This is a genomic window from Sphaerochaeta sp. UBA5849 (assembly GCA_002432715.1).
In the GTDB taxonomy this organism is placed as follows: domain Bacteria; phylum Spirochaetota; class Spirochaetia; order Sphaerochaetales; family Sphaerochaetaceae; genus Sphaerochaeta.
Genome location: DJGJ01000035.1, coordinates 57,672 through 110,666, shown reverse-complemented (window position 1 = coordinate 110,666; position 52,995 = coordinate 57,672). Strand labels below are relative to the sequence as shown.

General features: G+C 51.7%; 49 protein-coding genes, 1 tRNA gene, 1 pseudogene and 1 riboswitch (1 of these 52 cut by a window edge). Of the genes and pseudogenes, 20 read left to right on the top strand and 31 right to left on the bottom strand.

What is annotated here, in order from left to right; translation table 11 throughout:
• The 3 genes and pseudogenes from B3K89_RS06000 to rbr all read left to right on the top strand — a co-directional run.
• The coding region (locus B3K89_RS06000) for a hypothetical protein (RefSeq protein WP_293894548.1) at positions 1-272 on the top strand (272 nt) is incomplete at its 5' end.
• A 136-nt stretch (positions 273-408) separates the two neighbouring features.
• Positions 409-813 (top strand): Fur family transcriptional regulator, encoded by a 405-nt coding sequence (locus tag B3K89_RS05995; RefSeq protein WP_293894545.1) that lies wholly within the window; start codon positions 409-411, stop codon positions 811-813.
• A gap of 11 nt (positions 814-824) precedes the next feature.
• A pseudogene (rbr, locus tag B3K89_RS05990) lies at positions 825-1,349 on the top strand (rubrerythrin); the annotation flags it as partial.
• A gap of 57 nt (positions 1,350-1,406) precedes the next feature.
• Here the strand turns inward: rbr and B3K89_RS05985 are convergent.
• The 3 genes from B3K89_RS05985 to B3K89_RS05975 all read right to left on the bottom strand — a co-directional run bounded on the left by B3K89_RS05985 (position 1,407) and on the right by B3K89_RS05975 (position 4,951).
• Positions 1,407-2,633, bottom strand: coding sequence for an amidohydrolase family protein (locus tag B3K89_RS05985; protein WP_293894539.1), 1,227 nt, complete (start codon positions 2,631-2,633; stop codon positions 1,407-1,409).
• 24 nt (positions 2,634-2,657) lie between these two features.
• Entirely contained in the window at positions 2,658-4,346 is a 1,689-nt protein-coding gene (locus B3K89_RS05980) for a glutamine--tRNA ligase/YqeY domain fusion protein (protein WP_293894537.1), read from the bottom strand.
• 86 nt (positions 4,347-4,432) lie between these two features.
• Positions 4,433-4,951, bottom strand: coding sequence for a hypothetical protein (locus tag B3K89_RS05975; RefSeq protein ID WP_293894534.1), 519 nt, complete (start codon positions 4,949-4,951; stop codon positions 4,433-4,435).
• 77 nt (positions 4,952-5,028) lie between these two features.
• Between B3K89_RS05975 and B3K89_RS05970 the strand changes: the two genes are divergently transcribed.
• Genes B3K89_RS05970 through uvrB form a run of 4 tightly spaced genes read left to right on the top strand, consistent with a single transcriptional unit; the run spans position 5,029 to position 10,217 of the window.
• Positions 5,029-5,835, top strand: a complete 807-nt coding sequence (locus B3K89_RS05970) for a phosphohydrolase (RefSeq protein ID WP_293894531.1) — start codon at positions 5,029-5,031, stop codon at positions 5,833-5,835.
• Positions 5,836-5,846: 11 nt separating this feature from the next.
• Positions 5,847-6,818 carry a carbohydrate kinase family protein gene (locus tag B3K89_RS05965; protein ID WP_293894528.1) on the top strand — a complete coding sequence of 324 codons (972 nt, stop codon included), beginning with the start codon at positions 5,847-5,849 and terminating at the stop codon, positions 6,816-6,818.
• Positions 6,819-6,853: 35 nt separating this feature from the next.
• Entirely contained in the window at positions 6,854-8,146 is a 1,293-nt protein-coding gene (locus B3K89_RS05960) for a S1C family serine protease (protein WP_293894525.1), read from the top strand.
• A 1-nt stretch (position 8,147) separates the two neighbouring features.
• The gene (uvrB, locus tag B3K89_RS05955; RefSeq protein WP_293894522.1) at positions 8,148-10,217 is read left to right on the top strand and encodes an excinuclease ABC subunit UvrB; all 2,070 of its coding nucleotides are present in this window, start codon (positions 8,148-8,150) and stop codon (positions 10,215-10,217) included.
• Here uvrB and B3K89_RS05950 read toward each other — a convergent pair.
• The 6 genes from B3K89_RS05950 to B3K89_RS05925 form a co-directional block, all read right to left on the bottom strand.
• Entirely contained in the window at positions 10,202-11,125 is a 924-nt protein-coding gene (locus B3K89_RS05950; RefSeq protein WP_293894519.1) for a caspase family protein, read from the bottom strand. The two genes, uvrB and B3K89_RS05950, sit on opposite strands and share 16 nt — an antisense overlap.
• A 32-nt stretch (positions 11,126-11,157) precedes the next feature.
• A complete protein-coding gene (locus B3K89_RS05945; protein ID WP_345907179.1) occupies positions 11,158-12,027 on the bottom strand; it encodes a caspase family protein in 870 nt (289 codons plus the stop codon).
• 98 nt (positions 12,028-12,125) lie between these two features.
• Positions 12,126-12,689 (bottom strand): hypothetical protein, encoded by a 564-nt coding sequence (locus B3K89_RS05940; RefSeq protein ID WP_293894513.1) that lies wholly within the window; start codon positions 12,687-12,689, stop codon positions 12,126-12,128.
• A 31-nt stretch (positions 12,690-12,720) separates the two neighbouring features.
• Positions 12,721-13,806 carry an ABC transporter ATP-binding protein gene (locus tag B3K89_RS05935; RefSeq protein ID WP_293894510.1) on the bottom strand — a complete coding sequence of 362 codons (1,086 nt, stop codon included), beginning with the start codon at positions 13,804-13,806 and terminating at the stop codon, positions 12,721-12,723.
• Entirely contained in the window at positions 13,796-15,487 is a 1,692-nt protein-coding gene (locus tag B3K89_RS05930; protein ID WP_293894507.1) for an ABC transporter permease, read from the bottom strand. Before B3K89_RS05930 ends, B3K89_RS05935 begins: the two co-directional genes overlap by 11 nt.
• Positions 15,484-16,509, bottom strand: a complete 1,026-nt coding sequence (locus B3K89_RS05925) for a thiamine ABC transporter substrate-binding protein (RefSeq protein WP_293894504.1) — start codon at positions 16,507-16,509, stop codon at positions 15,484-15,486. Before B3K89_RS05925 ends, B3K89_RS05930 begins: the two co-directional genes overlap by 4 nt.
• A gap of 43 nt (positions 16,510-16,552) precedes the next feature.
• Positions 16,553-16,642: riboswitch (TPP riboswitch) on the bottom strand.
• A gap of 75 nt (positions 16,643-16,717) precedes the next feature.
• On the opposite strand from B3K89_RS05925, the gene B3K89_RS05920 reads away from it, so the two are divergent.
• Genes B3K89_RS05920 through B3K89_RS05910 form a run of 3 tightly spaced genes read left to right on the top strand, consistent with a single transcriptional unit; the run spans position 16,718 to position 19,038 of the window.
• Positions 16,718-18,205 (top strand): NAD(P)H-hydrate epimerase, encoded by a 1,488-nt coding sequence (locus B3K89_RS05920; protein ID WP_293894501.1) that lies wholly within the window; start codon positions 16,718-16,720, stop codon positions 18,203-18,205.
• A complete protein-coding gene (locus tag B3K89_RS05915; protein WP_293894498.1) occupies positions 18,202-18,624 on the top strand; it encodes a hypothetical protein in 423 nt (140 codons plus the stop codon). Before B3K89_RS05920 ends, B3K89_RS05915 begins: the two co-directional genes overlap by 4 nt.
• Before the next feature lie 9 nt (positions 18,625-18,633).
• On the top strand, positions 18,634-19,038 hold the full coding sequence (locus tag B3K89_RS05910; RefSeq protein WP_293894495.1) for a (deoxy)nucleoside triphosphate pyrophosphohydrolase: 405 nt from the start codon (positions 18,634-18,636) through the stop codon (positions 19,036-19,038).
• Between the two features lie 22 nt (positions 19,039-19,060).
• Here B3K89_RS05910 and B3K89_RS05905 read toward each other — a convergent pair whose 3' ends face one another.
• Positions 19,061-20,095, bottom strand: coding sequence for a LacI family DNA-binding transcriptional regulator (locus tag B3K89_RS05905; RefSeq protein ID WP_293894492.1), 1,035 nt, complete (start codon positions 20,093-20,095; stop codon positions 19,061-19,063).
• A 236-nt stretch (positions 20,096-20,331) separates the two neighbouring features.
• On the opposite strand from B3K89_RS05905, the gene araA reads away from it, so the two are divergent.
• Complete coding sequence (araA, locus tag B3K89_RS05900) at positions 20,332-21,816, top strand: L-arabinose isomerase (RefSeq protein ID WP_293894489.1); 1,485 nt, start codon at positions 20,332-20,334, stop codon at positions 21,814-21,816.
• 63 nt (positions 21,817-21,879) lie between these two features.
• On the opposite strand, the gene B3K89_RS05895 is transcribed toward araA, so the two are convergent.
• The 12 genes from B3K89_RS05895 to B3K89_RS05840 all read right to left on the bottom strand — a co-directional run bounded on the left by B3K89_RS05895 (position 21,880) and on the right by B3K89_RS05840 (position 32,835).
• A complete protein-coding gene (locus B3K89_RS05895; protein WP_293894486.1) occupies positions 21,880-23,481 on the bottom strand; it encodes a xylulokinase in 1,602 nt (533 codons plus the stop codon).
• Between the two features lie 108 nt (positions 23,482-23,589).
• Positions 23,590-24,885, bottom strand: a complete 1,296-nt coding sequence (locus B3K89_RS05890) for a glucose-1-phosphate adenylyltransferase (protein ID WP_293894483.1) — start codon at positions 24,883-24,885, stop codon at positions 23,590-23,592.
• Between the two features lie 2 nt (positions 24,886-24,887).
• The gene (locus tag B3K89_RS05885; RefSeq protein ID WP_345907178.1) at positions 24,888-26,342 is read right to left on the bottom strand and encodes a glycogen/starch synthase; all 1,455 of its coding nucleotides are present in this window, start codon (positions 26,340-26,342) and stop codon (positions 24,888-24,890) included.
• Between the two features lie 72 nt (positions 26,343-26,414).
• Complete coding sequence (gene trxB, locus B3K89_RS05880; RefSeq protein ID WP_293894477.1) at positions 26,415-27,353, bottom strand: thioredoxin-disulfide reductase; 939 nt, start codon at positions 27,351-27,353, stop codon at positions 26,415-26,417.
• The gene (gene tsaB, locus B3K89_RS05875; protein WP_293894474.1) at positions 27,346-28,047 is read right to left on the bottom strand and encodes a tRNA (adenosine(37)-N6)-threonylcarbamoyltransferase complex dimerization subunit type 1 TsaB; all 702 of its coding nucleotides are present in this window, start codon (positions 28,045-28,047) and stop codon (positions 27,346-27,348) included. The genes trxB and tsaB overlap by 8 nt, the downstream gene beginning before the upstream one ends.
• Positions 28,044-28,463: a tRNA (adenosine(37)-N6)-threonylcarbamoyltransferase complex ATPase subunit type 1 TsaE gene (gene tsaE, locus B3K89_RS05870; RefSeq protein WP_345907177.1), complete on the bottom strand. Its 420-nt coding sequence runs from the start codon at positions 28,461-28,463 to the stop codon at positions 28,044-28,046. Before tsaE ends, tsaB begins: the two co-directional genes overlap by 4 nt.
• The gene (locus tag B3K89_RS05865; protein WP_293894468.1) at positions 28,463-29,719 is read right to left on the bottom strand and encodes a tetratricopeptide repeat protein; all 1,257 of its coding nucleotides are present in this window, start codon (positions 29,717-29,719) and stop codon (positions 28,463-28,465) included. Before B3K89_RS05865 ends, tsaE begins: the two co-directional genes overlap by 1 nt.
• 348 nt (positions 29,720-30,067) lie before the next feature.
• Positions 30,068-30,424 (bottom strand): hypothetical protein, encoded by a 357-nt coding sequence (locus tag B3K89_RS05860; protein WP_293894465.1) that lies wholly within the window; start codon positions 30,422-30,424, stop codon positions 30,068-30,070.
• A gap of 37 nt (positions 30,425-30,461) precedes the next feature.
• Positions 30,462-30,821, bottom strand: a complete 360-nt coding sequence (rplT, locus tag B3K89_RS05855) for a 50S ribosomal protein L20 (RefSeq protein WP_293894462.1) — start codon at positions 30,819-30,821, stop codon at positions 30,462-30,464.
• Positions 30,822-30,833: 12 nt separating this feature from the next.
• Positions 30,834-31,031 (bottom strand): 50S ribosomal protein L35, encoded by a 198-nt coding sequence (gene rpmI / locus B3K89_RS05850; protein ID WP_287993969.1) that lies wholly within the window; start codon positions 31,029-31,031, stop codon positions 30,834-30,836.
• 84 nt (positions 31,032-31,115) lie between these two features.
• The gene (infC, locus tag B3K89_RS05845) at positions 31,116-31,667 is read right to left on the bottom strand and encodes a translation initiation factor IF-3 (RefSeq protein WP_293894456.1); all 552 of its coding nucleotides are present in this window, start codon (positions 31,665-31,667) and stop codon (positions 31,116-31,118) included.
• A gap of 175 nt (positions 31,668-31,842) precedes the next feature.
• A complete protein-coding gene (locus tag B3K89_RS05840; RefSeq protein WP_293894453.1) occupies positions 31,843-32,835 on the bottom strand; it encodes a class II fructose-bisphosphate aldolase in 993 nt (330 codons plus the stop codon).
• Positions 32,836-32,957: 122 nt separating this feature from the next.
• On the opposite strand from B3K89_RS05840, the gene B3K89_RS05835 reads away from it, so the two are divergent.
• Positions 32,958-33,761: a hypothetical protein gene (locus tag B3K89_RS05835; RefSeq protein ID WP_293894450.1), complete on the top strand. Its 804-nt coding sequence runs from the start codon at positions 32,958-32,960 to the stop codon at positions 33,759-33,761.
• On the opposite strand, the gene B3K89_RS05830 is transcribed toward B3K89_RS05835, so the two are convergent.
• Positions 33,727-34,506, bottom strand: coding sequence for a TatD family hydrolase (locus tag B3K89_RS05830; RefSeq protein ID WP_293894447.1), 780 nt, complete (start codon positions 34,504-34,506; stop codon positions 33,727-33,729). The genes B3K89_RS05835 and B3K89_RS05830 overlap by 35 nt on opposite strands.
• A gap of 104 nt (positions 34,507-34,610) precedes the next feature.
• Between B3K89_RS05830 and B3K89_RS05825 the strand changes: the two genes are divergently transcribed.
• Positions 34,611-35,105: a flavodoxin family protein gene (locus tag B3K89_RS05825; RefSeq protein WP_293894444.1), complete on the top strand. Its 495-nt coding sequence runs from the start codon at positions 34,611-34,613 to the stop codon at positions 35,103-35,105.
• 14 nt (positions 35,106-35,119) lie between these two features.
• Positions 35,120-36,940: an FAD-dependent oxidoreductase gene (locus tag B3K89_RS05820; protein WP_293894441.1), complete on the top strand. Its 1,821-nt coding sequence runs from the start codon at positions 35,120-35,122 to the stop codon at positions 36,938-36,940.
• On the opposite strand, the gene B3K89_RS05815 is transcribed toward B3K89_RS05820, so the two are convergent.
• The 4 genes from B3K89_RS05815 to B3K89_RS05800 all read right to left on the bottom strand — a co-directional run bounded on the left by B3K89_RS05815 (position 36,934) and on the right by B3K89_RS05800 (position 41,910).
• Positions 36,934-37,728, bottom strand: coding sequence for a hypothetical protein (locus B3K89_RS05815; protein ID WP_345907176.1), 795 nt, complete (start codon positions 37,726-37,728; stop codon positions 36,934-36,936). The genes B3K89_RS05820 and B3K89_RS05815 overlap by 7 nt on opposite strands.
• 77 nt (positions 37,729-37,805) lie before the next feature.
• A complete protein-coding gene (locus B3K89_RS05810; RefSeq protein ID WP_293894438.1) occupies positions 37,806-38,849 on the bottom strand; it encodes an acyltransferase domain-containing protein in 1,044 nt (347 codons plus the stop codon).
• Positions 38,850-38,956: 107 nt separating this feature from the next.
• Complete coding sequence (locus B3K89_RS05805; protein WP_293894435.1) at positions 38,957-39,940, bottom strand: TAXI family TRAP transporter solute-binding subunit; 984 nt, start codon at positions 39,938-39,940, stop codon at positions 38,957-38,959.
• Complete coding sequence (locus B3K89_RS05800) at positions 39,937-41,910, bottom strand: TRAP transporter permease (protein WP_293894432.1); 1,974 nt, start codon at positions 41,908-41,910, stop codon at positions 39,937-39,939. Before B3K89_RS05800 ends, B3K89_RS05805 begins: the two co-directional genes overlap by 4 nt.
• Positions 41,911-41,991: 81 nt before the next feature.
• Here B3K89_RS05800 and B3K89_RS05795 point away from each other — a divergent pair, with 81 nt between their 5' ends.
• The 3 genes from B3K89_RS05795 (at position 41,992) to B3K89_RS05785 (ending at position 43,848) form a co-directional block, all read left to right on the top strand.
• Complete coding sequence (locus B3K89_RS05795) at positions 41,992-42,333, top strand: hypothetical protein (protein WP_345907175.1); 342 nt, start codon at positions 41,992-41,994, stop codon at positions 42,331-42,333.
• Positions 42,334-42,457: 124 nt separating this feature from the next.
• The gene (locus tag B3K89_RS05790; protein ID WP_293891009.1) at positions 42,458-42,898 is read left to right on the top strand and encodes a nuclear transport factor 2 family protein; all 441 of its coding nucleotides are present in this window, start codon (positions 42,458-42,460) and stop codon (positions 42,896-42,898) included.
• Between the two features lie 8 nt (positions 42,899-42,906).
• A complete protein-coding gene (locus tag B3K89_RS05785; protein ID WP_293891006.1) occupies positions 42,907-43,848 on the top strand; it encodes an SDR family NAD(P)-dependent oxidoreductase in 942 nt (313 codons plus the stop codon).
• Between the two features lie 83 nt (positions 43,849-43,931).
• Here B3K89_RS05785 and B3K89_RS05780 read toward each other — a convergent pair.
• The 4 genes from B3K89_RS05780 to B3K89_RS05765 form a co-directional block, all read right to left on the bottom strand.
• Positions 43,932-44,015 (bottom strand) — tRNA-Leu (locus tag B3K89_RS05780).
• A gap of 6 nt (positions 44,016-44,021) precedes the next feature.
• The gene (locus B3K89_RS05775) at positions 44,022-44,492 is read right to left on the bottom strand and encodes a hypothetical protein (RefSeq protein ID WP_293891003.1); all 471 of its coding nucleotides are present in this window, start codon (positions 44,490-44,492) and stop codon (positions 44,022-44,024) included.
• Between the two features lie 95 nt (positions 44,493-44,587).
• Complete coding sequence (locus B3K89_RS05770; protein WP_293891000.1) at positions 44,588-45,811, bottom strand: threonine synthase; 1,224 nt, start codon at positions 45,809-45,811, stop codon at positions 44,588-44,590.
• A gap of 60 nt (positions 45,812-45,871) precedes the next feature.
• Positions 45,872-47,341: a pyridoxal-phosphate dependent enzyme gene (locus B3K89_RS05765; protein WP_293890996.1), complete on the bottom strand. Its 1,470-nt coding sequence runs from the start codon at positions 47,339-47,341 to the stop codon at positions 45,872-45,874.
• A 377-nt stretch (positions 47,342-47,718) separates the two neighbouring features.
• Between B3K89_RS05765 and ygfK the strand changes: the two genes are divergently transcribed.
• The 3 genes in view from ygfK to B3K89_RS05750 are tightly spaced (at most 47 nt apart) and all read left to right on the top strand, a layout consistent with a single transcriptional unit that may run on beyond the window.
• A complete protein-coding gene (gene ygfK / locus B3K89_RS05760; RefSeq protein WP_293910191.1) occupies positions 47,719-50,940 on the top strand; it encodes a putative selenate reductase subunit YgfK in 3,222 nt (1,073 codons plus the stop codon).
• Positions 50,941-50,951: 11 nt separating this feature from the next.
• A complete protein-coding gene (ssnA, locus tag B3K89_RS05755; protein ID WP_293890990.1) occupies positions 50,952-52,274 on the top strand; it encodes a putative aminohydrolase SsnA in 1,323 nt (440 codons plus the stop codon).
• Between the two features lie 47 nt (positions 52,275-52,321).
• A protein-coding gene (locus tag B3K89_RS05750) for a YgeY family selenium metabolism-linked hydrolase (protein WP_293890986.1) crosses the window boundary here: on the top strand, positions 52,322-52,995 show its 5' portion. 544 nt of this gene lie beyond the right edge of the window; only the first 674 of its 1,218 coding nucleotides appear in the window; it begins with the start codon at positions 52,322-52,324; its stop codon lies off the right edge, out of view.

Below are 52,995 nucleotides of genomic sequence, written 5' to 3'. Positions count from 1 at the left end.
ATCGAAGACCTTCATCCGATCGTCCCTCGTATGGGGAGAGAAGACCCTTCGGAGACAGAAGCGAGCGCCCCCCGGTGCGCAGGGGTGAAGACCGACCTGCAATCTCATCCCCACGTGATGAGGCTGGATCGGAAGGCAGGGTGAAGCGTGAACGCAAATCTTCCCCCAAGCCTTACGGTTTTGACAAATTCCGTGAGACCAGAACCAGGGGAGAGAACGAGAACGACTCCTTCTTCTGGCTTGATGATGAAGGAAAAAACAAGGATAAATAATGCTATCCTGTTCTGCGAAACCCCAGGATTCCCTGGGGTTTCCTCGTGGATGTCCGGTTTTACCAGTATCTTGTTGACACTGTGCTAGGCCTGGACTATTATAACTATTGAGATTCGATATCATTTAGGAAATTCAATGAAAGAGAAGCGGCAGACAATACAGAAAGGATTGGTTTGGGAAGCTGTCACCACTGCTACAAACCATCCGAATGCTGAACAAATTTACGAGAACATTGTGCTGAAGCATCCTTCCATCAGTCGGGCAACGGTGTACCGAAATTTAAACATGCTCGTGGATGAGGGAATGGTGAAGCGTATTCGCGTGCTTGGCGGCCCTGATCATTTCGACCGTACCCTGGGTAATCATTACCATATCCAATGCACGAGTTGCAAACAGGTGAGCGACATCGAAGTGTTCGGTGATATCGATTTTAGTACCAAGAATGTGGAAACTTTCGGATACGTCCTCGAATCGTACGAAATAGTGTTCAACGGGATTTGTCCCGATTGCCAAAAAAAGCATGCTGCCCAAAGGCAGTGAAGGAGTAAGGTATGGAATTGAAAGGATCTAAGACCGAAGCCAATTTGAACGCCGCATTTGCAGGGGAGTCCATGGCTCGTAACAAGTACACGTATTATGCCTCCCAGGCCAAGAAAGAAGGCTATGTACAGATTGCCAATCTGTTTGAGGAAACTGCTTTCAACGAGAAAGAACACGCCAAGATTTGGTTCAAGCTTCTACAGGAAGGCGGGGAGATCCATGATACCGCCACCAACCTCAAGGATGCTGCCGCCGGCGAGCATTACGAGTGGACCGAGATGTATATTGGTTTCGCCAAAGAAGCCCGTGAGGAAGGTTTCAACAAGATTGCCACCCTCTTTGAAATGGTTGCTGCCATTGAGAAGCACCATGAGCAGCGCTATCTTGACCTTTTGAAGAATGTTGAAGGTGGCTTGGTATTCAGCAGAGAGGGCGACCAGATTTGGAAGTGCTCCAACTGCGGGCATATCGTTATCGGCAAGAAGGCTCCAGGCATGTGCCCTGTATGTGCCCATCCCCAGGCATATTTCGAGATTGTTGCNNTACTAAGCGTATTTGGTGTACAGCGACAGAGGCAGGCTCAAGGCCTGCCTTTATTCTTGCCCGATATGCATGAAACGAAGCGGATTGACCGATACCATTGCATGAACTTCGTCATCGGAAAGCGGGGATTGCTCGAACATCCGATAATAGGAAGTATAGCTTTCAACCTTCATCAGGTTGACTGAGAAATCAGTCCCGAACAGCGAACGACTCAGGATGACCCGTCGCTTCTCTTCCTCCAAGGAATTAAGATAATTGACCAATTGTAGATAGAAGTCCGGATTGGCCCCGCTGAAGGATATATCGGCATAGATGTTGGGATAGAGCTGCATCAACTCGGTGATCTCGTAGAACCAAGTGGAGTCGGGAACTTTGCTGGTCAGGCTGGAGATGACTGTGATGGGATTCTTCTGCAATGGCGTATATTGCCAGCCATAATGTGCAAAGTCGATACGAAGCAGCGGAAAGCGTGCGAGTACCGGTTTGTAGGCTGAAGGGGCTGTGTACTTCCATGCCTCCTTGGCCGGGATTCCACGAAAACCCTGGTCGTCGCAGTGCGTCATGATGGGGATGTTGTTCTGGCTGCAAAACTCATAGATGTAGAGGACCTTTTGGCGCTCGATCTCATCGGAAGGCCATGGGTCGTATCCAAGCGGCGGATAGAACTTGATGCCGTAAAACTGCTTGTTCCCGGTTGCGATATAGGTGGACAAAAGCTCCTTGATGAAATCCAGGGAGTGGACGGGTGGATTGATTCCCAAAAATGGAAAGAACTCGAACAGTCCATCGGGCCGCTGGCTGTGGTAATAGGAAAATCCCTCAAGCGAATCTTTCACGTAATCGAGGATTTTCTGTTCACTGGGAGTGGGGTAGTACAGAGTTTCCTTGCGTACCAGGATGCTGGAAAAATCCATAAGCAAGGGACACATCGCCATTTTGTCGTAGGTACGTCCCCGCATATGCATTTTCCCTTCCCTGATATACGGAAGTTCAGGCCTGGGAGCTCCTTCCTCATGGGAGGTGAACACCCCGCGTAGGTCATCTTCCATCATCACCAATGTCTGCCCGATGGACTGTTCGAAGGTGGTCAACGTATTGGTCAGTCGGTTGAGGAGCACCGGACCTTTTCGGTTCTTGGCCGTGAGGATGTAGCCGGGGGAAAGTGCTCCGCTGGTGATGAGTTCGGGAATACCCGTATCCAGCGAAGCGAGGAAACTGATGAGGTTAGGATGGGAAATATGCATCACATGGAAGTGCTGGTCAAAGAAGTAATCCATAATTCTCTCTCTGCAGTACGTGTCTTACACACCCATTTTCTGTTTGAGCTTCGCCCAGGAATCCTTCAGGGTCACGGTCCGATTGAAGACCAAACCTTCGCTGCGGTTGTCTTTGCAGAAGTATCCGTTTCTGATGAACTGCAGGTAATCGCCAACCTTGGCGTTGAGAATCTCGGGTTCGGCTTTTGCATCGGTAACAATTCTCAAGGAATCGGGATTCAAATCATCCAGATAGTTGCCGGTAGCCGCTCCAGGATACTCGGACAAGAAGAGTTTGTCATACAGGCGAGCCTCTATGGTAATGCCCTCTGAAGCGCTTACCCAATGGCTGGTGCCTTTCACCTTGCGGTTGTCCGGGGTTGTTCCTCCCCGTGACTCGGGGTCGTAGGTGCAGTGTACTTCAACCACGTTGCCGTCCTCATCCTTTACAACCGAGTTTGCGGTGATGTAATAGGCGTATTTCAGGCGGATTTCTCCTCCGATGAAGAGGCGGTGATACCCCTTGGGGGGTACTTCCATGAAGTCTTCCTTTTCAATATACAGCTCTCGGGAGAAGGGTATCTGATGAGTGCCGCTATTGGGATCTTCGGGGTTTTTCACAGCCTCAAAGTACTCAACCTTTCCCTCGGGATAGTTGTCGATGACCAGCTTCAAGGGATCGAGAACGACCATCAACCGCTCAGCGCGTTTGTTGAGGTCTTCGCGGACACAGAATTCCATCAGCGAGTAATCGACTACGCTCTCGACCTTCGCGACACCGATACGGCTGACAAAGTCCTTCATCGATTCAGGGGAATATCCTCGTCGACGGATTCCGCTGATGGTGGGCATGCGCGGGTCGTCCCATCCATCTACGATCCCCAGCTTCACCAGATTGAGCAGGCGCCGCTTGCTCATCACCAGATAGTTGATGTTCAGACGGGCGAACTCATACTGATGCGGGGTGTGGTCGATGCCGTCGATTGACGTGGCCCAATCGTAGGCCGGGCGATGATCCTCGAACTCAAGGGTGCAGATCGAGTGGGTGATGCCTTCAATGGCGTCGCTGATGGGATGGGTGAAGTCATACATCGGGTAGATGCACCATGTATCGCCTGTTCGGGGATGGGTGGCAAACTTGATCCGATAGAGCACCGGGTCGCGCATGTTGATGTTCGGGCTGGACATGTCGATCTTCGCTCTGAGGACATAGGAGCCTTCAGGATGTTTTCCTTGGCGCATCTCCTCAAAAAGCCTGAGATTCTCTTCAACGCTCCTGTCTCGGGAAGGGCTGTTTTTCCCGCCCTCGGTCAACGTTCCCCGATACTCTTTCATCTCTTCGAAGGTCAGGTTGTCGACATAGGCTTTGCCTTCCTTGATCAAGCGCACGGCAATCTCATACAACTGCTGATAATAATCCGAGGCATGGTACTCATATTTGCCCCAATCAAAACCGAGCCAGCGGATATCGCGCATGATGGACTGGATATACTCGATGTCCTCTTTTTCAGGATTGGTGTCATCGAGTCTGAGATGGCAGCGGCCTTTATATTTTTCTGCAAGACCGAAATTCAGGCAGATCGATTTGATATGTCCGATGTGCAGATACCCGTTCGGCTCGGGAGGGAACCGGGTGACTATGGTGTTGTCGGGGACCCGGCCGTTGGCTAGGTCATCCTCGATGATGCGCTCAAGAAAATTGAGGGGAGTCTTCTCTTCAGTTCGTTCGTCCATATAAAATTCTTCCTTATGCCCTTCCAAAGGGGCTCGTTTGGAGATAGCTCATAGTAGCATAAGCACACTGCTTGGACCAGTACAGTTCAAGCCTCTTTGGTGTACCGTATCGAGTGCATCCAGCCTTGCATGCTCTGCTCGGTAGCGTTGGTAAAGTACGGGCCGAAGCTGATCGATTGTTCAACCCCTGGAAGCTGAAAGTTTCCGATCCAGATCTCTTGCTCCTCACTTCGATACCCTATGGTCAAAAGGGCTGAGCTTCGTCGCAAGAGCCACGTAGCCTCGTCCTGCCCGAAGGGTCGGGCGATGACGGCCCTGCTGTGAAAGCCCGCGATTGACATATGGATCTCAATTTCTTGCCGACTCATGCCTACTGCAGCAAACGTCGTGTCCAAATGGTAGACACAAAGGCCTGTAAACCCGCCTTCACAAGGGACATTCAGTTTTGCCTCAAACATGAATGATTCATCGCTTACAGCCAACAGCAAGGGTCCGTTCGGCAGACTCATGTGGGCTTCTACTTCAAGTTTTACCTGTCGATAGTCCTTTTCCCACACCGATGGTCTGCCCATCCAGCGAAAGTCGCGCATTGTGATTCGTCTCATGCTTGCAGTATAGGCAGTTTGTCTCATTTTATCCACAGACTCTTTCCGTTGTTCCGAAGTTGTTGTAGTCTTAGGGTATGAAGTCACCAAAAGAACTCCATCTGGAACGACAATTGCTTTCCCTGCTTCAAGAGGGAACCGACAGCCATTCCCTGGCTCAGCAGCTGACAAGCGACTCTGAGATCGAGGCTATTCAAGACTATGCGAACAGTGTTTCGATCAAACGGTTGAACTACAACGATCACGGCCCTGTGCATATGCGCCAGGTTGCGGTGAATGTGGTGAAAATGCTGTCGGTGCTCAAACAGGCCGGGGTGAAGACGTCTCTTGAGCAAGAGGATGCCGGAAGCTATGAAGACAGCTTGTGCGCCTTGTTGCTTGCCGCCTTTCTGCATGACTTGGGGATGAGTGTCGGAAGGACCGACCATGAGTTGACAGGGCTTGTCATTGCCAGGCCGATCATGGACCGGCTGCTGCAGGTCCTGCTGCCAAACGCTTTGGAACGTCGCATAGCCATCATGTCGATAGCCAGCGAAGGTGTCCTTGGGCATATGGCGAACCGAAAGATCTACTCCTTGGAAGCGGGTCTCTTGCTGGTTGGCGATGGATGCGACATGGAAAAGGGAAGGGCGCGTATCCCGATGAGCATCAGCACAAGCCCGAAGACCGGGGATATTCACAAGTATTCAGCTAATTCCATTGAGAAGGTAACCATCAGCAAGGGTGAAGGGGCTCCCATTCTCATCGATGTGCAAATGTCCAGCGATGTGGGGTTCTTCCAGATCGAGGAGGTCTTGCTGCCCAAGATTTCCATGAGCCCTGCCAAGCAGTATGTGCAGCTTCTTGCCGGAGTCATCGGGCAGGAGAAGAAACGCTATTTATAGGAGAGAGCAGTATGATAGGTGTCATCGGTGAAGCCTTGATCGATTTCATTTCCAAGCCTTCAAATCTTTCAACGGTCAGCTTCGATTCACATGTAGGCGGGTGCGGTCTCAATGCTGCCACAGCGGCATCGCTGCAGGGTTCTGCTGTCGGGTTCATTGGAAAGCTTTCAAAGGATATGTTCGGCATGAGGGTGTTGGACCATTTGGTGGAGAACCGGGTGATGTTCGATCCCGCCCTGTGTGCTGCAGAACAACCTTCCTTGCTGGCCTTTGCTTCCTTGGATGAGCACGGGAAGGCGACCTATGCGTTCTATTGGAAAGGCTCGGCTCCAGTCACCCTGAACAAGGAGGAGCTGCTCTCTGTGATGGGAGTGCATACCGACCTCAGGGTGGTTCACATCGGCTCCCTCGTCCTGGCTTTGGAACCCGGTTGCCATGCGATTCTGGCAGCCCTCAAGGAGTACGAACCCCGTCCCATCATCTTTCTCGATCCCAACGTACGGCCGGCTGTAATCGACAACAGGCAATCGTATCTGAAGCGCATGGAGCAGGCGTTCGGCCTGGCCTCGCTGATCAAGCTCAGCGACGAAGACCTTCTCTACCTGTATCCCGGCGCGGATGTCAAGAAACAAGCCAAAAAGCTTGCCTTCGATTACTCGGCACATACCATATTGACCCTGGGAAGGGACGGCAGTATTTGGTTCACCCCCGAGGGACTGGAAGTCAGCATGCCGATCATCGATCTGCCTGTCATCGACACGGTGGGAGCCGGTGATACATTCAGTGGAGCCCTGCTCTCCTACCTGCACGAACGGGATTGCTTCGGCTCCGACGGCCAGCTGCCCTGTCTTGGTGTGCTTGATGAGCACCTGATCATGGATGCCCTCAGATGGGCGAGTGCTGCAAGTGCAATAAACTGCTCACGAAGGGGTTGCGACCCTCCGACAAAAGAGGAAGTTCTGACGCTCCTGTCCAGCCTATAGTTGCCTAGCTCCCCCTTTGGAAGTACACTAGGGACATGCTTCGAACTACACGCACCACAGTAATCCGGATAGTGCTAGCCATCCTTATCGGTACGGCCAGTATTGTTTTTGCCTACATCCTGATTCGTTGGACCAACTCCATCAATGAGGACAAGCGCAAAAAAGATCTTGCCCAGGTACTCAAGGGCGTGGTTGAGGCACAGGGCGTGGAAGGGTTGCTTTCCTTATCCGGTGTTCCGGTGTCAAATATATTCCATGGTGAGGATGGTCTGATCCTTTTCGAGGGTGATGAGCGTTCCTGGATGTATAGTGCCGATGAGAAGCAAACCATCAGTGTCTATGAGCAAGCAAACAAGAGTGTGGTGCATATCACCACGATTGCCGAATCCCAGGTGAATGCATTCATGGACGTGCTTCCCGCCCAGGGTACCGGAAGCGGAATAATTCTCTCATCCGATGGATACATCCTTACCAATGCCCATGTGGTTGAGAAGGCCGCCAGTTTGAAGGTGGGACTGTACAACAACCGGACCTATCCTGCCACGCTGGTGGGTATCGACAGCGAGGATGACCTGGCTGTGATAAAAATCAATGTCGAGAAAGAAGTGGTGCTCAAGCCGATCACCTTGGGCACCAGCGAGGAACTCAAGATTGGACAGAAAGTCATCGCCATCGGCAATCCTTTCGGATATGATCGCACGCTGACGGTCGGGGTGGTGAGCGGTTTGAACAGGCCTGTCCGAACCGGTGACGGGAAAATCATCATGAACGCCATCCAGACCGATGCCTCGATCAACCCGGGAAACAGCGGCGGGCCATTGCTCAACGGACGGGGGGAGGTGATAGGGATCAACAGCACCATCTACTCAACCACCGGCAGCTCTCAAGGATTGAACTTTGCCATTCCCATCGATACTGCCATTGCCGTCATTCCCGACCTCATCAAGCTGGGCAAGGTCAGCCGAGGCTGGCTCGACTTGGCGGCAGTGCAGCTCTCCCCCCAATTGGTAGCCTATGCGAAGCTCCCGGTTGACAAGGGTGTACTCATCAGCCAAGTGGTAAGCGGCGGTTTTGCCGACAAGGCGGGCTTGAAGGGTGGAAATCAGATGGTCCAATACGGTTCAAGTGTGATATACCTGGGCGGAGACATCATCACGGCAGTCAATGGTGAAGTGGTGGAAGATCTCAACGATTTGTATCTTGCCCTGCTGCCGCTGAAAAGCGGTCAAAAGGTGAGTGTGACGGTGAACCGCAAGGGTGAGATCAAGCAGATGAATGTACAGCTTATTGAACGAACGGCGCAACACGTAAGCGCATTGGTGCGATAATATGGAAGAACTCAAAGTAGACGAGCGATGGGGAGGGGAGTCGGTAACAAATGTGCATGGCGACGTCTCCTATCAGAATAAACGCTTCAAGGTGGTTTCAGCATACGACCCTTCGGGAGATCAGGCACAGGCCATCGAGGCCTTGAGCAAGGGTCTTGAACAGGGTGACTTCCATCAGACCCTCAAAGGGGTTACCGGTAGTGGTAAAACCTATACGATGGCCAAGATTATCGAACAGGTGCAGCGCCCTACCTTGGTGCTTTCCCACAACAAAACATTGGCAGCCCAGCTCTACCGGGAGTTTAAGTCTTTCTTCCCTGAAAATGCCGTCGAATACTTCGTCTCAACCTACGACTATTACCAACCGGAGGCGTATGTTCCCGGCAAGGACCTCTATATTGAAAAGGATGCCGATATCAACCAGGAAATCGACAGGCTCAGGCTTTCTGCCTCCTTTTCCTTGATGGAGCGACGCGATGTCATTGTGGTGGCCACCGTTTCCTGCATATTCGGTTTGGCCAACCCTGTCTCGGTTCGTGACATGGTACATACGTTTGCCAAGGGTGACCAGTTCAACCATCACGAGGTGCTCGAGAAGCTGGTGAGGATGCAATATGAACGCAACGATGCCATTCTCAAGCGGGGTGCTTTCCGCGTGAAGGGTGATATTATTGAAATTTGTCCCTCCTATTTGGAGAATGCCGTACGAATCAGCGTGGATTGGGATGAGATTGCCTCCATCCAATGGTTCGATCCCGTGTCTGGAGAAAAGCAGGAGATGGTGGATAGCTACACCCTCTATCCCGCAAAGCAGTTTGTCATGCCTCCTGAGCAGGTCAAAGCAGCAATTGGACGAATTCGCAGTGAGATGGAGGACCAGGTCGAGCTCTTCAACAGCATGGGAAAACCGCTCGAGGCTGAACGGATCAAGACCAGGGTTGAGTATGACTTGGAGATGCTTGAGGAGATAGGCTACTGTTCAGGAATTGAGAACTATTCACGTCCTCTCTCAGATCGAAAGGCGGGCGAGCGTCCTGCAGTGCTGCTGGATTATTTCCCTCCTGACTTTATTACGTTCATAGATGAATCGCATGTCACCCTCCCGCAGGTCGGTGCGATGTACGAGGGGGACAGGTCTCGGAAACTCAACCTGGTCAATTACGGCTTCAGGCTCCCCTCAGCCTTGGACAACAGGCCATTGAAGGCGGCAGAGTTTGAACAGGTCGTGCAGCAGCGCATCTATGTGTCTGCGACACCCGGCAAGACTGAAGTTGCCAAAAGTGCAAGAGTGGTTGAGCAGATTATCAGGCCGACCGGGTTGCTGGATCCCGAGATTGATGTCCGCCCTTCTGAAGGCCAGATGGAGAACCTGTATGGAGAAATCCGAAAAGTAGTTGCCAAGAAGCAACGAGTCCTGGTTACAACCCTGACAAAAAAGATGAGCGAGGATTTGACGGATTACTTCGCTTCGCTGGGCTTGAAGGTGCGGTACTTGCATTCGGAAATCGATACCATCGAACGGGTGGAGATTCTCAGGGACCTTCGGCTTGGAGTGTTTGATATCCTGGTGGGTATCAACCTGCTTAGGGAAGGATTGGACCTTCCAGAGGTTTCTCTTATTGCCATTCTCGACGCAGACAAGATTGGGTTCTTGCGGTCGACCACCTCCTTGATTCAGATCATCGGCCGGGCTGCTCGAAATTCCGAGGGGAGGGTCATCATGTATGCCGACCGGATGAGTCCTGCGATGGAAGAAGCCATCGGCGAGACGAATCGAAGACGGGAAATACAGACAGCCTACAACGAAGCGCACGGCATTACACCTACTACTATTGTAAAGGCGGTTCAGGACATCCTCGAACGGGAGCGTGAGGAGACGAAGGAAATCCAGAAGCAGGATCTATCCATTCTCAAGGGTGGATACAACCTCTTCAATGCCAACGACCGCAAAAAGTACATCAAGGCCTTGGAGAAGGAGATGCTGGAAGCTGCCAAGAACCTGGAGTTCGAGCGCGCCGCCGTCATCCGTGATGAGATTGTCGCCATTCGTGAGGGTCAGTTCTCGTCCTGACAGAGTACGAGATCCAGCGGCCCGCCGACGATGGTTGGGTGCTGGTAAAACGCTTGATAGGTTCCTGAGAGCTTGATGCGTTGATTCTCCATGATGTAGCTGTAGAGCCCGTCCAAACTCAATGAGGATGGCTTGTTCAAAAGACTTTGGGACTCTTCATCCCATCCAAGTCCTCCGAGCAGAGCCTCGGTGAAGTAGCCGTGAATGTGACTGCCTCCGATGGGCTCCTTGCTAGTGTTGTCTGCTGTCGTTGCAGCCATGACAAACACCTTCTTCTCATAAGAGCCCTTGCTGAAATAGGCCTCATATGCATCAGAGAAGATGGGCCGTGGATCGATGAGCGAGACTGATGTTCCATTTTCCAAGACAAAATTACCTGCATAGCAACTGTCGATGATCAACAGTGTGGTTCCTTTCGATGGTGCGAGCAGGGCAAACAGCTCATCTACGGAGAGCAGCAGTGATGGATCTACTGTGGTTGCATCGAGGAAGATTGTGCCCGATGCATCATCCGGTGCCAATACCCATGAGCCATCCTCCATGCCGTGACCACTGTAGGTGATCAAGAGCAGGTCTTGTTCCTGTTGGTTTTCAACGAGCGCAGAGAGCAACGTGGTTACTCGTTCCTTTGTCGGGAGAGACGGTGAGCTTGGATTGTCGTACGAATCATCGCTGCTTCCTTCCTGCAGCATCAGATAAGCAGAAGAATCTCGATTGGAGAAGAGGGAAGCGAATGCAGCTTCCTGCTCCCTGGCGTCGTTGATCGTGCCTGAGAGCACGTTTGCATTGGTCCCCCGGTAATTCAGCCCGATGGCTACATGGGTGAATGTTCCAGGCTCTGGATGTTGGTGGACAAGCTCACAACCAAGCAGAAGCAGAATGAGGGGAAATAGCAGAAGATGTTTCATGTGTATATAGGTATGAGAGTATGGCTTCTGCTTCAGAATCTGAACAGGACCATGTCCATGGCACCACCTGAGACGAGAGGGTGTTGGATATAATCGGAGAGGCTGAACAGGTTCCAATGGAGAGAGATGTCCGGGAGTCCTTCAATATAGTTTTTACTATATGCATAGAGAGCATCGACTGTGAGGGTGGAGCCTCGAGCGGCAGGGGGCATGGGTAGGTCCTCCACATCAGGATGAGGATACCCCCAGCCCAGAGCTTCAAGGATGGCGGCGGTGAAGGCGCCATGCATATGCTCTACAGACTTGCTTGAGTCCAAATCTACTTCATAGGATTCTGTATCAGCGCTTGCTGTGAGTACATATATGTCTGGCAATTCATATGAGGAATTCTCCCAATACTTTGCATACCAATCATCAATTGAAGAACCAAGTACCGTGTTTGTGCTCCCCGGGTTAACAGGCAGGGAAAGGCCGCTGTAGCAGGTGTCGAAGATGATGAGCTTGCGGCCATTTACCTTCTTGAAGTGATCCAATAGATTCTGGACATCATAGAAGTATTCTCCATCGGATGATGATGTCTTTGCCAGTGCTATACTTCCGTCCTCTCCGCCATGTCCCGAATAGGCAAAAAGAATGAGATCGTTTTCGTCTGTTACATATGCTAAAGCCTCTATAGCTTTTTCGATATTTGTAATTGAGGGATATGCATTCACTGTTGTTGTTCCAATGAGATAATTTACTTCTGATGTATACGATAACCCTTCTTGTCTGAACCTGTACCCAAAATAGTCGGAATCCGTTTGTTCTGCCAGGCTATCAAGCACGATATGGAGTTCATCGGCATCATTGAGCGTCCCTTGGAGATTATCTTGGCTTGTATTGTTCTGATAATCCAATCCCACCAAAATAGCATACACATCCCCCGCCACCGGCTCATCATAGAACAGCTCACAGGAACTGAGAATGAGTACTATGCTGAATAGGAGGGGGATGATTCTTCTCATTGGCTTCCCCCTTGATGATACGGGAACAGGTGGTATCGCAATCCTACTCCCACTTGGATGGCGGTAATCTCCTTTCTCAGGTGAATGGAGAGCGGGAAAGCTAGAAAGAGTTGATAGGTGGGGTTTTCCAGAATGAGCAACTGTCCTCCTACCTGGAGTGAGAAGGATGCAAATGCCTCTTTGATCTGGCTGTAGAAGTTTACCTCTGTGCCCAGCTGGCCATACAGGGAGAAAGAATCGTTTAGCATGCAACTGGACCTTAGGCCGAATCCAATGGAAGTAAACCCTCTGCTGCGGTAGAGCCCGTAGGGAAGCGAGCGGCTCACCGATTGAATTTGTAGCTCCAACGAACCGTCCCATCGGTTTCCCTGGTACCCGAATAAGCCAAGTGAGGTACTACCGGCAAAAGAGGAACGGGCTGGGATCTCATCCGCAAAATGGGAGATTCCCAGATACTCAAAAGCTGTGGCGGTGGCCGAATGATAGTACCCTGTGGTCTGAGCTGACAAGGGGAAGACTGCTGCAACAAGGAGGAGAATCAAAAGGTAGCGTCTTCTCATATGCCCAGTATACAAAAAAATAACTTTGTTTCTATTCCCCGACCGGGGGAAGCAACGGCTTTGTTACCGATTGTCCATCAACATACTCACGAATATGCTTGACTCTTACTCCCAAGGTAACATTTCTTGACTGAGGTCGATGAGAACAGTGACTGATGATGGGATATCCTTCCCAACTGCAGACAAGTCGGTAGTGATCTCCTTGGAACTCACAGCTCAACACTTCAGCCTGTTTGAACTGGAGATGTACCAAGTACTCTGCAAGAGGCAGGTTCTTGTTGTCTTGGACCAAGACCTCTTCGGGGCGGAAGAAGATGGTGTGCTTGCCCTCCTTGGGCTTGAAGACAAAGGGTTCGGTTCCCCCGGGATTCACCAGCGTTTTGGGAATAATGCTGTAAGGGAGGGCGTTCCCCTCACCCATGAACGTCGCAACAAAAAGATTCGCCGGTTCGTTGTAAATCTGTTCACCTGTCCCTTCCTGCATAACCCTTCCCTCATGCATGACAATAATGCGGTCGGCAAGCGATAGTGCTTCTTCTTGGTCATGGGTGACATACAGAGTGGTGATTCCTGTCTCGTCATGGATCCTCCGGATTTCTTCCCGTAGGTGTTTTCTCAGTTTTGCATCCAATGCCGAAAGAGGTTCATCCAACAGCAGCAGTTTGGGATCTGAAGCAAGAGCCCTGGCCAAGGCAACACGTTGGCGCTCACCGCCGCTGAGCTGCTGGCTCTTGCGCTTCTGATACCCTTCCAAGGCGACCATGGAGAGCAACCGGGCAATTCTCTCCTTGCGTTTTTCCCGACCGACCTTTCTGATTTTCAGCGGATAGGCGATATTCTGCTCCACGCTCATATGGGGAAACAAGGCATAGTCTTGGAATACCATGGCTATCTGCCGTTCATGTACGCTGGTATGTGAGATATCCCTGCCATTGAGAACCAGTTTCCCTTCGTTCAACGGTAGCAAGCCTGCTATCAACTGCAATGTGGTGGACTTTCCACACCCCGACGGACCGATGATGCACGCCAACTCTCCGATTTTGACGGAGAAAGAGACATCCAGGTTGAAATCCTGATAGGAAGCTTTGAGGGAACAGGAAAGACCGTCATCGGTCATATTTGCCTCCTTTTGCCAATTCACTGACGATGAACACAAGAGTACAGACGGCGATTAAAATGGTTCCCAAGGCGCAAGCCCCTTGGAAGTTGTAGGACCCAATGAGACGATACATGACGATGGGAAGCGTCACGATTGAACTGTTGGCCAAGGTCAACGTTGCATTGAACTCACCCATGCTCAAGGCAAAGGCAAAAATGGCTCCAGTGAGCATGGCACCCCTGAGCAGGGGCAGCTCGATTTGCAGGAATGTCCTCAAGGGTCCGGCACCCAACGTCAATGAGCTATGAATGTAGGAATTGGGAATCTTTCGATACTCTGGAAGAATGGTTCTGAGTACAAAGGGTATGGCTATAACCATGTGTGCAAGGACCACCAAACTATAACTAGTCAATAATCCGCCGCGGACTCTTGCACTGATCAGGTAATACCCCAGGCCAATGATCACCGAGCTGACGGTCATCGGCATCATGCCCAAGAGCTCCAACAGCGATCCCTTCTCCTTTTTTCGGATGGCGACACAGAGTGTGAGGGCAAGCGGAACGGTACAAAGGGCTACCAGGGCGGCAATGACCAAGCTGTTTGATAACGCTTGGAGAGCAGAATTCATATGTCCTGTCGCGCGCTCGAGTGAAAGCAGCTGCCGATACCATTTCAGGCTGAATGCCTCGGCACCCGAGCGGGAGGATGAAGCCATGAATGAACGGACAACCACCGATGCAATGGGCCCGAGGATGAACAGGGAAGAAACGATAGTATAGAATAATGCAAGCAGTTTTCCTGGCAGCGTTGCCGGTTTCTTCTCGATCAAGCGATTGCTGTTTCTATACGTCTCACTGAGTGCAAGCCTCTTTTGCGTCCTGTTGTACCATAAGAGGAGGATGCTGGTGACAAGAATGGAGAAGAGCGACAAGGCAGCTGCAGAGCCGGTTTGTCCCAGCATACGGGCCTGCCGGTAGATTTCCACCTCCATGGTGGTATACCGGGGACCGCCTCCGAGGACCAGGATGATTGCAAAACTGTTGAAACAAAAAAGAAATACCAAGGAAGCTGCACTGATGATGGCGGGAAGCAGACGAGGCAGGGTGATGGAAAAGAACGTCTTGGCCTTGGTGGCGCCCAGGGTATAGGATGCCGTTTCGCAGTTGCCATCCATATGCTCCCAGTACGAGGAGACCAAGCTCATGATGATGGGAAAGTTGTAGAACGTATGGGCAAGGATAATGGCGGGAAATGAGTAGAGAATCGAAAGCGGAGGCTCTTCAAGTTTGAAGAGTGTCATCAGGATTCGATTGAGAAACCCATTGTTGCCAAAGAAAATGACAAATCCAAGCACCACCAAGATGGATGGGATCACGAACGGAATGGCGCTGAGTGCAAGGATGAGACGTTTACCCCTGAAGGAGTAGGTGGCGATCAAATAGGCTCCTGGGAGGGCGACGAGCAGGGATGCAAGTGTCGACAAGGTTGCCTGCAACAAGGTGAACAGCATGATTCTCTGCGTATAGGGGTCGGTAAAGACCCCTGCAATACGCGAGAATGTGAATCCTTGCTCGGTGACGAATGCCGAAGAGAGGGTGAAAAAGAGGGGGACGAAGAACAACAGCAGCAAAACCATTGTCGAGGGCAACGGCATCACGCGATAGAATCGCTTGTACTGCATATTCTTGTCATCTCTCATCTACTCATTACCTGTGTCCATTCAGTAAGCCATCTATCGAGGTTTTTTGCAAGTATTTCAGTCTCCATCGAGAGGCTCTTTTTGGGTTTTGGAGCATAGTCGAAGGCAGCGGGAAGCTCGGTCTTGCTGTTTACCGGATACATGGAGTTGGCCAAGGCTATGGTAAGCTGAGCTTCGGTAAGCAGATAATCAACAAACTTTTGTGCATTCGCCTTCTGGTTGCTCGATGCCAGGATCCCTACACCTTCGATGGTGGTACTATGACCCTCACAAAAGATTGCCGTCTGATACCGTGTGGTTTCTTCGTACGTTACATGGTAGACCGGGCTGGTGGAGTAGCTGAGCACCAATGGAGCCTCTCCCTCAGTGAAGAGCCCGTATGCACTGGACCAACCGTCGGTGATGGTCAGGGCATTCTCCTTCATAGCCTCCCACCATGACAGATATCCGTCCTCTCCAAATACCTCGATGGTCCACAGCAGCAAGCCAAGCCCGACCGACGAGGTTCGGGGGTCGATGAGAATCACCTTGTTCTTGTACTTGGGATCGACCAGCGAAGCAAGAGAGGTCGGGATGTCCTGTGCCTTCATCCGTTCGGTATCGACGACGAAGGCAAAATTGCCGTAATCGAACGGCAGGAGCCGATACAAGGGATCGAAGTGCAGAAATGAGGGGATGTCCGAGAGGACCGGACTCTCATATCGCTGAAGCAGGTTTGCATCATACATCTTCTGGGCCATGTCGTCGGTTATGCCGATTACAACGTCGGCCCAAGGGTTGCCCGCTTCGCTGATGACTTTGGTCATCATTTCCACAGCGTCTCCCGCACTTACCAGGTTTACCTTGACGCCGTACTGCTTCTCAAACTCCTCGACGATTGCAGGACCGGGGCCCCAGTCTCCGCAGAACGCATCATAGGCATACACAACCAGCTCTTTCGATTCCTTGGCCGGTTGTGCAAATACTGAGAACGAGAGTGTAAGGATGGCAACCAAAACACATACGTACCGATGCTTGTTCATAAGCACCTCCATATTGAATAGTCTGCCATGGGGATAGGTGTGATTGAGAAGTGACTGTCTCCCTCCGCTGGTATTATCCAGATCAGGTTAACGGGTGTAATCTCAGGCTGTTACGCCACCCCAGGACATGTCCAGCCTAACGGGATGCCCCAAACGTGTCAAGATAGGAAATGTTGACCGCATCTTGCCCCTCATGTACAGTATGGATATGAAACCTCTTGCACTTGCCTCCGATATTGCAACACTGGATGAGAATGCCCAAGATGTGGCTCATCTCCCACCTCTCTGTCTCATGGAGAGCGCAGGTCTGCAGATCTATCAACTATGGAAACCCAGTCTTTCCAAGGATGACCGTCTGGTATTCTTGTGCGGCGGCGGCAATAATGGCGGAGATGCATTGGTTGTCAGCCGGTATGCATTGCAGGATGGGTTTGCCAACCAGGTTCTAATATATACGGGTACGCGGATTTCCGAGTCCTGTGCACGGCACCGTCTTGTTGCCCAAGCATACGCTCTTGTCTCTTTGCAGGCCGAAAATACTGAATTCACCCGCCTATTTTCTGAGTTGCAGCACGCCGACTGGATTGTCGACGGCTTGATGGGCACTGGCTTGAAGGGTCCCCTCAACGGCATTGCCGCTTCCTTGGTTGATGCTGCCAATCAGAGCAAAGCACGAATTCTGGCTGTCGACGTTCCCTCGGGCCTGGGCGATGAGGTCCCTTCTGATGCGATTTGCATCCAAGCCGACATGACTGTTACGATGGGGTTGCTCAAGCGCAGCATGTTTCATCCTTCCACCCGCTCTCGATGCGGGAGCTTGTTCTGCGTCAATCCATCCTTCCCCCCGTTTTTGCTTCAGCAGGTGCCAAGTGCGGCACTGCTCTGTGAGAGGAAGGCACATCTGCCCAAGCTCGCAATCGATGAGTACAAGAACAGCCGTTCCCATGTTGCAATATTCGGCGGAAGCGTTGCCTATAGCGGAGCGGCAAGACTTTCGGCCAAGGCGTGTTTTGCAGCCCGTGCCGGGCTGGTAAGCCTGTATTGCGACGCGCAAGTCTATACCCTGGCCGCCTCTGAAGCCCCTTCGGTGATGGTAAAAGTCTATGAAGGACAGCCGATTCCCCCGTATGGGGCTTTGCTGGTGGGGCCGGGGTGGGGGTCAGGGAGGGAACCGCTGCTCGAAAAGCTCTTTGCAACCGGACAGAGCATGGTCCTCGATGCTGATGGGATTCGGGCCTACGCTTCCTTGCTCGCCCGCGGACGGAGGCCGGAACACGGACCGCTTGTTCTCACCCCTCATCTCGGAGAGCTCGCTTGCTTGCTCGCAAGCCTTTTTGGCGATGACTACGACAGAAAGACCCCTAACGCTTTCTTTGCATCCATTCAGAAGGCAGCTGCCGAACTCAAGGCGACGCTCGTTGTGAAGAGCTCCTTGGTGCATATTGTCGATGAAGCAGGAAACGTGGTGGTCATCGAGGGCAACAATCCATCGCTCGGCGTTGCCGGCAGCGGTGATGTCCTGTCGGGAATCATTGCCTCGCTTTTTGCAAAATATCAGGATGGGTGGCTTGCAGCTTTGGAGGGAGCGTTGATTCACCAGCAGACGGGCCGTCTTGCAAAGCGTGCGTATGGATACTACGATAGTGAAACATTGCTTGCCTTCCTTGGCAGGGCAGTCCAGGAGGCCGAGCTTTGATTCAGCTGTATCTGCTTTCCATCGCCTATCTCTTGCTGGGCTCGGCTTTCCTGCTTTCGGACTCGTATGGTCTGTCATTTCCTCTTTTGCTCTCCTTGCGATACGCCTTCCGCACCCACAGGGTGGTACGAAGGATACTTGTTCTCAGCGGGCTTCTGCTGACGATTGCATTAGCCCTGTTCCCGATGGATCCAGGTCCGATGCTGCTTGGTGACCTGGTTCCGATGCTCAATGTGTTCTCTCTCACGCTCTGGTATCTCTATCAAGCGCTGCGGGGCATCGGGGTGAAGCAGGAAGAGCAGCAGACGGTACTGGATGCAACAGGGCTCTATATGGAACGAAACAAGCGCAATGTCGGCTTTTTAACCATGGCTGTTGCAATCATCCACTTCATTGCACCCCAATTGGTTTTGCTGTAGGAGACAGAGATGCAGGAACGAATTACCACCGCAGGAATACTGATGCGAAACGATGCCTATTTCATCGCCAAACGCGAGGATACAGGCTCCATCGGAGGACTTTGGGAATTTCCCGGAGGAAAGAATCGCTATGGGGAAAGCGAACAAGAGACACTCAAGCGTGAGTTTGCTGAAGAGCTTGGCCTTGAAGTGGAAGTTGGTCAGCTGGTCCACAGCCACGACTTCACCAACAAGGAGACGTTGTATCACCTGAAGGCGTATCGTGTGTATGCCGATGCTGTTGAAAACCTGCCTTTCAAGGTACACACCGAGTATCGCTGGGTGACACTTGAGGAACTGGGCAAGTATGAGTTTGCACCCAGCGATCAGCAAATCGTCAGAAAACTTCAAGAACTTGGCGGGATGAAGCGTTGACCGACGGCACTTGCTGTTGGGGTTACAGGGTCGGACACCAGCCTTTCTCGTCGATGAGATTCTCGGGCAGGATGATATCGATGGGAACACAGATGGTCTCTTCCGGATCCTGGTCAAGCAGTCCCTTTCGATACAACTGATAGATTGCCGTGTACCCTTGAAACTCCGGCCTCTGACTGATCAGGCAGTCGACCGACCCTGCAATCATCGCCCTGCGGTTGTGTTCGATCAAGTCATACCCGATCATGGTTGTCTGGCTCTTGCGACCCAGAAGCAGGACGCTTTGTGCTATCCTATGAATGGCGTCATTGACCACGAATATGCCGCACACATCACCGTGTTTCCGATAGAATGCATCAAGCTCCTTGTCCATGTTCTGTGTCAGGGGAGCCTCCATCTCAAAAACAGGGAACTCTGGTTTGTTTGCAAAGTATTCAGTAAAGCCACGTGCGCGCTCGATTGAGTTGTATGCAGCGCGGTGGGTCTGAATGGTCAGCAGCGTACCGCTTTTCTGTGTGAGCAGATGCATCATCCTTCCTGCGAGAAAACCTCCCCGGAAGGGATTCTGCACAACACAGGAGACCGGGTTTGTATTGGGTAGAGGAGAGTCGATGAACGCATAGAAAGGGATGTCCTTTGCACTGAGTAGCTTTTGCGCATCGGCAGGAACGACAGGGGCAAGCAAGAGAGCGTCGACCTTGTGTGTGAGCAGAGCCTTCCCCTTTTCAAGCAGGGAACCGGGGACCATGCGGTCGAACTCCATCATGTCGATGCGTACAGCCAGGGTGTGCAACTCCTTGGCTGCTTTCAGAATTCCTTCATAGATGAGACTCCAATATCCGAATTCGGAGTGGAGCAGGGGAAGGAGCACCCCGATGGTAAAATCCTTGCTCAGCTTGAGATTGCGTGCGTAGGTATTCGGCTGGTAACCATAGTCTTGCACAATACTCATGACTTTCTTCACCGTTTCGGGCGCAACCCGGCCCCGCTTGTGCAGCACCCGGTCTACTGTCCCGATTGAAACATGCGCCAGCTTTGCAATCTCCGATATTGTCATTCGTTTGTTTTATCCTTTCCGGTTGCCCGAATGTGTTTGTTTATCGATAACGCAAGTATACCATAGAAAGTATTTTTGTCTATGCGATGAAAACATGGCTTGACGCAATGCATAGCAATATTTTTATTCAACTCTTGACAGAAAGTCCAGTACGAGTGAAGATATTAGTATGGTTGCGTTAACGTAAACGCAGTCAATTTTCAAGAGGTTTACCCTCATCGATGGTGGAGGATATCATGCAAAGACAGCCGTTGGCAGCGTACGATTTTTGGTTTGTGGTAGGATCGCAATTTCTCTATGGAAAGGAAACTCTCGATCAGGTGGCAGACCATGCCAAACTGATGGTCCAGCGCATGAACGCAAGTGGATTGCTTCCCTGCAAGCTGGTATACAAGGCAACGGTAAAAACTTCTGAGGAAATCGAGCAGTGTGTTAAGGATGCCAACTATGATGACACATGCGCCGGCTTGATTACCTGGATGCATACGTTCTCTCCCTCGAAAATGTGGATTCGCGGCCTTGATTTGCTGCAGAAACCGTATTGTCACCTCCATACCCAGTTCAACCGTACCATTGTCGATACCGAGATCGATATGGATTTCATGAACCTGAACCAATCCGCCCACGGTGATCGTGAGCATGCTTTCATTGCTGCCAGGATGCATACCAAGCGCAAAATCATCACCGGATTCTGGGAGGACGAACCTGTTTTGGCCAAGCTGGGTTCTTGGATGCGCTCCGCTGTCGGTGCCGTTGAAAGCCGAAAGCTCAAGGTGGTCCGTTTCGGTGACAATATGCGCAATGTCGCAGTAACCGAGGGAGACAAGGTCGGGGTGCAGATGCAGCTCGGCTGGCAGGTAAATTCCTGGGGTGTCGGCGATTTGGTCAGGGAGCTCGAACAGGTCAGCGAGGCCGAAGTTGATGAGCAGATGGAAGTGTATCGCAGCCGCTATGAGTTTGCCACCAAGGACTTGGAGACCGTGCGGTATCAGGCACGGGAGGAAGTGGCGATGCGAAAATTCCTCCAGCGCGAAGGTGCCTATGCCTATACCAATACCTTTGAGGACCTGCAACAAATGCGCCAGCTTCCCGGTCTTGCAAGCCAGAACCTGATGGCTGAAGGATATGGCTACGGTGGGGAAGGAGACTGGAAGGTCTCGGCCATGACCAGCCTGATCAAGCGGATGACCGAAGGTCTGGGTGGCGGCACCACCTTCATGGAGGACTATACCTATCATCTTGAGAAAGGCAATGAACTTTCCCTTGGAGCCCACATGCTTGAGATTTGTCCTTCGATCACGACCGACAAGGCCCGCATCGAAGTGCACGAATTGGGAATCGGGGGGAAGGAGCCCCCTGCACGGTTGGTGTTTGAAGGACATCCCGGCAATGCCATCCTTGCTTCATTGGTGGACATGGGCGGCCGCGTCCGCCTGATCGTCAATGAAATAGAGGTGGTCAAACCAATCTATCGCATGCCCAACCTTCCGGTTGCAAGGGTCATGTGGAAACCCCAACCGGACTTGAACCAGGCAAGCCATCTTTGGATGCTTGCCGGCGGAGCCCACCATGCCGTGCTCAGCTACGACGCAACTGCAGAGATGTTGGAGGATTGGTGCGAGATCATGGGGATCGAGTTTGTGCACATCAACAACCAGACCACCGTCTCATCACTGAAGCAGCAGCTCTTCTTATCAGATTTGGCTTGGAAGCTGCAATGATCGAGTGAGAAGGCGCACAGGAAAAAGGAGGTTCATTGAACCTCCTTTTTTAGGGAACGGCACTTACTTCAGATTCTGTACTGCGGCCTTCTCAACAGCAAGTCCCCGCTTGTAGCGTTCCAGGAAAATATTGAAGCCTTCAATATCCTCCCTGCTTGCCTCGACAGTGGAGATTTCAGCAGTAGCAAATGCTTCTTTTGCAAGGAATTCAGCAAGACTTCTGTTTTGCTTGTGCACCATGTACGAAGCAAGCAGTGCAATCCCCCAGGCCCCTCCTTCTCCTGCTGTCTTGAGCACCGAGATGGGGGTGTGGAGGGCGCTTGCCATCATGCTCTGGCCGACCTCGGCAGTCTTGAAGAATCCTCCATGTCCGGTGATGGAGTCGATGGCCACCTTCTCCTGCTCAAACAGGATGTCCATGCCGATTCGCAGCACCCCAAGGGCGGTGAAAAGTTGAGAACGCATGAAATTGGCGAGATTGAAGGTGTTTGTCGTCTCCCGCGCGAAGAGGGGACGACCTTCATTCATATCGGTCATGGTCTCTCCGGAAAGATAGTTGTACGGCAGCAGACCACCGCAATCCTTGTCTCCTTCCAAAGCCTTGTAGAGCAGCTTGTCGTAGAGCTCTCCCTTGCTGAGTGAGAAGCCCGCTGTGGTGAGCACTTCCGAGAACAATCTCATCCAGTTGTCATACTCACCGGTGCAGTTGTTCCCGTGGCTCATCGCCACAAGCGAACCGTCGGGGGTGGTGACCAGATCGATGAACTTGTTGTAGCTCTTGGAAAGTTCCTTTTCCAGGACGATCATGGCGAAAACCGAGGTACCCGCTGAAACATTGCCGGTACGCTTGGCGATGCTGTTGGTGGCAACCATGCCGGTTCCTGCATCACCTTCAGGGGGGCAAAGCGGAATCCCTGCCTCAAGCGTTCCACTGGGATCGATCAGAAGTGCTCCTGTTTCGGTGAGATTTCCTGCATGGTCGCCGGCTGTAAGGATGGACGGGAGAACTGTCTCCAGCTGCCATGGGAATTTGTAGGCCCGGGTCAAATCAGCAAAGGCTTTGAGCATGCGTGTGTCGTAGCGACCGGTTTTCGTGTCTACAGGAAACATGCCCGAGGCATCGCCGATGCCCAATACCTTCTCTCCGGTCAATTGCCAATGTACATAGCCCGCCAAGGTGGTAAGGAAGCCAAGATCCTTGACATGCTCTTCCTTGTTCAGGATGGCCTGATAGAGGTGGGAGATGGACCATCGTTCAGGAACGGGATAATCAAAGAGTGTGCCCAGCTCTTCAGCAGCCTGGCTTGTCATGGTATTTCTCCATGTCCTGAAGGCAGCAAGCTGCCTGCCCTCGGAATCGAATGGCAGATAGCCATGCATCATGGCACTGACCCCTAGCGCCTTGGTGCGGCGAAGTTTAAGCGCGTAGGTGTGCTGAATGTTGGCTTGCAAGGATGCAAAACAGGATTGTATTCCCTTCCAAACATCATCGAGCGCATACGTCCACACTCCATCAAGCAAGGTATTTTCCCAATCATGGGCTCCCTGTGCTATCGGCTGGTTCTCGGAATTGATCAAGACCGCCTTGATCCGGGTGGAACCGAGCTCGATTCCCAAAACAGTCTTCCCGTGAAGTATCTCTTCTTTGATTTGGTTGGTTTGCATTCTATTCTCCTTTCAGTAATTATAGCCTGTATATCGGATTATTTCCAGATAAAACATAAAAAAACAGCGGAAGAATTGAGTTCTTCCGCTGTCTGGAACGTATTGCATCTACATTACAGTCCCATTCTTGATAACTGCATTCTTGTTGATGACAATGATGCCGTCATGGATGGAGTACATGGCGAAATCTCCTTCTTGTCGAGGAATATCGTCTATGCCGATTCTGCATCCATCACCGATGCGTGCATTCTGGTCGATGATCGCCTTGCGGATGATGGTGCCTCTTCCGATGCCGATGTTGGGTATTCCCTTCTTGGCATTGGCAGCTTTCTCGGCTTCGGTCTCATAGTAGGACGCACCCATGCAGTATACACCGTCCAGGGAGGCTCCTGATTCAATGATGGTACGGACGCCGATGATGGAGTTGACGATGTATGCATTGGTGATGATCGAGCCTTCACTGGTCAGCGAGCTGGAAATGTTGCAGAAGTTCACCTTGGTTGCCGGCAGGTGGCGGCGGTGGGTGTAAATCGGCATCATCTCGTTGTAGAAGTTGAATTGAGGGTTGATGGAGGCCAAGTCAAGGTTTGTCTCGTAGAAGGCCTTGATGGTTCCGATGTCCTCCCAGAAACCGTCAAAGAGAAAGGTGGCCACTTTTCGATGCTTGATTACATCGGGGATGATCTCCTTGCCGAAATCAGTTTTGTCGTTGTTCAGTACCTCTTCCAACGACTTCGCATTGAAGATGTAGATACCCATGCTCGCAAGGTATTCATTGCTTGCATCGACATGCTTTCCGAGCGAAGCATGCATGAAAGAGTCTGCAACCTTGTACTCGCTGATATCCAGGTCGATAGCCGGCTTTTCATAGAATTTTGTGATCATGCCATCATTGTCGCAGCCGATGATGCCGAGTCCCGTAGCCTGTTCACGGCTGATCGGCTTGGCGGCGATGGTCAATTCAGCTCCGCTGCTGATATGCCTGTCCAGCATTTCCTTGAGGTCCATGCGATAGAGCTGATCACCGCTGAGGATGATGTAGTAGTCTGCATTCTGGTCATGGAAGTGCCTCATATTCTTTCGAACCGCATCAGCAGTTCCCTGATACCAGGTGTCGGTTTGGTTGGTCTGCTCGGCAGCCAGAATCTCAACAAATCCATTGCTGAACGTGTCGAAGATGTAGGTGTTGGAAATATGGTTGTGCAGTGAAGCGGAGTTGAACTGCGTCAGGATATAAATCTGCCTGATACCGCTGTTGATGCAGTTCGAGATGGGAATATCCACCAATCGATACTTTCCAGCGAAAGGTACGGCAGGTTTGGCGCGGTCCATGGTAAGCGGATACAATCGAGTACCCTTGCCACCGCCTAGTACTATAGCGATTGATTTTTCTTTCGTGCGCATTCTTAGTTCCCCCTTATGCTGGATTCATATAGTGAACGATACAATCGGGCAGACCGTTCCCAGGTACTGTCCCAATGCATACATCGAATCCTGACAGCTTGCATGGTTTTCTTTCCTTTGTTCCACCATTGAAGTGCTCGTTCCACCGCTTCAAGTATACCACGGCCTGTCATGGAGTCAAAGAGGATTCCTGTTCCGGTCTCTGGGTTCTCATCCAAGTCGAGGATGCTGTCAGCCAATCCTCCGGTTCTTCGGGCGACAGGCAGTGTTCCGTAACGGAGGCTGTAAAGCTGATTGAGACCGCATGGCTCATACCGGCTGGGCATGAGGAAAAAGTCAGACCCGGCTTCGAGCAGATGAGCCGCCCTGTTGCTGAACAGGATGTTGACGGAGAGATTGGAGTATCTCTGCCCGATTTCAACAAGTTTCTTCTCCAGGGTATGGTCGCCGGTTCCCACGATGATCATCTGCATCGTGTGTGCTTGAAGCATCTGTTCCAGCGCACAGGGAGACCCCTCAAGCAATTCGACAAAGCCCTTCTGCTCAGCCAAGCGGCTGATTATACAAAAGAGCGGTACACCATCATTCACTTCAAGGCCGAACTCGGCTTGCACTTGAGCCTTGGTCAGGGCCTTTCCCTCTTGGTGGCTTGCGCTGAAGTGGTGATTGATGAAACGGTCGGTTTGCGGGTTCCACTCTTCGTAATCGATGCCGTTGATGATGCCCGTCAAATCCTGGGACCGCTCGGCGAGCAATGCTTCCAAATTGCAACCATACTCCTTGCTCTGGATTTCCTTTGCATAGGTCGGACTTACGGTGGTGAGTTTGTCGGCGAACACCAAGCCGGTCTTCAACATGTTGGTCCGCTTATTCGTAGCATGGCCGCTGAACATGGCTTTGTCGGGAGCTATGTCGCATCCAAGCAGTTCGAGACGAGAGAACTCACCTTGATAGGCGAGGTTGTGAATGGTCATCATGCTTTTGGTTCCGCGGTAAAACTGGTCCTTGCCGGTTTTGAGAAGATACGGAAGGAACCCGCAGGTCCAGTCATGGCAGTGCATGATGTCCACCTTCCAAGCAAGCTCCTTGCACAAGAAAAGTGCCGCCTTGTTCAAAAGGGTATAGCGTCTGAGATTATCGGCATAGGGAGTAAACGACGTATCCCCATAAATCCCTTTTCGTCCGGTAAAGTAAGGATGACGCAGAAAATAGTACGTAACCCCGTTGAGGATGGTTTGGCAGAAACCGACCTGTTCTTCACAACCGAGCAATGAAATCGAGCCGGCGATTGGTACATCCTCAAAGGTTGAAGCATCCACACTTCCATAGAGCGGGAGCACAACCCTGACATCCTCGCCTAAGGAAGCGAGGGCGGCCGAGAGTGCACCAACCACGTCTGCAAGCCCTCCTGATTTGGAAAAGGGTACAGATTCACTGGAAACCATGCATATGTTCATGGCTCAATTAGAACACTAACGACCAGCCATCGTCAAGGAGATTTGTGTGATATATGAGAGGCAGCCCGCTATTTAGCGGTATGCTCTTCCTTCAAGTTCATCGATGTATTCGCTTGCACAATGAGCGGCGATGGCACCATCGCTGGCAGCTGTCACCAACTGTCTGAACACTGTAGTGCGTACATCTCCGGCAGCGTACAGGCCGGCCAGCTTCGTTTCCATCCTCTCGTTGGTGATGACATACCCGCTTTCATCGAGGACACTCTTGTCCAGCATCTCGGTCTGGGGAAGCATGCCGACGAAGATGAATACTGCATCAAACTCCCGCTCGTACTCAACATCGTTGGCAAGATCCTTGAGGACGACCGAGGTAACCTTGTTGCCGTCACCCTTGATGAGGCTGACGGTATGCTGCATGACCAGTTCGATGTTCTTGTTCCTGGAAACCTGTGCCACCAGATTGTCCTGGGCTCTGAAGCGTTCCTTTCGATGCACGATGGTAATGTGCTCGCTGAGCTTTGAGAGGTAGAGAGCATCGGTAAGAGCGGTATCACCGCCTCCGACGACCAGGATTTTCTTGCCCTTAAAGAAAGGTCCGTCACAGGTGCCGCAGTAACTGACTCCCTTGCCGTTGTACTTCTCCTCGCCCTCGACTCCAAGGTGGCGGTGCTTCGCTCCCGTTGCAAAAATAACAGCCTTTGCCTGATAGGTTTCCCCGTCGGCGGTTTCTGCAAGGAAGGTGTCTCCTTCCTTGGACAACTTGGTGACAGTTGCATAGACAAGTTTTGCCCCGAAGGCCTCAGCCTGGGCATGGAATTTCATTCCCATTTCATATCCACTGATGGGTTGATCGAACCCTGGATAGTTTTCAATCATGTCGATGTACATGGTCTGCCCACCGGGGGCGATCGACTCGAGCATTGTTACAGAACGACCAGCACGTGCTGCGTATTGGGCTGCGGACATGCCCGCAACCCCTGATCCGACGATCAGGATATCTTGTTCAATCATGTGTTTCCTCCAGAGAACTGATTGTTTCTTGCAATGCGATTTCTGCATCGCTCTTTCTCACATAAACAGGGCCTGTGTCCGGCTCATCAGCTCCCCATTGTTCAAATTTCCGCTTGCCCAGCGTACAGAGCACCAGAGAAAGATTGAGTTGGGAGCTCTCATCGACGGCATAGTGTTTGGAGAGCTTGGATGCAAGCAAGGGGGCATCGCCACCAAGCAGGAGGGTGTCGGGATAGGGTGCAAGCAGGCGTTCTATCTGCAAGGGATCAAGGTCGAGATCAGGCGTCAGTCTTTCGCCGGCTTGGAACAAGGCAGTGTAGAATCGCTTTTTCTTTGCATCGATGACCGCAAGGCTTGTATGGGGATACGAGCTGTTGCAGGCTTGGTACGCTTCCAAGGTCGGAATCGTAACCATGGGGATGCCGGTGGCAAGACTGATGCCTTTCAGGGTGCTCATGGCGATTCTCAAACCGGTGAATGAACCGGGACCACTGGTGCACACCAGCAGGTCGAGCTCCTTCAGCTTGACAGAGTTGCGTTGACACACCTCGAGCATGGACGGAACCAGCATCTCTGAGTGTTGGTTTGCACTTGTCACCACTCTTGCTTCAAAGAAAGGCTTTTTGCCCTCTTCAAAGCGTGCAAAGCAAACGTGCATGACCTCGGTTGAAGTGTCGCAGGAAAGGATGTTCATATGTCGGCCCCTTGCAGGGTGATCACTCGGTCTTCATTGGGCATAATATCAATATCGACAAAAAGTGTCGTATCGGGAAGCATCTCGGCAATCTTTTCACTCCATTCAACTATCGCGACCCCGTTGCTGTACAGCATTTCTTCACCGCCGATCATTTCGAACTCTTCGGCCGAACCTATCCGATACAAATCCATATGATAGAGCGGCAACGTTCCTTCGTACTGCTGAATCAGGGTGAAGGTGGGACTTACAATCGGTTCGGTGATGCCCAAGGCCCGTGCAAGGCCTTTGACAAGAACTGTTTTTCCCGCTCCCAGGCTCCCCCGAAGCGATATAACCGTTCCGCTCTTGCACTGCTTGCCCAAGCGATACCCGAACGATAGCGTCTCCTCTTCACTATGGCTGATGTATGTCATCAGAGTGAGTCCTCGATGTCATACACCGTCTCCAGGTCGTCGGTTTCTTCTTTGCCTTGGATGAAGAAGGGCTTTTCTTGCTTGGTCTGCCGTACTACATCCTCGGTATCGACAAATTCCTGAACGATGGGGGAGGCGAGCGTATCACCGCTGGCTTGCTCGTAATCCTTCATCAACTGGATGATCAAGGGGTCGTTGGGATCGATGGCACGGGCGATTTCCAGATATTCACGGGCTTCATCCCACATCCGGTCTTTCAAATAGAGGTATGCCAAGTTCGATATGAGGGTGATGTTCTGGCTGTCCAAATCCACTGCAGTATTGAGATAGTCCTTTGCTAGCTCGGGTTTTCCGGTCTCCAAGCTGCAGATGGCCAATTCGTTATAGATGTCGCTTGTCCCCTTGCTGTTTGCAAGAGCGGCGAGCAGAGCCTCTTCTGCCTTTCGGTAGTTGCCCATTCTCCTGAGCGCCCAGCCCTTGAGGAACCAAGCGTTCCAAACCTTTGGATTGTCTGCAAGGAAGGAGTCCAGAAGGGCGACAGCCTCTGGTTCCTTGTTCATCTGGATGGCATCGTAGGAGCGCATCAACGTCTGGTCATCGTTGAGTTTGGCGTCGATGTCGTCCACGATCTTTTGTACATGGGCCTTTTTCCCATCCTCGTCGGCAATGGCCAGATATCGGTCGAGATACTCCTTGGCAATCTCTACATTTCCTTGATATAGATGGAAAAAACCTAATTCACTGAGCAGAGGGGCGTCCTCGCCGACCACATCCAGCCCTTCCTTGAGGGTTTCCAGGGCCTTTTGCTGATAAAGGTCGTATTGAACTCCTTTCGCAGTATCCTCGGCTGCTTTTCGGCTGTACAGGGTTGCCAGGTTTATGTATGTCGCGCTTTGCGGTGCAAGATGGCACACAGTAAGAAACAACTCTTCTGCAAATGGAAAGTTCTGTTTCTGCTCTTGGGCAATAGCTGCAATATTGAGTTCTTGGACGGCATCAGGCTGCAGGGCAAGCACAAATTCACGGTAATACGGTGCGTGTACATGGTCGTTCTGATAGGCAAGGATCTTGAGCATGCCTGCGACGATCAGCTCAACACTGATATCCTTTGCCGGATCGAAATCACGGCTTCCCTCAGGGCGTTGCACCGGGATCTCAATCGAACTGTCGACATGAAAATTGTTGATATCCCGCTCCATGGAAGCAGGAAGTTTGATGAAGAGAATGTTCTTCAAGGCATTGTGTGTTTCTGGCATGGATGAATGGTTCCTGTATGCAAGATAAAACCTGCGGTGCCGTACCCGGAGAATGCTCTTGAACCTGTGGTTCAAGGGGGAAACTAGTTGCGCTGAAAATTCTGTTCCATTTAACCCCGAAGGAGTTGGATCAATGCAAATCAGCTATACCGCTACCCATTTGTGTAAGTTGAGCCAAGAGACTGTGGCTCCAGGCGCACACCGCAGGAAACTTGTCAAATATCGAGGCAGTTGACTGCCGTACTTCTATCGTACAATAAGAAAGAGCTTTGGGAAAGGGGGTTCGGAAAAAGAAAACGGGACCTTGCGGCCCCGTTCACGGACAGTGTCCAGACTGATTGCTTCAGCTCAAAGAGTGGGAGAATCCTCCAAGAGTGCATCCAGGTCGACTTCCTCATCAGAGAAAGCATTTCCACTGGAGAATCCCTCGGCGGCTTCCAAATCAAGTGCTGCGTCATCGAAAAGTTGAACGTCATCCAGCCCTTCGATAGCGGAAAGATTTTCCATGGCATTGGCAATGCTTTCTTCGAGAAGCTTGTTGCTGGAAGTGAAACTTTCAACATACTCCTCAAGTTCAGCGTTGTGTGCATGTACCAAATCAAACTTTTCTTGAAGTTCGGCTTTCTCCTTGCGGAGCATTGCGATCAATCCTGCTGCCTTCTTGGTTCGCAGTTCGAGCATTTTTACGGTATCAACAACTGACATGGTTCCTCCTTCAAACGTCTAGACGAGTTACCTTGGCTTATTTGCCCAAGGTATCCTTTACCTGAGCAACGAGAGCGGAGAAAGTGGCCTGGTCTTCAATAGCCATATTGGAGAGGGCCTTTCTGTTGATCTCGATGTTGGCAAGCTTCATGCCATGCATGAACTGAGAGTAGTTGAGACCCTCTGCCTGCACAGCTGCGCTGATTCTTGCAATCCAGAGCCTGCGGAAATCCCGCTTGCGCTCTTTACGACCGCGATATGCGTACTGGCCAGCCTTGGCAACTGCATCTTTTGCAACGCGGTTGTTCGTGCTTCTGCGGCCATAATAGCCTTTTGCCAGTTCAAGAATCTTCTTCCTTCTGTCCTTACGTTTCGTTCCGTCAACTGCTCTTGGCATCGCCCACCCCCCTTATGCGTACGGAAGCATGGATTTGGCTCTCTTTGCTTCCATATCTTCGAGGATTCCAGAAGCACGGAGGTTTCCCTTGCGCTTGCTGCTCTTCTTGGTGAGAATGTGGCGAAGACCCTGCTTCTTATAGCGGACCTTGCCGGTTCCAGTGACGCGGAACCGCTTTGCAGCGGACCTTCTTGTTTTCATCTTGGGCATTGTAGTGCACCTTCCTACTTGCGCTCACAAGGAACAAGATCCCCTTGGAGCAGCATATTCAACATCCCATGCGGGATACTGTTGCTAATTGTCTTTCTTGGCGGAGACAGGACCCGTTTTGGCAGGACTGATGATCATACTCATCATCTTGCCTTCCATCAAGGCATCTCGGTCAAGATTGAAGCCTACACCATTTTCAGTGAGCTGGGCAAGTATCTTGTCCAAAACCACCTTGCCGAGTTCTGTGTGGGCCAGCTCGCGGCCACGGAAGCGGATGCTTACCTTGACCTTGTTTCCTTCAGCGAGGAATTCACCGATGAATTTGGACTTTGTCTCAAGATCATGCTTCTCGATCTTGGGCTGCATCCGGATTTCCTTCATTTTGATGACACTCTGGTTCTTCTTGGCATCCCTGAGCCGCTTTTCCTGCTCATACCGGTATTTTCCGAAGTCGAGAATCTTGCAAACGGGAGGGTTTGCGTTGGGGGATACTTCCACCAAATCCAATCCTACACTCTCTGCAAGCATGACGGCGTCATACACGCTCATGATGCCTTTCTGATTTCCATCTGCATCAATGACGAACACTTCTCTTGCACGGATCTGTCTATTGATCCTCAAATCCTTCGTAGCCAATCGATCTCCTTGTGTTTTCGGTGAAAACCACTGTGTGTGAGCTTTTCCCGGCCTAAAAGGCCGACGGTACACAATATAACACATGCATTAAGGGCGTGTCAAAGTACCTGCCCTTGTACCAATGAAAAAAGGCCGTGGAAACTACTTCCAACGGCCTTTGCGCTACAACGGTCGATTACGCCTGATTGGCAGACCCCAGGACGTTGATGTTCTTGTGCATGTACATCTTCTTCAGCTCGTCACGGGCCGGTCCGAGGTACTTGCGGGGGTCGAATTCACCGGGTTTCTCTGCAAGCACCTTGCGGATGATTGCAGTCATGGCAAGTCTGCCGTCGCTGTCGATGTTGATCTTGCATACGGCACTCTTGGCTGCCCTGCGAAGCTGTTCCTCGGGAATGCCTACGCTGTCCTTGAGCTTGCCGCCGTACTGCAAAATCATATTCACATATTCTACAGGGACGGAGGAAGAGCCGTGCAACACGATGGGGAAGCCGGGCAGACGTTTCTCGATTTCCTCAAGAATGTCGAAGCGAAGCGGAGGCGGAATGAGAATGCCTTCTGCATTGCGGGTGCACTGCGAAGGTACGAACTTGTTCGCACCATGGCTGGTTCCAATGGAGATGGCCAGCGAATCAACACCGGTGCGGGAGACGAAGTCGACGACTTCCTCGGGCTTGGTGTAGTGGCTCACGGCGCTGCTGACTTCATCCTCGATGCCGGCCAAAACGCCGAGTTCCCCTTCAACGGTGACATCGTGGGCATGGGCATATTCAACGACTCTCTTGGTCAGTGCAACGTTCTCCTCATAGGGAAAGTGGGATCCATCAATCATCACGGAGCTGAATCCGTTGTCAATGCACTCTTTGCAGGTTTCAAAGCTGTCACCGTGGTCGAGGTGCAGGACGATGGGAATTTCGTATCCGAGTTCCTTGGCATACTCACCGGCACCACGGGCCATGTTTCTCAGCAGATTGATGTTGGCGTAGTCGCGTGCTCCCTTCGAGACCTGAAGAATAACGGGACTCTTGGTGGCGACGCATGCCTGGATGATAGCCTGCAGCTGTTCCATATTGTTGAAATTATAGGCAGGAATGGCATAACCGCCCTTGACTGCTTTTGCAAACATGTCTCTGGTATTCACCAGACCGAGTTCCTTATAGGATATCATAGGTTGCTCCTTGTTCGATGGAAAGTTCAATTCAGTACAAATGTATCCAAACTGTGGGAACTGGTCAACCTGTATACATCTGTTTCTTGACTGCAGAAGACCGGACTGCTACATTCAAGGGAATGAAACCCTTTGTTCTGTTGCCTTTCCTTCTAGCCATATTGCTTTGTGCAACACCTCTTGTGGTTGTTTTGCAGCTTCCCGCACTCTGGTTTCTCACTGATGCAACGTACAGGGCGAATGTGTATTCCTTTCAGCAGCCCGGCCTCTCTCTCTGCATGCTTGCAAACGGGTACCGGCTTCGCACGCTCACTGTGAAAGCGGATGTTGACTATCAAACACTGGCCATGGTGTTGGAGGGAAAGGAAGGGTATGTGGTATGCTCTCCGCCCATAACCCAGGCACTGCACGGTTTGGAGAGGGTGGGTGAAGAGGCCGTCTTTGTCGGCATGGGTCAGGCAAGCCAAAAAGCGCCTTTGTTCGACTGTATGATACTCACGCAGGCGGATGAGCGTATTTGGCAGGAAGTCGTCGACGGCAGGAAGAGTGAAGTCCTCTATATCCGCAGCTCCGATGCGCAATACTTGCCCAAGGAATTTCCAACAGACTTGATAGTGACGAAACAAGAATCAGAGAACGACGTGCAATTTGCCCGACGGATAGAGCAGATGCTGCAAGCCAACCCCATCATACACCTCTATGCACCGAGGCTTGGAGCGTGGGCGTTGCCATTATTGGGAAAAGACACGCTTCTTTGGACGGTCGAAGCTTCCTATAGGAGTGTGATACCTCCCTCAAACCTGTATGGGGTGGTTGCAGAGGACCTAAGCCGGGCCTTCACGCAATTGCTTGAATCCGAAAGAACCGACATCATTGCCGTGAAACGGTTGTTCACTGGTCGAGAAATGCATGGAAGTTGGCTCTGACCTGCAAAACCATTGCTTCAAGTGAAATACTCCTCAACTGCGCCGCGCATGCATAGATATGGTGCATAAAGAGCGGTGTATTGGCCTTCCCCCGCACCGGATTGGGGCTGAGATAGGGGCTGTCCGTCTCCAAAAGGATGTGCTCGATCGGTAGGCTTGCAAACAGGTCCTGCATGCCCTTGTTCGCCTTGTACGTCAAAGGTCCGGCAAAGGAGAGATAAAACCCCTGCTCGATTGCCAGACGGGCAAGCTCTCCACCTCCTTGATAGCAGTGAAAGATGCCCCGCTTTGCAAAGGTGGTACGCCCAAGAAGCGAGATGAATTGGGAATCGGCTTCCCGGTTGTGAAAAATTACGGGTTTGCCGAGCCTGTTGGCAAGTTCGATTTGTCGAGCAAGCAGGTACTCCTGGTTCTCAACCGTGCCATACTTGTGATAGTTGTCCAGCCCAATTTCCCCTATCGCCACCACCTCATTCTTCAAAAGCTGGTTCTCCAATACCGCAAGCTGCTCATCAAGTGAGTCTTGCGCCCCCCACGGCCCGATCCCTGCACTGAGCTTTATGAAGGGGTAGGGCTCGAGCATGGCTGTTCTTTCAGCCAGGTCGTCGCAGTCCAGCCCTATCTCGATACCTTCCATGGAAAGCTCTTGCATGGCAGCAAGAATCGATTCGACGTCTATGCCTTTTCTCTGCATGGAACGAAGGTGAAAATGGGAGTCTATGAGATGGGGAATCATGGTTTGCATGCACCCGTTATATCCGCTTCACTGTATTGTTGCAAGTCCGGCATTCCCTGATGGATGGCTTGAAGCGGGCGTGATACACTCAAATACATGACTGGAGGCGTTGCATGGAGCGCATTCTTATGTACTATTCACTTGAGGGACATACCCGGTTTATAGCCGAACAGTTGGAGCAGCTGTTGCATTGCGATGTGTATGCATTGCAACCCCGCAACCACTATCCCACCAAGGGCTTTGCAAAGTATTTCGTTGCCGGCAGGGATGCTGTTTTTCATCGGCGGCTTGCATTCAAGGAACCACTTCCTGACTTGAGCAAGTATGATGTCGTGTTGCTTGCCACCCCGGTTTGGGCTGGAGGCGTGAGCGCTCCGATGTATTCATATCTGAAACAAGCCTCGTTTACGCAAAAGGATCTGTATCTCATCGCCGATTGCAGTGGTGGAGATGTTTCCAAGTGCTTTTCCACCATGAAGAAAATCAAGACCGATGGCCATGTGCGGGGTGAGATTTCCTTTGTGAATCCATCAAAGGATACCTTGGAGCAGGATGCAAGGCGATTGAAAGATTTTTGTGCTGCTGTATTGGCGAATGAGTCGTATTGATCAAGGGGGGTGTGATGCATTTTGATGTACTGGTGATCGGAGCAGGTCTGAGCGGACTGAGTGCGGCCTCTTTATTGGCAAAACGTGGTTTGAACGTCGCCACTATCGATAAAGCATATTGTCCGGGTGGAAGTTGCGGCGCCTTCAAACGCGGGGATGCAATCTTTGACCAAGGCTCGTCCATGCTCTTCGGCTGGGGGGAGAAGGGCTTCAATGCCCATCGGTTCCTCTTCAATTGTCTTGAGGAGAGCATCACCATGATCCAGCATGAATTGCTCTATTGTGTCCATTACGATGGCAGAAAAGTGAGATTTTTCCCCGACATCTCCCGATTTATCGACGAAGTCGCCGCCCTGTTTCCCGGCCAACGGGAGAGCCTTGTGCGTTTTTATGCGGACATGGGTAAGCTGTACGAGCATGTCATGGTGGAGAATCCCTCCTACACCACCCCTGACGAAGTGGACAAGAAGGCAGCTCTCAAATCCCTGCTGCACCATCCTCTTTCCTATATCCGGTTTCTCTCTTATTTGAATATCAGCGCTGAGGCGCTGCTTTCCAAGTATTTTACCGATAAGGCGATTTTCAACTTCTTTGACAAGCTTACCTCCACTTACTGCTATGTGACAGTAGAGGAAAGTCCGGCGATTCTTGCATCGGTGATGTTCGTCGACAACCATGTCGGGGGCAGCTACTATCCTGCGGGATCAACACTCTTTTTGACCGGAGCGTTGGAAAAAGTGATAGAAGAACATGGCTCGACAATGATGGCGGAGCGTGAGGTAGTCTCGATACTCTTCAACCAAGGAAAACCCGGCGGGGTGCTGCTTGATGATGGAACGGTGCATACAGCTGACCAAATCATCTACAGCGGTACTGTCTGGAACCTCTACGGGAAGTTGTTGCCGCACAATGAAACCACCGAACAGCAGCGAAGCTGGGCGCAGAAGCAGGAACCGACTTATCCAAGTGTAGTTTTGTATACACTGGTCGATAAAGATGTTGTTGATGAGCTGACGCTGGCAGTTGAGATGTTGGTCGGCCGACCCGATGCCTTGGATGAACAAGAGGTTACAGCCTACATCCCCAGCGTCGATGACAGGACCATCTGCGCAGATGATGAGCATATCATCCTTGCCATCGGACCTTCGTTCGGGTCATGGGATGCGCTTGACCAGAAGGCATACCAGCAAAGGAAAAAGCAAGAAATTGAGCGGCTGCTTGCAGTGCTTGAAAAACGGTTTCCTTCAATCAGGGAGCACCTCAGGCATGCAGAGCTTGCAAGTCCGAGAACCATCCAGCGATTTACGCTGAAGAACGGAGGAGCGGTGGCAGGACCCAAGCAAAAGCTGGGCAACCACATGTTCAAGCGTCAGCACATCAGAACAGATTGGGATACCCTGTTCTGCTGCGGCGAGTCAACGATAATGGGCACCGGAACGCCCACTGTCACGACCAGCGGCATCGCTGCTGCGAATGCAGTACTCTCCAAACGCGGTCTTAAACCGTTTGTTTATGACAGTTCAAGGAAAGAGTACGTCCATCTGATACAAGCTCCCTTCACCTGTGAGCAGTTGTATGCTTCAGTTGAGCCTGAACAGCGTGCAATAATGCAAGAAGCAAGGCGCTGCCAGTTGTGCGAGCATCCTACCTGCAGTCATCAAACCGACTTGGATGTTCGGGGAATTATGAGACGGGTGTCGGTAGGCAACTTTGTCGGTGCGAAGAGAAAGCTTACAGAATCCTCGGTTCAAAACCCAAGCATTCTGGAGCCGAACTGCATCCGAGAAGAGAAGGTGGCGATAGGGAAGGTGTGTGAGTATCTGAAGGGTCACTGAACCGGCTCGACCGTCATGATGCGATCCAAGCCGTAGAAGTCGGTATCATCACCTTGAGCTTCGACCATGATGAGGCAGCCGATGTCATCCTGCATGGTGGTATAGGAAGAAGCGTTTGCACCTTCGATGAGTGTTTTCTCATCAAAATTCAATGGATTGATCCGATACCATGTCCAAGATCCAATTGCATCGGGCAGGACGGAATTGAGAGAAAAATCAGTTGCACTCACATAGTCTCTGATTTCCACCTCCACCTCGATGCCGTGTCCGGCGAGCGGTGCACTCACCCCGGTAAGCTGCATTGCAGTATTCCGCGACCAGCGTTGTAAATAACCTCCTTGTGGGGCATGGCGGGCATACATGGTATTGGTGTGGTTCCCATCATAGGGCCCGCCTTGAATTCTTAGTCGAAAGTACAGGCTTTCTGTAAGCGCGACGTCGATGCCGATGGCATCCTGCGTTGTGACCGTGAGCACTTGTCCCTGGCGCAGGAAGTCCTGAAAGGTGACTCCATCCGTTGAGCACTCAATGGTATAGGAATCGGCCTGCAATGAGGAAAGCGGCTTGAAATAAATAGTTGCATTCGATTCCGTGGTGTACTGGGTATGCATCAAAAACATTGAGTTTGCTGGATTTGGCGCTCCATCGGGGAAAATTTGGGAATCATCTCCAGTCAATGGAGGAGACTCCATCTGGTCGGGACCGGCTTCGAGTTCGCATGAACCAAACCATCCACAACACACTACTGCGAGAAACACCAAAGCGAGTGACACGGGTGTACTTCTCATATGCCGACCTTATGCAAAAACACATGATGATGAATGACGACACATTTCCCTATGTGTCCAGTATATGACTGGATTGGTTATTCGAGCAAGAAATATCCACCCATGGTACGGAAGGTGACTCCCTCACAGAGTGCTCTTTGTATGGAGCGCTGCAGTGTGGTTGTTGCCTTCCACTGTGGAATATCCTCTGCTGTGGCTGTGAAGCCAAAGACCCGTTCGAAAATCTGCGGAGTCTGGAAGGGAACGGGGAATTTGGAGAAACGCTCCATGAACTGTACAATATTGCTCTCTTTGCCTGCAACCAGAGACAAGGCCGGGTCGAGCAACCAAGAGGTGCAGACCACCACCCGATGTGCTGGAAAGAAAGCTTTTGCCTGTGTAAGCGACGCATCCACTGCATTACCGATAAGCCGCTCACCGGCTGGTATGTGCAGGTGCAATACTTCAGTAGTGGCGTCAGCGATACAGTGCAATGCAGCTTTGTCAAACAGGGTGGGCTTTGCTGCCACATTTCCTTGCCTGCCGTCCACCACATGTGCTTGCAGCATGAGCCCATCCTCCGCAAGGGTAGTGATGAAAGAGGATTTCTCTTCATCGGTACAATACCCGTTTGCGTCACATGCCAGGTTCGCTTCAGCAATGGTGACGAGCCTGGCACTGTCTTCTACTCGATAGATGCGAAATGGGGCTTTGAGGCATGCTGGCTCAAATTGCAGCCTCCCCAGCCTCAGGATCCTTGCACACAGATGGCGGGCGATCCAAAAAACCTGGGTCAACCCGGTCTCCAGGCCATGTGAATCGGCATAGGTCTGTGTCCAGAGCTTGATATCCGCCAAGGTATCCAAGCGAATTGCAGGTTCAATGGATAGCTCATCATAGAGAGAGCAGACACTATCATAACAGGTATGGATAAGGTGCAGGGGATACAGCGGGCCAAAGGCCTGCAATCCTTCAAAGAGGATGGTCCCTGCGGTTTTCTCGTCCCGCATTTTGATGGCTTCACGAAATGTTGCCTTCATGGTTGCATCCTGCTTACCCTTACAATACTGCAAAGCTGCCATCTCAATATCCAAACGTTGGCGCTGTGAGAATCCGAGCTCGGTAAAGAATCCATCTTCCATACTTCGAGCATGCATACCAGTCTGCCATGAGTCAAGTTCTTTTGCCAAAACAGGGCAAACAAAAAAGCCGGGATTGAACAACCCCGGCTTTGGTGGATGCATCAGGTTTACAGCAACCCAATTTCGCGGTAGTAGCGTGCAGCACCCTCGTGCAAGGGAAGCCCCGCCAAATCCTTGACTGCTTCCTTGGGATTGACCTGCTTCAATGGAGCCTGGGTGGCTTTCAATTCCTCGAAGTTTTCCCAGAACGTCTTGGTCATGTCGTACACAACATCGGCATCGACACGTGCATCGGTGCAGACGGTGATCTTGATTGCCGAAGTCAGCACGTCGGCTGTCTGGCCGGGATAGGTGCCGGCGGGAATGGTGTAGGCGCCGTACCAAGGATAGGTTTGCTGCAGCTTTTTGATCAGGTCCATGTCGAGGCTGAGCAATTTGCCGCCGGCCGTTGAAAGCATTTCGGTAACTGCAGCATTGGGAATTCCGGCCATGATCCAAGCCCCGTCCAGCTGCTTGTTGCGCATCAGGTCGATTGCTTCGGTGAATCCGACATACTGGACTCTCAGCCCATCAGGATAGTTGACTCCGCTGGTCTTGAGGTGCAGGCTGGTCTCCACTTCCGTCGTCGACCCTGGAGCTCCTGAAGCGAATCGCTTGCCGCTGAGATCTGCAAGCGAATTGATGCCGCTGTTCTGTGTGACAACCACTTGGTTTGGGTTGGCGTACAAGCCGATCATCACTCTGAGATTGGGGTTGGGTCTTCCCTCGAATGCTCCGATACCGTGAAAGGATTCATACATGATGGACGTAACGGCAACTCCCAGCTGGGCTTCGCCATCGGCGATCATATTCAGGTTTGCGATTCCTCCGGCACTGGCTTGGGCACTGACCCTGACGTTCTCCAGCTTGGTGTTCCACAGGTTGGCCATTGCCGATCCAAGCGGGTACACGGCTCCGGTAGTTGCCGCGGTGGGGAAGTTGATGACTGTTTTCTTGACAGGCTGGGCTGCTCCTTCCTTGGCGCCTGCGGCAAACAGCAGGCTTGGGACGAGCAGGGTGACAGCCAGCAGTAGTGCTCCATACTTTTTCATGCGATTTTCTCCTTGGGTTGTGATCTCTTCTGCAAATATTGGAAAGTCAAAATGACTCCTACGAGCAAGATTGCAACCAAGTCGGTAACCAGTCCGGTTTCGATGAATAAAAGGCCGGCTGCAACCATGACTAGGCGTTCAATGAGATTCAGCTTGCGCAGCAGGTACCCCTGCAGGCCTGAGGAAAGGGCGATGACCCCGATTGAAGAGGTAAGCAGAGCCCTCAGGGTTGTGAGCAGGGGAACCCCTTCCGTACTTCCCAGCAAGAGAATGGGGTTGTCCAAAAAGAAGAAGGGAAGGATGAACCCGGTGAGCCCGATTTTTACCGCAATAAGGCTGGTCTTTGTCTGGTCGGAGCCGGCAATGCCGCTTGCAACATAACTGCTCATTGCCACGGGAGGAGTTATGTTGGACAGGCATGCATAAATAAGACAGAACATATGAGCGGCCATGGGAATTGCTCCGGCCTGGATAAGGACGGGAACGGAGACTGTCGATACGATGACATACGCTGCAACTCCGGGAACTCCCATGCCGAGGACGATGCTCATGATCATGACCATCAAGCCGCCGAGATACAACTGGCCCTCTCCAACAATCCTGAGGATGATGTATCCGAAGTTCAGACCCAGCCCTGTCAGGGACACCGTTCCAATGATCACCCCGATGATTGCACAGCTCATCCCCACCGCTATGGCTGAACGCGCACCTTCGACTGTGGCTTGTACAATAACAGACCAAGTCATTCTTGTATCCTTGCGGAGCCATGAGGCGCCGATGGTGGCAAATATTGCAACTACGGCACCAAACAGCGGGGTGAATCCAAAGCTGAGCAAGCCGATTAGGACTACCAAAGGAATAATCAGATGACCTTGCTTTTTCAGAACCACCATGGCGTTGGGAATGTTTTCTTTGCTCAAACCGGAGAGGCCGAGTCTTTTTGCTTCGAAGTGAACCGCAAACAGGAGGGTAAGGTAGTAGAGAAATGCCGGGATGCACGCTGCAAGCAAGACTTTTGTGTAACTTACTCCCATGAATTCCGCCATGACAAAGCCAACGGCGCCCATGATGGGAGGTGCAAACTGCCCGCCGGTGGAAGCAACTGCTTCGACTGCGGCTGCAAACTCCTTCTTATAGCCGGTTTTCTTCATCATGGGGATGGTGATTGTTCCAGTTGTAGCCACATTGGCTATGGCCGATCCATTGATCATGCCCAAAAGAGCACTGGCCAGCACCGCAACTTTTGCAGGTCCTCCGGCAGTTCTCCCTACCAACGTCAGGGAGATGTCGTTGATGAATTGGCTGAATCCACTGTATTTCAAGTAAGCTCCGAAGAGCACGAAAAGGAAAATGTAGGTGGCACTCACCCCTATTCCTACGCCAAAGATCCCCTGGCTGCCCCAAATCATGTGGTTGAGTACCCGTTTGACGCTGAATCCGACATGGCCGAGATCTCCGGGGATCCACTTGCCCAGGAAGTTGTAGAGCAGGAATATCAATCCAAGGATGGCAAGGTTTTTACATGCCCGCCGCCCGGCTTCAAAGATGAGAACCATGATGATGCCTGCAACCCAAATATCGAGACTGATCAGATATCCGCCTCGTTTGGCAACCGGGATGTAATTTTTCAAGAGATAGGCAAAGCTGACGCCGAGTATTGCCAGCAATACCATATCCCAGACAGGTGGAAGGGCGCGTTTTCGGTTTTCGGAAGGGTAGGTTGGAAACAAGAGAAACGTGAAGAGCATGAGAAACAGGAGGTGCCAGGTCCTCAGAGACATAGCATCGATGATGCCGATGGTATTTGCATACACTTGAAATACAGACCAAAGAAGGAATAAGCCAGTTATTACTGTTCCAAGCGGACCTGAGTACTCTCGAAGCTTGCTGTCTGATTCTTTCTTGTCCAGCAACTCTTGGGCAATGAGCTCTTCCTTGGTGAACTTTTTCTCTGTTGTATTGTTTTGCATGACACCTTTCCCAAATGTTCCCTTCAATCTAGAGGTTGATGCGTCTTTTGTCAATTTGGATATTCACAATTGTGTATAAAAATGGAATGGGTATACACAAGGTTGAAAATTTACAATAATTTTTCTGTCATTTGCGGAAGCTTCACTGGAATGGATACTCATCCAGGTAATTTGGAGCACTCCCACAAACAGATGGTCAAGCTGATTGTTGCCAGTGACTGTGGTATGATTTTAGGTGCTGAAGTTTATGGAGGAGCGAGCACCGGCGAACTCACCAATGCCATTGGCTTTTTGATTCAGAATCGCGTAACAGTCAAGCAGCTGTTGACCATGCAAATCGGTACCCAGCCATTGCTCACCGGTTCTCCTGCTGCCTATCCCTTGGTTAAGGCTGCAGAGGTGATAGTCAAGAAAATGCACTGATGCCGGGGATGATTTCCCTTTCACGAGCCCTGCCAACATCTGATGTTGCAGGGCTTTTATGGTTTTTATTCAGGATTTATTGAAAGTCATGGTATAAATGAAGCTCAAGAGAGGATGGCATCTTATGGACTATGCAATCCAGAGCAAAGAGCATCTGAAGAACCTGTGGACCAATATCTATAATACGGAAGGTAAACCTGACTGGTCACATATCCTTCCCTATTATTCCAAGGATATCTATTTCTGTGACACTGTGCAAACGATTCACGGCATAGAAGAGTTCAAAGCAATGACCGAGCGCCTGATCGCCCGTTCGAACAACCTGAAGATGGATGTGAAGAACACTGCCTCAAACGGCAACATCATTTTCATGGAGTGGGAGATGAGCCTGAGCTTCAAGAAGTATCCGAACTCGTCCATTTATGGATGCAGCAGGGTAACCATCGATGAGAAAGGCAAGATCATCGAGCAACGCGATTACTACGACCTTTGGGGGGATATTTTCGACAATATCCCCAGGTTCAACAGGATGTATCGCAAGTTCATGCACAAGAAGTTTGGTTGAGGCTGTCTATGAAGAATCCCTATTGGAAACAGTACCAGTGGTCGAATATCAGTGCGATGCTGAAAAACAACAAGGCAGTGCCCAAGCAGGAATCCAAGGAATTTTCTGGTCGGTTGGTCGTCATTACCGGTGCCACCTCGGGTATCGGATACGAGACGGCAAAACTCTATGCAAGCCACGGTGCCGACCTGTTGTTGATCAATCGAGACAAAGAGAAATCAGAGAAGCTGAAAGCAGAGCTTGAGCGGGATTTCAAGGGTGATTACACGTATTTCATCGCTGATTTTTCTAATCTGAAAGATATTCATGCTGCTTCTGATTATTTAGCTTCGCTCGACCAAAAGATCAGTGTCCTCATTCACAACGCCGGGGTGTACAACACGCACAAGCGCTTCACCGGCGACGGTATTGAAGAAGTGTTTCAAGTGAACTACCTAGCCCCGTTCATCATCACCTACAAGCTGCAGGACAAGCTGATGGCGCAGGGTGAGACCAGGGTGCTCTATGTGAACTCGGAGGGGCACCGGTTTGCCTTATCTGGATTAAGGCTTGACGACCTGGCTTGGAAGAAACAGCACTATACAGGACTCAAAAGCTATGGTTCGGCCAAGACCGCCCAACTGCTCTCCTTGTTCCCCTTCAGCCGGGTTTTTGCAGGCAGCACCGTTACGGTCAATGCAATGCACCCCGGTGATGTCCTTACCAACATGGGGGAGAACAATGGACGGCTGTACAGATTCTTCAAGCATCACATGATTAACCCGTCAACCCGCTCTCCCCGCTTGTCGGCAGAGGCGCTCTACTATCTGGGAGTGTCGGATGAGGTAAAAGAAACAACAGGAAAGTTTTTTAATTTCACCACGCTTGAGATTCCTGCACCGCATGCGCTTGACCAATCAGTAGCAGAGAAGCTGTGGCAAAAAAGCTTGGAAATGGGGCACCTCTCATAATGAAAAAATGTACATAAAAGTACACTTATACTTGTATGTACATTTTTAAATCATTATAATATATAATTATGTAATAAAAGTTTTGCCGAAAACGGGACTTGAACCCGTACGCCCTTGCGAGCAAGGGATTTTAAGTCCCTTGTGTCTACCTGTTCCACCATTTCGGCCGATACTTATTGCTCTTGTGTCTCCACCGTCTGAGGAAGTACTGTTGCATCGGTCTTGATCGGAATCAAACGCTTGATGAACGGCTGCACCCCGACATACGTTTTCTGGAACTCGTTCTCGCTCTCCTTCAACGCTGCCTGCCAGGCTGCCCCGAAGCCGGGACTGTTGATGGTGAGACGGTCTACTGCAAGTTGGTAAATCTGAAGCCGTGCAACTTCCTTGCGACCGGGCTTCTGCGAGTACGTGCTCAAACTGATGCGTAGATTCTCATTTTGCTTTTTCAGCTCTTCGTTCTGCTCTTTCAACTTGGCAAGTCCTTCACTCTCCAAATCCATGCGGTCGGTCAGCATCCGCTTCAGCCGCTCGGTTTCCTTGTTGGTGGCAAGGATCTCCCGATGCCGTTTGGTGGACATGATCACCACGAGGACGATGGCCAGTACTACTCCAATTCCAAGACCGATTAGAAAGTTCTGCATGCGAATCTCCTCATCACAGCATAAAAGGTACTGCAAGCGGGGCCTTTTGTCAAAGGTGAATGGAGCAAGCAGCATGAATTGCTCCATCCCTTGTTCTACTTGAAGCGATTCTCTACAGCTTCTACGCTGTTCTCGATTGCTTCGGGAATGGAAACCGTTCCTTGGAACACCGCCATGTCCTTGAAGCCGCTGCCGGTGAGCAAGGTGCACACATTCACATTGGCTCCAAAGCGTTTGATGAGCATTTCACTGTCCACCGTAAGGGCAGCCCAGGCACATGCTGCCGCCGGCTCGACGAAAATGCCTGCCTCCTTGGCCAGCTCAAGCTGAGCGGCAAGTATCTGCTTGTCGTCCACCTCGGTGGCCCAGCCTTCGCTTTCCTTGATGTACCGGACCGCCATGCGGCCGTTTGCCGGGCTTTCCACACTGATGGAGTCGGCACGGGTGGTGGCTTTTGCAAGGTTGGAGAAATCACCGGTTTTCCATGCCCTGCTGATGGCATTGCTCTGCTTGCTCTGTGCACAAACAATATGGGGGATTTTCTCGATGAGCCCGGCCTGCTTCAAGTCGTAGAATCCCTTGTATACGCCGGCGTAGATGCAGCCGTCGCCGACGGGGACATAGACGACATCGGGCACACTGCGTCCCAGTTGCTCAAACAGCTCAATGGAGATGCTCTTCTTGCCCTCGATGGTCATCGGGTTGTAGGCTGTATTGCGGTTGATCCCTCCAAACTTTTTGGTGTAGGCGATCGAGAGTGCGAATGCATCATCATACGAACCTTTCACAGGGACCACCGTGGCTCCGTAGAGCACGCTCTGCATCAGCTTGTTGACCGGAGCCGTGGCGGGAACGAACAGGATTATTTCCAGTCCATATGCAGCTCCGGCACAGCTCATGGCCGCTCCTGCATTGCCCGTTGAAGCCAAGGCGATCTTGTTCTGCTTGTGCGCGATGGCTTGGGCGGCGATCAGTTGGCTTGCCCTGTCCTTGAAGGAACCGGAAGGCAAGGCGCTGTCCAGCTTGCAGCTCAGGTTTGCAAGACCGTACTTTTTGCCAAGACGAAGCGGCTTTGCAAGCGGGGTGCCGCCTACCGGATATACTTCGCTCGTGGGTACGGGATAGGGAAAGAAATCAAACATGCTTACATGCTCTTTGCTTCCAAGGGCCTTCAGGTCCTCACTATTGAGCTTGACGATGACATTTCCCTTCGGAAATGATTTGCCGTCATTGTCCTTGGCACACTTCGGGCACTGATAAAACACTTCATTCGTTTCATACACGCTGTGGCAGTCACAGCACTCGTAGGTAAAACGCATACATCCTCCGTTAAGAAAAAATGCCGGACGCAAGGCCCGGCATGGATTGTCTAGACTGGTTTATTTGGCCAGCACTTCCTTGTTGAATGCCTCAATCATAGCATCAATCTGCTCGGCGTAGGCAGGAATCTGCTTCCAATAGTTCTTGTCGTACCACTGTGCGTTGATTTCTTCATACGTCTTGCCCTGCTGCTCGACCCAGGTATAGTACTTGAGGTTGTGGATGCGCAGTCTTTCATAGTAGGTAAGCTCAAGAGCTCCGTCGATCGACTGGTGGTGCAGGCAGCCGGCCAGTGCACGCACTGCAGCGTACTCATCAAAGGCACCCTGGATTTCGGTCTGTTCAGCCAAGCGGGAGGTGTACATCTCCGAACTGTCCGTCAGCACTGTGAAAATGACGTCGTCGGCTTCGAGTTCATAATATTTGGCCATTTTGATGGAAGCCAATACATTGGCGATTCCGCTGATGCCGTACAGGGGAAGGTTCGCAATATCTTCTTCGCTTACACCCATCTTCTTCAGGTACTCAATACCCGCCGGCTCATTGAAGAGACGGTAGACATCCATACAGTCCTGATCGTCGACGGCGATGACCATGTCGGTGTTCTTCACGTTGTGGACCCAAGGTACATGCTTGTCCCCGATGCCTTCGATTCTATGACCGCCGAAACCGTTGCGCAGCAGGGTGGGGCATTGCAGCGCTTCACTGGCGGCGATCTTGAGGTGGGGATACTTATCTTTCAGTGCATCTCCGGCTGCAAGCGTTCCGCCCGAACCTGTTGCGGAAACAAAGCCCCGTACATTCTCATCTGCAACTTTCTCATCTTTCTGAAGCACTTCGAGGATGGAGCCACCGGTTACGGTATAGTGCCACAGATAGTTTCCAAACTCTTCGAACTGATTGAAGATTACGATATGTGCACCACGCTCTGCATCCAGCTCATGGCACTTGTCGAAGATTTCCTTGACGTTTGATTCACAGCCGGGGGTTGCGATGATTTCACCGGCGACGGTCTTCAGCCAGTTGAAGCGTTCCTGGCTCATTTCCTCGGGAAGAATGGCGATGGACTGGCAGCCCAAAAGGGCGCTGTTGTAGGCACCACCGCGGCAGTAGTTGCCGGTGGACGGCCATACAGCCTGCTGATTCACCGAGTCGAAGTTGCCGCTGACCAAAGCAGGGGCTAGACAACCATAGGTTGCACCGACTTTGTGTGCTCCGGTGGGGAACCACTTGCCGACGAGGGCGAGAATACGGGCTTTGACGCCGGTAAGTTCATGGGGAACCTCAATATAGTTTACACCGCCGAAGGTACCGCCGGTCTTGGTGGGTTCGTTCTTCCAGGTAATCCTGAAGAGGTTGGAGTTGTCAACATCCCAAAGACCTACATGGGAGAGTTTTGCCTTGATATCCTCAGGTACGGTAGAGGGATCCACCATCTGTTTGAACGTGGGGAGCAGGATTCCCTTTTCCTTGCAGCGTTTGATATTCCTTGCCCGTACTTCTTCATTGACATTCAAATTGATCAGCATGTCTTATCCTCCGTGGTGACACTTTGTTGCTTTTTCAGATTAATCAAGTATACCGTAAAGAAGTAAAATGTAAAGCGATAATTCGTGAAAGTTGAATTTTTGGAATATAATTTGCGTTAAGTAGTAGTATGTACTTATAAATTTTTCGAAAAGTACGATTTTCGAAAGACTGTTTTTAACTTTTCCCCTTAGTCGGGCATCCAATATGGATACCGAAGGGTGGGGAATCGGCAATCGTTGCCGTATCAGGAATTCCAATCCAATGACACACTATTTGTTGCGAAATGTTGCAAATTTTATTGACTTCTCTCCAATCTGGATTAGAATGAATAAGGGTCGGGCCGCATGCCCGACCAACCCTATAGGAAGGAGTAAGTATGGGAGATATCATGCGCCCCGTTCCCTTCTCGGAACTAATCAGTCGTATTATCGGTGAATACCGAAACCATCATTCCATTTTTGGCATTGCCGAAGAGCAATTCTATCAGGATTCAGGGAAAAAAAGCATCAAGGTGTTCGGCCAAAGCTGCAGTACAGCCCTTGGTCCCGCCGCCGGTCCCCATACCCAGCTTGCCCAGAACATCATTGCCAGCTATTTGGTTGGTGGTCGGTTCATGGAGCTCAAGACTGTACAGGTCATGGATACCTTGGAGATCGACAAGCCGTGCATCGACGCCCGTGATGAAGCCTACAATGTTGAGTGGTCGACCGAGTTCACCCTCCCCAAGGCTTGGGATGAATATGCCAAGGCATGGATCATCCTCCACATGCTGGAAGCCGCCATGCACAAGGGCAAGTTCGAAAAGCCTTCGTTTATTTTCAATATGTCGGTCGGTTACAACCTGGAAGGCATCAAGACAGCGAAGATGCAGCAGTACATCGACAGTATGATCGACGCCCGCAAGGATGAGCGGTTCAATCAGTATCTCTCCGAGATGGAAGCACTGTTCGATGAAGGCTTGTTCGATGGAACGCCTTGGGAAGGCCTGGAAAAGAAGATGAAGGGCCTGAGCACCAAAATCAGTGCCAACATCAGCCCCTCCACGACATTGAGCACCATGCACGGCTGTCCCCCAAAGGAAATCGAAGCCATCTGCACCTATATGCTCACCGAGAAGAAGGTGGATACCTTCGTCAAGCTCAACCCGACGCTGCTCGGCTACGACCAAGTCCGCAAGATTCTTGACGACCTTGGCTATACCTACATCACTCTTACCAGGGAAAACTTCGAGCATGACCTGCAGTACGGCGATGCCATCGCCATGCTTGCACGCCTTGTCAATCTCGCCAAGAAGGAAGGGCGCGGCTTTGGAGTGAAGCTGACCAATACGCTGGGCTCGGTAAACGACCAAGGCGTCCTGCCCGGCAATGAGATGTATATGTCCGGCCGCTCACTGTTCCCAATCTCCACTACGGTGGCAACGCTTTTGAGCAAAGAGTTTGCCGGAAAACTGCCCATCTCCTACAGCGGAGGTGCTACCGCTTTCACGGTCAAGCAGCTCTTTGAAAGCGGTATCAGGCCGATCACCCTGGCAACCGATATGCTCAAGCCCGGTGGGTACACCCGTCTTACGCAGATGGTAAAAATCCTTGAGAAGAGCAAGGCGTGGGGCATGGTCGGCATCGACTTGGCCAAGATTGAGAAGCTGTCAACGGATGCCCGTTCGGGTTCCTTCAACGAAATCGAGAAGGATTTCAGAGGCGACGATACGATCAAGATCGGTGAGAAGCTTCCTCTGTTTGACTGCTATGTGGCTCCCTGCCAGGTGGCATGCCCCATCCATCAGGATGTACCGGAGTATGTCCAGCTGGTAGGCCAAGGCCGCTATGGTGAAGCACTTGCCCTCATTTATGACAAGAACGCCCTTCCCGCTATAACCAGTCACATCTGCGACCACCAGTGCCAGCTTCACTGTACCCGCATGGATTATGAAGGAGCGGTGAAAATCCGCGATATGAAGCGCATTGCGGTGGAGAATGGGTTCGAGGCTTTCAAGCAGCTGTGGGAAGGGCCGACCGATAAGACGTTGATCAAGGCCGCTGTGGTAGGAGCCGGCCCAGCAGGCCTCTCTGCCGCATATTTCCTCGCTCGTGCAGGTTTCGACACTACAGTCTTTGAAAGGGAGGAGAGTGCAGGTGGTGTGGTCAGGCATGTCATTCCAGGCTTCAGGCTTCCCGTTGAAGCCATTGAGAGCGATGTCCAGTTCATCAAGGCCCATGGGGTGCAGTTCCATTTTGGTGTCGACACCGAGGTCATGACTGTTCAGGCTCTCAAGGACCAGGGGTTCTCATACATCTTTTATGCCATCGGCAGTGAAGTGGACAACGATATTCCCTTGACCGGTGACCGAAGCCGGGTAAGGCAGTCCCTTTCGTTCCTCTCCGCTTTCCGTAAGGACCCATCCACAATCAGTCTTGGCAGGAACGTCGTGGTTGTCGGCGGCGGAAACACCGCCATGGACAGCGCCCGTGCTGCTCTTCGCATTCCCGGGGTTGAGAAAGTTTCCGTCATCTATCGCCGTACCGAGGCCGAGATGCCGGCCGACCATGAGGAGTACGGTCTAGCCAGGAAGGAGAACATCCAATTCATCTTCCTCGCCAATCCTGAGAGGTTTGAAGGCAACATCCTTACTGTGAGAAAAATGGAACTCGGACAGAAGGATGCGAGCGGCAGAAGAAGACCGGTGGCAACACAAGAGACCTTCACCATCGAAGCCGACACCATGATCACCGCCATCGGTGAACATGCGGATACCGAAAGACTCACCTGGTACGGAGTGCCGGTGAATGAGAAGGGTTGGCCGAAAGCAGATGAAGAGACCAAGGAGTCCGAGGTCGAGAACGTCTACGTCATCGGTGATGTCCAAAGCGGTCCTTCCACCGTGGTGCGGTGCATCGCCAGTGCACGAAGTGCTGTCGAGGCAGCCATTGACAAGGTGCTGGGTCCCGAGGATGAGGAGGAAGACTGCGATTGCGGTCATGATCACGACCACGACCATGAGTGCATCTGCGAGGACGATTGCGACTGTGACGACGAGGACGATATGACCGACGAAGAGCGCTTGGAGCTCGAGAATGATGAAAACAAGTTCTTTGCCGAAGTCGCCGAGAAGAAGAGCAAGATTCTTGTTTCCAAACAGTTTTCTGATGCCGACTTCGCCGCCACCGAGGCTGAGCGGTGCCTTGAATGCTCATACCTGTGCAACAAGTGCGTTGATGTCTGCCCGAACCGTGCCAATGTCGCCATTGATGTCCGCAACACCGGTGTGTTTGCCGACCCGTTCCAGATTCTTCACCTCGACGCTTACTGCAATGAGTGCGGCAACTGTGAGACTTTCTGCCCATACGACGGCGGTCCGTACCGCAAGAAGTTTACCCTCTTCAGCTTGAAGGAAGATTTTGACAACTCCACGAACAACGGCTTCTATGCAGAGGGAGAGGACATCATCATCCGTCTCGACGGAAAGGTGTATGACTGTTCCTTGGATGGGGAGGGAATCCTGACCGGCGATGAGGAAGGCATTACCGATGAGGTGGCCGCCTTGATCGAGGAAATCTATACTTCCTACAGCTACCTGCTCGGGTGCGTGGAAGCATAAAGGAGAGTGATGTGGCTACAACGATAATAACCAATACGACAGTCATGCAGACCCAGAGTCCTTTTGACGTGACCGAAGGTGTGGATATCGTCATAATTGACGATGTCATCACCAAGGTAGGCAAGGATGCCTCCGTAGGCCTGAAGGCTGACAAGGTGATCGACGGGAGGAACAAGACTGTCATCCCAGGCAACGTCTGTTCTCATCACCACTATTACAGCGGACTTTCCAGGGGCATGTTGATTTCCTCAGGAGTGCAGGAGGATTTCATCCAGGTTCTGAAAGAGTGGTGGTGGCGTCTTGACCGCGGTTTGGATGAGGAAGCTTGCTACTACAGCTCCCTGATCTGCTCCATCGATGCAATCGCCAGTGGAACGACCACCTGCATAGACCACCATGCAAGTCCCGCATATATCGCCGGAAGTCTTGATACCATAGCCAATGGCATGGAGGAAGTCGGGGTGCGCGGCAGCACCTGCTATGAGGTAACCGACCGCAACGGCGGCATGGCGGAAGTCGAGGCAGGAGTGGCGGAGAATCTCCGATTTGCCATGGCTGCAAAAAACAGGCCGCTGGTTCGCGGCATGATCGGCGGCCACGCTCCCTTCACCATCCCCGATGAGGGGCTGAGGATGATGGGAGAAGCCATGCGCGAGTCGAAGGCCGGCATGCATCTGCATGTTGCCGAAGACAAATATGATGTGGTGTTCAGCCATCACAAGTACAACGCCGATATCATCGACCGGCTGGAATCCTTTGACCTGCTCACCGACAACACCCTGTTGGTGCACGGCCTGCATCTCAACGAACGGGAGATCGACAAGCTCAACGAGCATGACTGTTTCTTCGCCCACAACGGCCGCAGCAACATGAACAACCATGTCGGATACTGCAAGCATATTCAGAAGGTGAAGAATCTGGTCATCGGTACCGATGGTTGCGGCGGCAATATGTTTGAGGAGCTCAAACTCGCATTCTTCAAGCACAAGGACCAAGGTGGTTCCTGGTGGCCCTCCGACTACGTTGCAGCCTTGAACCGCGGCAACCGTTTGGTGGAGAAATACTTTGACGGTAAGTTCGGAAAGGTGGAGGCTGGCTGCAAGGCCGACCTTGTCATCTGTGACTACCATGCTCCTACTCCTTTGGTGGCGTCAAATGCCGCCAGCCACTTTGTATGGGGGATGAGCAGCAACTGTATCGAGAGCGTCATGGTGAATGGCAATCTGGTGATGGAGAACCGGCAGTTCCCTCACCTTGATGTACCAAGGATTTACGCCGAGGCGGCCAAAGTCGCCAAGCGCGTATGGGAAAAAGTGGATACAATCGCTCCCTAAGCGGGCGAGGATGATGATATGACCTACGGTCAAAGGGGAAATGCAAGATGACAATTCAGGAACAGATCAGGGCAAAGGCTGCCGAGTACCGTGATTACACGGCTCTCAATCTCTCGAAAATGGTAAAGGTCAAGAGCTACAGCTCCCAGGAAGAGGATGTCTGCCGCCTTATCGTCACCCTGTGTGAAGAGGCCGGGTTTGACGAAGTCCGCATCGATGGGCTTGGGTCGGTGATCGGCCGCGTAGGCAATGGTCCCAAGAAACTCGCCTTCGACGCACATATCGATACCGTTGAAGTCGGCAACCTGAAGAACTGGGATTTCGATCCGTTCAGCGGGGAGATCAAGGATGGAAAGGTGTGGGGCCGCGGATCCAGCGACCAGAAGGGCGGCGCCGCTTCCATGATCACCGCCGGCCGCATCCTGAAGGAACTCGGCTATGGTGGTGAGTATACCGTGTATTTCACCTTCACCGTCATGGAGGAAGATTGTGACGGCATGTGTTGGAAGTATCTGATCGAGGAAGAGAATTTCCGCCCCGATTTGGTGGTTTCCACCGAGCCCACCAGTTGCCGCCTCTACCGCGGACATCGCGGCCGTATGGAGATTCGTGTCATCCTCAAGGGTATTTCCTGCCACGGCAGCGCTCCAGAACGCGGAGTCAGCGCCGCCTACAAGGCAGCGAAGGCAGCGTTGGCCATTGAGCAGCTGAACAAGGATTT

Bases quoted from the DNA above. Each gene is read 5' to 3' on its own strand.
- B3K89_RS05995 (WP_293894545.1), top strand. From the start codon at position 409: ATGAAAGAGAAGCGGCAGACAATACAGAAAGGATTGGTTTGGGAAGCT.
- B3K89_RS05985 (WP_293894539.1), bottom strand. From the start codon at position 2,633: ATGGATTACTTCTTTGACCAGCACTTCCATGTGATGCATATTTCCCAT.
- B3K89_RS05980 (WP_293894537.1), bottom strand. From the start codon at position 4,346: ATGGACGAACGAACTGAAGAGAAGACTCCCCTCAATTTTCTTGAGCGC.
- B3K89_RS05975 (WP_293894534.1), bottom strand. From the start codon at position 4,951: ATGAGACGAATCACAATGCGCGACTTTCGCTGGATGGGCAGACCATCG.
- B3K89_RS05970 (WP_293894531.1), top strand. From the start codon at position 5,029: ATGAAGTCACCAAAAGAACTCCATCTGGAACGACAATTGCTTTCCCTG.
- B3K89_RS05965 (WP_293894528.1), top strand. From the start codon at position 5,847: ATGATAGGTGTCATCGGTGAAGCCTTGATCGATTTCATTTCCAAGCCT.
- B3K89_RS05960 (WP_293894525.1), top strand. From the start codon at position 6,854: ATGCTTCGAACTACACGCACCACAGTAATCCGGATAGTGCTAGCCATC.
- uvrB (WP_293894522.1), top strand. From the start codon at position 8,148: ATGGAAGAACTCAAAGTAGACGAGCGATGGGGAGGGGAGTCGGTAACA.
- B3K89_RS05950 (WP_293894519.1), bottom strand. From the start codon at position 11,125: ATGAAACATCTTCTGCTATTTCCCCTCATTCTGCTTCTGCTTGGTTGT.
- B3K89_RS05940 (WP_293894513.1), bottom strand. From the start codon at position 12,689: ATGAGAAGACGCTACCTTTTGATTCTCCTCCTTGTTGCAGCAGTCTTC.
- B3K89_RS05935 (WP_293894510.1), bottom strand. From the start codon at position 13,806: ATGACCGATGACGGTCTTTCCTGTTCCCTCAAAGCTTCCTATCAGGAT.
- B3K89_RS05930 (WP_293894507.1), bottom strand. From the start codon at position 15,487: ATGAGAGATGACAAGAATATGCAGTACAAGCGATTCTATCGCGTGATG.
- B3K89_RS05925 (WP_293894504.1), bottom strand. From the start codon at position 16,509: ATGAACAAGCATCGGTACGTATGTGTTTTGGTTGCCATCCTTACACTC.
- B3K89_RS05920 (WP_293894501.1), top strand. From the start codon at position 16,718: ATGAAACCTCTTGCACTTGCCTCCGATATTGCAACACTGGATGAGAAT.
- B3K89_RS05910 (WP_293894495.1), top strand. From the start codon at position 18,634: ATGCAGGAACGAATTACCACCGCAGGAATACTGATGCGAAACGATGCC.
- B3K89_RS05905 (WP_293894492.1), bottom strand. From the start codon at position 20,095: ATGACAATATCGGAGATTGCAAAGCTGGCGCATGTTTCAATCGGGACA.
- araA (WP_293894489.1), top strand. From the start codon at position 20,332: ATGCAAAGACAGCCGTTGGCAGCGTACGATTTTTGGTTTGTGGTAGGA.
- B3K89_RS05895 (WP_293894486.1), bottom strand. From the start codon at position 23,481: ATGCAAACCAACCAAATCAAAGAAGAGATACTTCACGGGAAGACTGTT.
- B3K89_RS05890 (WP_293894483.1), bottom strand. From the start codon at position 24,885: ATGCGCACGAAAGAAAAATCAATCGCTATAGTACTAGGCGGTGGCAAG.
- B3K89_RS05885 (WP_345907178.1), bottom strand. From the start codon at position 26,342: ATGAACATATGCATGGTTTCCAGTGAATCTGTACCCTTTTCCAAATCA.
- trxB (WP_293894477.1), bottom strand. From the start codon at position 27,353: ATGATTGAACAAGATATCCTGATCGTCGGATCAGGGGTTGCGGGCATG.
- tsaB (WP_293894474.1), bottom strand. From the start codon at position 28,047: ATGAACATCCTTTCCTGCGACACTTCAACCGAGGTCATGCACGTTTGC.
- tsaE (WP_345907177.1), bottom strand. From the start codon at position 28,463: ATGACATACATCAGCCATAGTGAAGAGGAGACGCTATCGTTCGGGTAT.
- B3K89_RS05865 (WP_293894468.1), bottom strand. From the start codon at position 29,719: ATGCCAGAAACACACAATGCCTTGAAGAACATTCTCTTCATCAAACTT.
- B3K89_RS05860 (WP_293894465.1), bottom strand. From the start codon at position 30,424: ATGTCAGTTGTTGATACCGTAAAAATGCTCGAACTGCGAACCAAGAAG.
- rplT (WP_293894462.1), bottom strand. From the start codon at position 30,821: ATGCCAAGAGCAGTTGACGGAACGAAACGTAAGGACAGAAGGAAGAAG.
- rpmI (WP_287993969.1), bottom strand. From the start codon at position 31,031: ATGCCCAAGATGAAAACAAGAAGGTCCGCTGCAAAGCGGTTCCGCGTC.
- B3K89_RS05840 (WP_293894453.1), bottom strand. From the start codon at position 32,835: ATGATATCCTATAAGGAACTCGGTCTGGTGAATACCAGAGACATGTTT.
- B3K89_RS05835 (WP_293894450.1), top strand. From the start codon at position 32,958: ATGAAACCCTTTGTTCTGTTGCCTTTCCTTCTAGCCATATTGCTTTGT.
- B3K89_RS05830 (WP_293894447.1), bottom strand. From the start codon at position 34,506: ATGCAAACCATGATTCCCCATCTCATAGACTCCCATTTTCACCTTCGT.
- B3K89_RS05825 (WP_293894444.1), top strand. From the start codon at position 34,611: ATGGAGCGCATTCTTATGTACTATTCACTTGAGGGACATACCCGGTTT.
- B3K89_RS05820 (WP_293894441.1), top strand. From the start codon at position 35,120: ATGCATTTTGATGTACTGGTGATCGGAGCAGGTCTGAGCGGACTGAGT.
- B3K89_RS05815 (WP_345907176.1), bottom strand. From the start codon at position 37,728: ATGAGAAGTACACCCGTGTCACTCGCTTTGGTGTTTCTCGCAGTAGTG.
- B3K89_RS05810 (WP_293894438.1), bottom strand. From the start codon at position 38,849: ATGGAAGATGGATTCTTTACCGAGCTCGGATTCTCACAGCGCCAACGT.
- B3K89_RS05805 (WP_293894435.1), bottom strand. From the start codon at position 39,940: ATGAAAAAGTATGGAGCACTACTGCTGGCTGTCACCCTGCTCGTCCCA.
- B3K89_RS05800 (WP_293894432.1), bottom strand. From the start codon at position 41,910: ATGCAAAACAATACAACAGAGAAAAAGTTCACCAAGGAAGAGCTCATT.
- B3K89_RS05795 (WP_345907175.1), top strand. From the start codon at position 41,992: ATGGAATGGGTATACACAAGGTTGAAAATTTACAATAATTTTTCTGTC.
- B3K89_RS05790 (WP_293891009.1), top strand. From the start codon at position 42,458: ATGGACTATGCAATCCAGAGCAAAGAGCATCTGAAGAACCTGTGGACC.
- B3K89_RS05785 (WP_293891006.1), top strand. From the start codon at position 42,907: ATGAAGAATCCCTATTGGAAACAGTACCAGTGGTCGAATATCAGTGCG.
- B3K89_RS05775 (WP_293891003.1), bottom strand. From the start codon at position 44,492: ATGCAGAACTTTCTAATCGGTCTTGGAATTGGAGTAGTACTGGCCATC.
- B3K89_RS05770 (WP_293891000.1), bottom strand. From the start codon at position 45,811: ATGCGTTTTACCTACGAGTGCTGTGACTGCCACAGCGTGTATGAAACG.
- B3K89_RS05765 (WP_293890996.1), bottom strand. From the start codon at position 47,341: ATGCTGATCAATTTGAATGTCAATGAAGAAGTACGGGCAAGGAATATC.
- ygfK (WP_293910191.1), top strand. From the start codon at position 47,719: ATGGGAGATATCATGCGCCCCGTTCCCTTCTCGGAACTAATCAGTCGT.